Below are 57,671 nucleotides of genomic sequence, written 5' to 3' on the forward strand. Positions count from 1 at the left end.
TGGCTAAATCAATGGTTAAATCGTTATCCGCATTAGCAGCATGACCCGTTCTATCTAAGGCAAAATCGACATGACCGATGCGATATAGGACGCCATCAATCATTGCCTCTACCCCGCCTGCAGGATAGTATTGCAACGACTGCGTCGCTGGCAGATGCAATTGGTAAGCGGCGGTGAGCAAAGCGTGAGCAATCGGATGGCGGCTGCCCACTTCAAGCGCGGCGGCAATCGCTAATAACTTGTCTTTTTCTTCATTGCTAGCAGCTGTCGTATCATTAGTTGCCAATCGCTCGATATTTAATAAATTGGGCTTACCATAAGTGAGCGTGCCTGTTTTATCAAACGCCACATGGGTAATCTCAGCAAGGGTTTGCAGCGTATGGCCACGTGTGGTTAAAAAGCCATAACTTGCCAGTCGATTGGTCGCTACGGTCAGCGCAATCGGTGTCGCTAAAGACAGCGCACACGGACAGGTCGCCACCAATACTGCCACCGTTGCCCAAATTGCTTGGCTTGGGTCAACGATATACCAACCAATGAACACCAAAGCTGATAATACTAAAATCCGCGCTACAAACCAACGCGCCAGCTTATCCGCTTGCTGAGCGAGTTTTGGTTTCTCACTCATCGCCCGATTCATCAGCCTATCAATCAACCCTATCTGGCTGTCTTCTGGCAATGCCGTCACTAGCATCTCAAACGGCTGACTGTCATTTTGGGCGCCGCCAACGATATAATCACCTTGGGTTTTGATGATTAAATCGCCCTCACCAGTTAGCAGGCTTTGCGAGACGGTCGCGGTAGAGCTAAGCAAGATACCATCGCTGATAATCTCAGAACCGGCTTCCACCATAATAATATCGCCCACTTGCAAGCTATGAGCGGTCACCATCTGCCTTTTTTCTGGCACGGCTTCTGTCTGCGCTATATTTGATGGTTTATGATTTTCCTGCTGCCAGTCTTGAGCGATACGTGACGTCAATTGCTGAATATTGGCATCCATGCTTTGCTTAAAGTTGGGCATCGTTTTTGCGGTAGTGGTTGTGCCATTTGTCGCTAAATTATTATTTGAGTTAAGCACCTGTTCAGCATTATTATCAGAAAGAGCGTCATTATCAAAGACAGTATTATTAAGCGTATTTTGCTCTATGAGCTGCAAGATACGCGCCGCCGCGTCTTTATCTTCGGCAATTTTTTGTACCAAGACGGGCTCGACCACCACCAAGTCATTGGCCATAGTGGCGGCTTTTAAGCGTGCATTATGCTCAATATAACGCCCAGCCAATAAGAAGAAAATAAACATACTGACCGAATCAAAGTACGTTTCCCCTTGCCCTGTGATAGTGGCATAAAGGCTGGCAAAGAAGGTCACTACTAAGGCGATACTAACCGGTACATCCATATTGACTTGGCGGGCACGAATCGCTGACCATGCTGAGGTAAAAAACGGCACACCGGCATAAAAGAACACCGGCGTACTCACAAATAAAGAAACCCAACGTAGAAAATCACGCTGAAAAATAAGCATGTCGCTATATTCGCCAAAATAAATCGCCACCGCATACATCATTGCCTGCATCGAGCCGAGCGCTGCGATACCAAGCCGCAATAGCATCTGACTGTTATGACGTGCCAGCATGGCTTCATGGGTATCTTGACGATAAGGCTTGGCTTCGTAGCCAATCTCATTGATAACGCCCAAAATACGACTAATCGGCAGCTTATCTTCGTCCCAAATCACCCGCATACGTTGATTGGTTAAATTCACCTGACATTGGCTGATGCCATCTAACTCATCTAGCCGCGACTCAATCAGCCACGTACAGGCAGCACAGCGCAGATTATTGACCGATAGTTCTGCTACCGACATGCCATCTTGCGCATAGACAAATTGTGATTTTATTTCATCGTGATCATAAGCTTCGAGGCGCGTCAGCTGCATGGGTAAGCTTGCCGTACGGTTAATCTCTGAGCGGTCAAGATAATATTGCTCAAGCCCTGCCTCGACAATACTTTGCGACGCCAACTGACAGCCCATACAGCACATCTCGCGCGACTGACCTAAAATATCGGTATGAAAAGGCGGCTCAGGCACCGGATCACCGCAATGAAAACAATGACCGGCAAGCGGCAACACCAGACCCTCAGTAATCGAGTGGTCTTGATAGTGGCGGTTGTTATTTGCTGGCATAGATGAGGGAATACTGGACATAATCGCGCTATTTCCTTTCGACAAGTTTACTTGCAGCCGACCAGCTTTTAATAAACTTGCTCTGATTAACGAGAGTCAACCCCTATGTAAAAAAGCGATTGAATTATCTGCCTTTAACACAGATACTTTACATAGATATTGGCACAACGTTATTGGCACAATGATATTGGCATAAATGAGACCAAAAAAATCGGTAAAAACGATTAATAAAAGGGGTCGATAAAACTGTTAGTATCAACCTAATTATTAATATAAACATTATACTACAAGCGCGCGGCGTAAGCAGCCTAGCCCTTTATGCCAAAACATTAATACCTCTAAAACACCTACTACGAAAGTCTAACGCCTGCTTAATGAATGCGGGCGTTGATGATGATAGATTGAAAAATTTGTCAATTTGCGTCATTATGAGGCAGTTTTTTATCCCAAAATGGTGTGTCATCAGTGCAAAAGTCTAATTCTAAGCGACCACAGTCGTCTAAGCCTGCTATCAATACGCTACCCTCACAGCAGCGCGGCGTGGTGTTTAGTGGTATTTTATTAATCGTCATTATCGCGGCTATGGTGCTATTGGCGCTATATTTGGTCAAACTTGATCGCACTATTACCACCAAATTTGAGGGTAAACGCTGGGATATTCCTGCTAAGGTCTACTCACAGCCTTTAGAGCTATATCAAGGTGCCAATGTCAATACAGACACCATGAAAAAGTGGCTTGAACTGCTCAATTATCAAAGCAACAAGGCTTATGATCGCACCGGTACCTACCATAAATCTGGCAATACCTACTTTATCCATACGCGCGGCTTTACGTATAGCGCCAACGACGTCGATAAAGAGCAAGTCATCAAAATGACCATTGCTGGCAATAAGATTGAGTCGGTACAAAGCACCCAGCCTGCCAAAACTGGCATTATTCGTCTGGAGCCAGTAAACATCGGCGGTATTTATCCAGACAGTAACGAAGATCGCATGGTGGTGACGCTCGATCAAGTACCGCAGCCGCTAATTGACGCGCTTATCGCCACCGAGGACCGCGGGTTTTATGAGCACAAAGGCGTCTCGATACGCGGTATCGCGCGTGCGGTATTAAACAACTTTACCGGTGGCCCTAGACAGGGCGGCTCGACCATCACTCAGCAGCTGATTAAAAACTTTTATCTGAACTCCGATCGGACGATGAAACGTAAAGCCAATGAGGCATTGATGGCGGTGTTACTTGAGCTGCATTATAGTAAAGATGAGATTCTGCAAACCTATCTAAACGAGATTTACTTGGGTCAAAACGGCAATCGCTCTATCAATGGCTTTGGTCTTGCCTCACAATTTTATTTTGACAAACCGCTCAAAGAGCTGCGTTTAGACCAACAGGCACTGCTCGTTGGTATGGCAAAAGGCCCGAGCGTTTATAATCCGCGCCGTCATCCAAACGATTCGACAGCGCGCCGTAATACCGTACTGAATAATATGCTGGCGGTCGGTAAAATTAGCCAAGAAGAGTACGAAAAAGCGATAGAAAAACCACTCGATGTGGCGGACAAACCCGTCGAAGGCAAAAGCCAGTTCCCTGATTTTTTAGATATCGTCAAGCGTGAATTGAACAAAGTCTATTATTCTGATGATCTAAAAAACGAAGGTCTGATTATCATCAGTACCTTAGATCCTATTGCCCAATTGGCAGCGGACAAAGCGGTTGAAAGAAAACTTGGTGAGCTACGTCGTCGCGGTAGCAAGACCAAAGACTTACAAGGCGCATTGGTCAGTGCCAATCCTGAAACCGGCGAGCTGGTGGCAGTGGTCGGTAGTGGCAGTGAATTTACCGGTTTTAACCGTGCTGTCGATGCCAAGCGTCAAGTTGGCTCGTTATTAAAGCCGATTATCTATATGACGGCGCTTGAAAGCGGGCGCTATAATTTGGCAAGCTCGGTCGATGATTCGCCGATTACGGTCAATCTGAGTGACGGTACTGAGTGGAATCCAAAGAACTATGACAATCGTGACCATGGTTACGTGCCATTTACCACCGCTTTATCGCAATCGTATAATCACAGCGCGGTACGTTTGGGTATGGAGTTTGGCGTTAACACCTTTGCCAAACAGCTACAGCGCATGGGCGTAAAAGAGAAAATACCGCCTTATCCTTCGGCTTTATTAGGCTCGGTCAATCTTAGCCCAATGGATATGCTGGGCGTTTACCAAGTATTTGCTACCGGTGGTTTCCGCACGCCTATTCATAGTATTCGTAGTGTTATTGATGATCGCGGACATATTTTGCAGCGTACCGGTTTAAATACCCAGCGTAGTATTCCGCCTGAGACCAACTTTTTGATTAACTATGCCTTGCAAGACGTGGTTAAAAATGGCACGGCCAAACGCATACAATCGCTTGGCAGCAACTTAAACCTTGCGGGTAAAACGGGTACGACCAACGACTACCGTGATGCTTGGTTTGCGGGCTACAGTGGCAATTATGTCAGCGTGGTTTGGGTCGGCCGTGATGACAATAAACCCATCGGTCTAAGCGGTGGTAGTGGCGCTTTGCCAGTTTGGGTCGATTATATGAATCGTCTCAAACTGACCCCTGTTGCGCTGCCAGAGCCCGAAGGAATTGAGTGGTTATGGCTTGAGAACAACTCTGGCAAGTTGTCTAATGAACGCTGTGCTGATGCGCGCTATCTGCCCGTGATGTCAGCGTATCTACCCGAAGAAGCCAGCAGTTGTGCTATTAGCTTATATCAGCAAGAGCGTGCCCGCGAGCAGATACAATGGCAAAATGAGCAAGGCTCTATCAATCAGCAGCGCCGCCGTGAAGGCTTAGATATTCCTAATGGCGAAGCCGTTGATACGGATAACAACGATGGCGATGCTGATAATGCTGAGCAAGAGGGCGGGTCGAGCAATCGTGCGGACACTTGGTATGACCGCGCCGTTGAGTGGTTCTAGGGTTTTCAAGACTTAAAAAAGGGTTTTAACATGGCTTTATTGATACAGCAAACCATCACCGCTAAGCAGGCTAGTACTGCTCCTTCTAAAGGGCAAACTAAGCTGATTAATACGATTCTTGCTACTAGCGCCCTTATTAGCGCATTAAGTTTAAGTGCTTGCCAAACGGCACCGACAGTTATCAAACCCGCTCCTGCGCAAACGTCTGCGCCTCAAAAACAGCAGCCTACAGCAAAACAGCCAGTAACGGCAACCCAAGCACCCATTGTTAAAGGCGATGATAATAAGTACTCTACCGTGCCTAATACAGTGCCTACACAACCGGCTTCGACAATACAGTCATCCGAAGCAGAACAGGTCTATACGCCAGCAACACAAAGTCCAATTATCACACAGCCCGATAGCCAAGATACCATCATCCTTACACCTTCTCGTGAAGATTACATCCTATCCGAACCATCGATCCCTTCGCATAATGAGCTATTGGAGCGGGCGCGGCAAAACTCACAGCAGCGCAGTCAGCAAAGCACTGCTAATAACAGCAACTTGCCAGCCTTTAGGAACCTCATGCAAACAGGTACAGAGCAATTAAAATCAGGCAATCTCAATGGCGCTGAGAGCAGCTTTACGCGTGCACAGCGCCTCGCGCCCAAATCATCAGCCGTCTATTTTTATTTGGCGCAAGTCGCCCTTAAAAAGAACCAACCGCGTAAGGCTGAAGCGATGGCACGCCGAGGATTGACCGTCGCTCAAGACAGCACTCGCCGCCGCAACCTTTGGCAAATCATCTTGCAATCAGGACAAGCACAGGGTAACGCTCGCGTGATAAATGAGGCCAGACAGGCGCTGCGCTAATAGCACACACTCTCGTATTTACCATGACGACTGAATCTATAAGCGCTAAAATAGGCTTATAGATTTAGTCGTTAATTTTTTTATCCAGTTTTTTATTGGGTTTAATGACTGTTTTCTTTTACTCCTTTAATTCTTCACTTTTATTTTAAACTAAGGTTACCTTTATGGCATGGCAACAACTGCATTTACAATGTGAAAAAGACAATGTCGATCTCGCTGAGGCGCTGTTATTAGAAGCTGGCGCGCTATCAATCGCTTTAGATGACGCAGGCGATCAGCCTTTATTTGAACCCCTCCCTGGCGAGTCGCCTTTATGGGATGAAGTCATACTCACAGGATTGTTTGACGCCAATACAGATGCTGGCAATCGTCAATTACTTGAGAAATTAAGCCATGAAATCGGCGCACAAGTACAAGCCAGCCGAACGTGGATCAGCGCTGTCGATGACAAAGATTGGGAGCGCGAATGGATGTCCAATTATAAGCCAATCGAGTGCGCCAATAACTTATGGATTGTGCCTAATTGGCTAACACCGCCGAACCCTGACGCTACCAATATTATCATGGACCCCGGTTTGGCTTTTGGTACTGGCTACCATGCCACTACTCGCCTCTGTCTTGATTGGCTGACCGAGCAAGACCTGACCGATAAAGTTGTGATCGATTACGGCTGCGGCTCCGGTATTTTAGGGATTGCGGCGCTGTTATTGGGCGCGCGTCAAGTTTATGCGGTGGACATTGACCCACAAGCGGTGCTTGCGACCAATCAAAATGCGGCGCGCAATCACGTTGATGACCGCCTGCAAGCATTTTTGCCAGAAGACTTCAATAATTACTGGCAACAAAACGATATGAAACCTGTAGAAATCATGGTTGCCAATATTTTAGCCAAGCCACTTATTGGTTTAGCACCTTATTTTGCAACCTTGATGGCACCCAAAAGCCGTATCGTGTTAGCAGGTTTGATTGAATCGCAAACTGAGCAAGTCAGCGAAGCATATCAGCCTTACTTTGCGCTCGATCCTAAGCATGCTTTTACCGCGCAAGAAGATCAACATTGGCAGCGTTTATCTGGTACATTTACAGGGTAGCAACATTTAATTACATCTGTTACGATAGAGGAGCAGTTAAATAATGTTGTGTATTTAACGCTGCTCTATCGTTGCCTGAAAATTATGATGATTACTATATAAAAAACGACATAAAAAACTGGTAGCGATTGGTAAGTGATTATGCGGTATTAATACTGATACCTTTTTGGATTCGACCTTATGACTACGCCAATCAAAACCCAGTGCCCTCATTGTCATGCTATTTTTAATATTAAAAAAACACAGTTAAACCAAAAAACAGCCAATGTTTGCTGTGAACATTGTCAACACAGTTTTTTGGTCAATAACAACCTTATTGTCACGGCTGATACAGAGCCGACTGCTGACACTATGGGGCATGAACCTCAATCTGATGCATCCACTACAGCCAAGACTTCTATTAAGCAAACGTCTACCGTTACGCCAGAAGCAAAAGCCACAACCAAACCAAACGTCACCTCTGAACCAGAAGATGCAGATACTCTTATCCATGATGCTATGGCTGAAGAAGATTTGATAGATGATCAGTTGATTCACGATGATATGGATATTGCAGATTTTGAAGAGGAGGATTTGGAATACGGTTCGCTCGACAGTATGGACGCTTGGCTAACGCAAGTAGCGGATAGCACCCCTACCTCAACCACAAACAATAGTGATAAGCTGCCAAAAAGCACAGCAACAAAGTTAGATAAAAGCGCTCACGCCTCTGTTAGTCCCATAGAAAAACCCTCTTTAGCAAACGCTCTTATAAAAGAGCCAGCATCAACTGCCCAAGTAGCCCTTAGCTCAGCGGCAGCTAATGACATCCATGCCAGTATCGATGATAATAGCGATGAGTCTTGGCTTGAAAAACTGCTCAAAGAACAAAATGAAAACGAAGACGGCCATAGTCCAAGAAAAGACACAGATTTATCAGCGCTGCTCGCAAGCATGGGCGTTTCTATCAAAGACGAAGACAACACGCAGGCCGCACGCCTTAAAAGGCAGCAAGCACAAGCCAAGTTTTCACCAACACCTGCTAAGCGCTCGCTTGCTTCATTACTCTGGACACTTGGATGTTTGGTATTAGCGCTGCTACTTTTTGCGCAGTATGTCATTTTTAATTTAGATAACTTGGTTAAAAATCCTACCCATGCTGAGCGTTTACAAAAAGTATGTGCTATCGCCGTTTGTAGCTTACCTAGCGCCAATCTAGCGGCTTTGAGTACAAGCGATATCACTCATCGACCTAGCCGCATCAAGACTGCCAACACCTTTAGTGATATCAGCATCACTTTAAACAACCAAAGCACCCAAGCACAACTCCTGCCGCATGTGAAAGTTAGTGTTTATGGTACTGATGCACTTATCGGCGAATTTATTGCAGCACCGCAAGATTATCTACTCAGCACGCAGAGCCAATTGGGCGCCACAAGTCGCAAGCAGCTGTTATTTACCATCCCCGTTGCCAATGCTCAAATCGACAAAGTAAACGCCGAGCCTATTTATTAACATTCAGCTTGGTAAAATGCCATTTATAAGCAATAAGATTTATTCAAAAGTTTTGCTCTTTTATCAAATTTGTCCTAAATGTTTTAAATCTGTCGTCATAAATGACAATAAATAGCGTCAAGCCTAGAGTAATAATAGGGTAATACCCAATCTATTGTTACTCTAGGCTTTGACTTTGTTATAATAGCGCTTAAACGCCTTATGGTTTACGCTTACGCTTAAGGACATTATCTTATGCCACCACATGCACCGTATAATGCCACTCATTTTGACCAGGATATTGAGAGCTCTGCTGATTATAAAGACGGCTATCATCGCTCTATCCATAAGGTAGAAGCTTCCTTAGACAATAGCCTTCATGCGCACCAACCGTTACGTGTGCATGTAGAGCGCGTGGTGCGGCAGTATTTTGCGATGCTCGATGATGAGATGCCAACCGACTTATATGAGCTTATTTTAAAAGAGATAGAGCAGCCACTATTGTCAGTCGTGCTCGAAAAGTGCCGCGGCAATCAGACCAAGTGTGCGCAAATCTTAGGTCTCAATCGCGGTACGCTACGCAAAAAGCTCAAAACTTATGGCTTAATGTAATCTATGGCTTTATACCAGTCGCTGTTATTTACGACGACCAACTATCGCATTCACCACGCTCCTTAGCACTGCTAACCGACATTCAATTGTATGGCACGTTTATAGTTTATGATCTTATCAAACCCGATATGCTCTGCACTGCTTGCCATTATTACCTTGCCAGACGTTTACGTCAGGCTTTTTTTATGGAAATTTTCTTATGAGTACAACTCCCCTTGCCCTACTATCGGTTTCCGATAAGTCAAATATCGTAGAATTCGCCCAAGGCTTGCTTAAAGCTGGTTTTGGTTTATTATCGACTGGCGGTACTTACCGCTTGCTAACAGAAAATAATGTCGCCGTCACTGAAGTTTCAGACTATACGGGCTTCCCTGAAATGATGGACGGCCGCGTTAAAACGCTACATCCAAAAATCCATGGCGGTATTTTAGGACGCCGCGGTACTGATGACAGCGTCATGAATGAGCACGCTATTGAGCGCATTGATTTGGTCGTCGTCAATCTTTATCCGTTTGCAGAGACGATTGCACGTAGTGACGTCACCATGAACGATGCGATCGAAAACATCGATATTGGCGGCCCTACTATGGTTCGTTCAGCGGCAAAAAACCACGCTCACGTTGGTATTGTGACTGACCCTGCTGATTATACGCGCGTGCTTGAAGCATTAGGCGATGGAACGACACTAACCCCTGCCCTACGTTACGATTTAGCGGTCAAAGCCTTTGAGCATACCGCACAATACGACGGAATGATTGCCAATTTCTTGGGCAGCCGCGTGAATGAAAACCAAGAGGCAGAGAATTTCTCTCGTACCTTTAACGTCCAATTAGAAAAAGTGCAAGACCTACGCTACGGCGAAAACCCGCATCAAAAAGCGGCTTTTTATGTCGAAAACCATGCCCTGAAAAGCCAGCAAGCCTCTATTGCAACCGCGCAGCAGCTACAAGGTAAAGAGCTCTCTTATAACAATATCGCTGATACCGATGCCGCCCTTGAATGTGTTAAAGCCTTTAGTGCGCCCGCTTGCGTGATTGTAAAACACGCCAATCCTTGCGGAGTTGCCGTAGATAGCGATCAAGTCACGGCTTACCGCACCGCTTTTAGTACTGACCCTGAGTCATCTTTTGGTGGTATTATCGCCTTTAACCGCGAGCTTACGCTTGCTGCAGCCAAAGCCATTATTGACAATCAATTTGTCGAAGTCATCATTGCCCCAAGTATCGAAGATGGCGTTTTGGAAGCGACCGCTGCTAAGAAAAACGTCCGCGTCTTAGTCTGTGGCGAGCTGCCAACGCCTGAGCAGCGCGACAGCCAGCTTGATTATAAACGCGTCAATGGTGGTTTGTTGGTGCAAGAGCAAGATTTGGGCCTTATTACCGCCAACGATTTAAAAATCGTTACCGACGTCCAGCCAACCGAAGCACAGATTGCTGATTTGTTATTTAGCTGGAATGTCGCTAAATACGTCAAATCTAACGCCATTGTTTATGCCAAAGGTCAACGCACTATCGGTGTCGGCGCCGGTCAAATGAGCCGCGTCAATTCAGCACGTATCGCCGCTATCAAAGCTGAGCATGCCGGTCTTGCTACCGAAGGCGCGGTAATGGCATCAGATGCTTTCTTCCCATTCCGTGATGGTATTGATAACGCTGCTGAAGTCGGTATTGCTGCTATCATCCAACCAGGCGGCTCTATGCGTGATGACGAAACGATTGCTGCCGCCAATGAGCATGGTATTGCCATGGTCTTCACTGGTATGCGCCACTTCCGCCATTAATCAGCGGTTAAGATAATGCTATTAAGAAAACAGCGTTGAGAGTAAATAAAAATTGTAATGCATAAAAAAAGCCACTATTAATAGTGGCTTTTTCATATTTAAGGCTTAATAAAGCTCGTTAAAAAAAGGGTTTAACAAATGCCTTATAGGTCGCTTAACGTCCTTGCGCATTGGCCATATTGGCTTCATTAATCTCAACTTTATAGACCATACGTAGATAATCTAGATAATCTTGCAGCTGATCTTGACCCAAATTATCACGAATAATGGCGGCAGTTTGTGCTCTTTGGGCATCAGATAGCGGCGATTGCTGCTCTGTTTTGATGCGATCACCGACCAATAACGTCGCACCCGTTTCAGTCTCACTCGCTACCGCCACGACGCCATTGGCTGCCGCTTGCTGACTAAAGGCTAAGCCGCGCTCTTTTTCGCTCAATTGCGTAGTCTGACGGTTTATCTCGCCCAATGCTTGCAGCTTAACAGGCTGCTTTACAATATCAGCAGGCGTTTTAATAGTGGCCGCCAATTTCTTCGCTTCTTGTAATGCCAGTGCCGTTGCTTTTTGTTGACGCAATATCTGCGTGATTCTTGGCGTCGCCGCTGTTAAAGACAACGTCTTAGTTGGACGATAATTACTTGGCTGTACCCATACCGTACCATTACCAACCTCAATACCCGCAGTCACCGCTTGGTCTTGAATAGTAAACTCATCAAACGCTTGCTTAATTACCGCCGGCTGCGCCAAAGCAGATTGGTTGTTTTCTTTACGATAATCTTTGATATGTTTTAATGGCACATTTTCTTGCTGAGCGATATCTTCAATACTAAAGCCATCTGCTGCCAAGTCATTAATCGCTGTGACTTTATCGGCATACATTTCCTGGCGTTTATATTCTTTGGCTTTAGCGGTTAGCTCTGCACGCATACTCTCTAGACTTGGTATCTTGCTACCATTGTCCTCAGTCACGGTAAATATCTGATAGCCAAAGCTGGTCTTTACAGGAGCACTGACATCACCAACGCTCAAGCCTGCCAGCGCTTTTTCGACAGCTGGCGCATCATTACCAAATACCGCTGGATTAAAACGCCCGATATCGCCGCCTGTTTCACCTGATGGATCATCAGACTCGGCTTTGGCAACCTTGGCAAATGACTCACCTGTCGCAAGGCGGGCTTTAATTTTATCCGCGCGTGCTTTGGCATCTTTACCGGTTAGTAGGATTTGGCTAATTTTACGCTCATCAACCACAGCAAGATTTTGCTTATAGGCTTCATATTGCTGCTGCAAATCTTCTTGGGTGACTTCATTAACTTCAATCGCTTGCGGATTTAGCTGCAAGTAAGCCAAGTCGACCATGGCCGCACTTTTGAGTTTGTCTTTATTGGCGTCATAGTAAGCTTGTATATCACCCTTGCTCAACTTTACCTGCTCAGCATAGTCCTGCCATTTAAAACGATGCAGCCAAATATTGCGCGACTCTAGCTGCAAATCAATCAACTGACTGACCGCTTGCATCGGATAAACTGCGGTACCGACGATGCTGGCATTGAGCTGATCTAGGCTCAACTGGTTGCGAAACTCAGCAAACAGCTGGTTTTTTGTCATATTGCGCTGACGTAAAAAGTTTGCAAACTGCTCGTTAGAAAAATTGCCCTCTGCATCTTTAAAGATTTCTTCTTGGCGCAGCAAGCGATTGATGGTGTCATCAGAAACCGTCATGCCCAGCTTGCCAGCCTGCTGCTCTAGCAAGGTACGATCAATCAGCCCTTTTAGGACTTGCTCGTGCAGCACGTCTTCATTCAATAAACTGGCATCATCAACTTGGTCTAAAAGCTCAGTACGGCGGTTATTGACGGCAGTTTGATACTCGGACAGTCCCACGCTTTTGTCACCTACTTGAGCGATTTGGTTGGGATCGACACCGCCGCCAAAGTAGCTTTCGACACCCAATAGAGCGAGCGGCGATAGGCACAAAATCAATAAAATGCGACCCGGCCAGCTTTTTAAGAAATCGCGCAATTTATCCATAGTTATCTCTGCTTTATTAACCTATATTGATGAAAGACCATTGTAATACTATTAATAATATCAACGCTGTATAAGCAGGCAATGGTAAGAAGAAGAACGTGTGCATTTTATCGCTATAAAATAAGGCGGATTGACGAAGTTTATAACAAGATTTAATAAAAATTCTTGTTTATACAACACCGCTATCGCGCGCCCTATGATACGTGATTTTTGATATATACTCAAAATATTCAGGCGACTATTGCTACTTAAAGCTACAAATTTCAGCACTAAAAAAAGCACCTAATCTTTAGGTGCTTTTTTGCTCATTCGCTCATGACTTAATGAATCGTTAAGTCATGAGTTGCTATCTATTGTTTTACTGCCAACCAACGCTGTTTTTATTCGTGTATCACGTCGTCAACGAGCATTTGATTATTTTATTATAGAATAGCTAAAAAGAGTACAGCTTAAACAAAGTGGCTTAGTTTAAACGCTCTTTTAGGTTTTTACCGGCTTTAAAGCTTGGTACTTTGCTTGCTGGAATGCTAAGTTCTTCACCAGTCTTAGGGTTACGGCCAGTACGCGCTTTACGGTCTTTTACGCTAAAAGTACCAAAACCAACCAATGAGATGCTGTCGCCAGCTTCTAGCGCTTCACCAACACTTTCCATTACTGCATTCAAAGCTTCGCCAGCTTGAGTTTTATTTAGACCACTTTTTTCGGCGATGCTATCAATTAATTCTGACTTATTCATAAAATTTCCTTCAAGTTTTAGGGGGTAAAAAACGCTCACGCCAAGTATTGTATCGCTCTCAGAGTACTTAAGCAATAAAAACCACTGGCCTCACGCATAAACAGGTTTCGCTTTGTTAACGCCTTTATATCAAGGCAGCATAAGGAGCGCAAGCGATTTTACATATTTTTGTGCACTCTACTACGTATTTGACACTCAATGTTACTTAAAACTGCTGCAAATTTTCTATTAAATCGCTACTTTAGCTTATAGGATTTAACGAAATAAAGCACCTATCGTCAAAGCACCTATCTTTGTATTGGCTCTCTTATGCATTTTGCCTTGATAACCTAAATACTCAAATATGATGCAGGTGCCAAAACTCAGTTTTTATACTAACAAGCAAAATTAAAAACTAAAGCATAAACTTGGATCGAAAAATAGCTGCCAAGCCCGACTAATGCATTACCAGTCATAAATTTTGGTGTCTTTATAGATGAGCAAATTATAAGGTAGTGACTGACCAACTGACAGAAACGTGCGTTACTTTTTATGCTAAAGGCGTTACTATAAGCGCGATTGCATTGTACATTTTGGGTTGATTTTGACCTTTGTTTGTCCTTTTATCTTTAACTTACACAATAAAAACGGATTATTTACATGAAGCGTTCTACGTTGTCTCACTCTTTTCTTAATATCATATTGGTGTTTATCGAGTCGGCGCTGACCCTGCTGTTACGTTTAGACCCAGAACTCCGTAAAGCTGCTTATCCACTCGCCAAGCAAGAGACGGTCGTCGCGCTTAGGTTATACTTGCCTCATGTAGAGGTTTTCGCCACCTTTACTACCAAAGGGGTGTTATTAGATGATAGATTGCCTATCGGCCGTAGTGAGCCTGACGTCATTATCAACGCTTATAGCATTCAAGTGCTTAATGCCATCATCACCCACGATACTGAGTCGACTGAAAAGCTGCAAATGCGCGGTGAGGCGGTGCAAGTACAGCTGGTCAAGCAGTTTATTATGCAGCTTGGTTTTGGTAGCTTAATTCAAGGGCTGATTAAAAAGATTAAGGGCGGTAAAAGTAAGACCAAACCTACTGAAGCAGAAATGGCAGAAAAAAAGGAGAGTTATAAGCTGCGTATTAAAGAGCAGCAAACTCAAATCAACACGCTGACCATTAAAAACCGTGAACTTGAAACCACGGTTAAAGAACTGCAAAGTAAGCAGAAGACCTTTATTATTACCGCAATTATTTTTGCGGTTATCGCTATCGCTGCCATTATTGCTTTATTTATCATGACCTAATTTGTTATTAATTTTAGTATTGACGTTTTTTAAAGTCCTTTTTGTCATTTTTTATAGCGTTTAATAGGATGTAGACTTATTAAACGCTCTTGCTTCCTTTCTGTAGTTCACATCCTGCGCGTTCGCGTATTTATTCTCTTTTAAGCCTTAATATTACCTATCATTGTTTTTATCAATGATAGGAATAAGTCACACTCACCATTCAACCACACTTTAATCTTGACTAAATTACTCGGGATTGAGTATAATTACCCTATCGTTGCACACATCGGGTAAACCATCTGCTGTTTAATAGCGACAAGACACCACTTAGTCGATAGATGATTTTCCTAAATAGAAGCACAAGTACGGCTAGCTACTAACTAGCCTTTAGCAATAAGTCGATTATAAATCTATTAAATCTATAAAGAACCTATTGATAACTATGCACTTTTGGAATACGACAAGACTAAGTTCGTTGTTAAATAAACTTTTATAAAAAGGATTGGAGATAACACATGCGTTTGACTACTCGAGGCAGATACGCCGTGACCGCTTTACTTGATTTGGCTTTGCAGACCAGCCAACAAGACAGCGCCGTCTCTTTATCTGACATTGCTAAGCGGCAATCGATATCTATCTCTTATCTTGAACAGTTATTTTCCAAGCTCCGTAAGCGCGGTTTGGTCACCAGTATACGCGGTGCAGCAGGGGGTTATCATTTAGCTAAGCCCCTTGATCAGATTGATGTGATGAGCATCATTTCTGCTGTCGATGAATCTGTCGATGCGATGCAGTGCGGCGGACGCGGTAATTGTCAAAGTGGTACAATGTGCCTAACGCATGATTTATGGTGCGCTTTATCAAATCATGTCGAACAATACTTGAAAAATATAACATTAGCGCAATTATTAGACATGGAACATGTGCAGTCAGTCTCAGACCGTCAGCACCTCACGTTTCCAAACGACATTGCTACAAAAGATATGTCCACAAAAGACATCAACACTATTACTCTATCGACCAGCGAGGCAAACCCAGCATGAGCCAACATAACAACCTTATATACTTAGATTATGCCGCCACGACGCCAGTTGCTAAGTCAGTCGCTGCTAAAATGAGCGAATATCTGACGGTAGACGGCATCTTTGGTAACCCAGCATCACGCTCACATGGCTATGGCTGGCAAGCAGAAGAAGCGGTAGAAACGGCTCGTCAGCAAGTCGCTGAAGTGATTCATGCGGATCCACGCGAAATCGTCTTTACCTCGGGCGCGACAGAATCAGATAACTTAGCTATTAAAGGCGCGGCACATTTTTATCAGTCGCGCGGCAAGCACATCATTACTAGTAAAATTGAGCACAAAGCGGTTTTAGATACTTGCCGTGAGCTTGAGCAAGAAGGTTTTGAGATTACTTACCTTGAGCCACAAGCTGGTACGGGCTTGATTTTGCCAGAGCAAGTACAAGAAGCCCTACGTGACGATACGATTTTAGTATCACTAATGATGGTCAATAATGAGCTTGGTACCATTACCGATGTTGCCGCGATTGGTGAGATCACTCGCAAAGCTGGCGTTGTATTCCATGTCGATGGTGCGCAGTCTGTGGGTAAAATACCTGTCAATCTTGAAGAGATGAAAATTGACTTGATGAGTTTTTCAGGTCATAAAGCCTATGGCCCTAAAGGTATCGGTGCGCTATTTGTTCGCCGTAAACCTCGTATTCGCCTAAAAGCTGAGCAGCATGGTGGTGGTCATGAGCGCGGTATGCGTTCAGGTACCTTGCCGACGCACCAAATTGTTGGGCTAGGTGCTGCATTTGCATTGGCCAATGAGCGTTATGCAGAAGACCATGCTCACGTGGCAAAGCTGCGCCAAAAGCTGTGGGACGGTCTACAAGATATCGAAGAGATTTATCTAAACGGTGATTTAGAAAACAGCGTGCCTAACATCATTAATATCAGCTTTAACTTTGTTGAAGGCGAGTCACTGATGATGTCGTTAAAAGACTTGGCGGTTTCATCAGGTTCAGCCTGTACTTCAGCGACGCTTGAGCCATCGTATGTATTGCGCGCCATCGGTCGCCCAGATGAGTTGGCCCATAGCTCAATCCGCTTTAGCTTTGGTCGTTATACCACCGAAGAAGATATCGATACCGTGGTAAAACAGATGCATGAAGCGGTAGACAAATTACGCGCGCTATCGCCACTTTGGGATATGTATCAAGAAGGCGTTGATTTAGACTCGGTAGAATGGTCTGAGCATTAATATTTATTTATAAAACTTTAATAGTAAAAAGGTTTAATGGTTATCAGGTATAAGCATTAAACCAAATAATTCATCAGACAATTATAAATACCATTTTTATAATATGTGTTTGACCCCAATTATCGATGAGTAGACAGACATTTAAACTTAATAAGTGAGTTATTTGGAAAGTTACTTATATAACTTAACATTTAAGTGGCTACTCATCATCTAACTAGGAGAAAACCCCATGGCCTATAGTGACCAAGTTATTGATCATTACGAAAACCCACGCAACGTCGGCAATCTTGACAAAAATGCCAAAAACGTTGGTACGGGTATGGTTGGCGCCCCAGCCTGTGGCGATGTGATGCGCCTACAAATCCAAGTCGATGATAACGGTATCATCGAAGATGCACGCTTTAAAACCTATGGCTGCGGTTCAGCAATTGCTTCAAGCTCGCTTGTCACCGAGTGGCTAAAAGGCAAAAGCTTAGACCAAGCTGGCGAGATCAAAAATATGGATATCGCTGAAGAATTGGCATTACCACCGGTAAAAGTGCATTGCTCAGTCCTTGCAGAAGACGCCATTAAAGCCGCCATTAGCGACTATAAAGGTAAGCATGGTACAGCTGCGGCAGTAACAGAAGAAGCAACCAGCTAAATTTATATAAAGCCTTGCGCTTATTTATATAATAGGCGCAAGTAGCGAATTTGAAAACAAACATGAGTAATACGACGTTAGAAGCTACTAACGCCCCTAAGGTGACAATAACGCTCATGTAATTGTCACCTTTTATTTATTTTTAACGCTTTATTGGCAGTGGTGTTGATAAAAACGCTTTTGCCGCAATTATTATCTCAATTATTGATAGTCAATGGGAGTTGGCATGATTGAAATGACAGAACGCGCCGCTCAGCATGTTCAAGACTTTTTGGACAATCGCGGTAAAGGTGAAGGCATCCGAGTAGGTATCCGTACAGCAGGCTGCTCAGGCTTGGCTTACGTGCTAGAGTTTGTTGACACGCCTGATGAAAACGACACCCGTTATGAAAGCCGTGGCGTCAATATTTTTATTGATCCTAAAAGCTTGGTTTATTTAGATGGCTTAGTGATGGATTATGAAAAAGAAGGTCTCAATGAAGGCTTTAAATTCACCAATCCCAATCAAAAAGGTGAATGTGGCTGCGGTGAATCGTTTACCGTCTAAAGCTCTAAACCAGAGCGCGCTAAACGATTGATATACGAGCGCTTAGCACCTAAAACCTGAGTTAGCGCTTAGATACTGAGTAAGTACTGAACTTTAAAAGAACAGTATTTAAAACAGACAGTAAACAAAACAGCGCATAAGTAAAAGCAAGTCTTCACAAGAATAAATAAAAACAAAGGCAGACGCTATGACAGACATCACGCCAGACGCACAGTTTGATAACTTCTTTGCCCTATTTGAACAACCTGTACAGTTTGCGGTCAATCAAGAGCGCCTTGATCAACAGCTGCGTCTGCTACAAAAACGCTATCATCCGGACAATCTTGTTGCTGATAGCAAAAATACAGCCGATAGCGCACAAGCTAAGCAGCAATCAGAGCAAGCCTCAGCGCTGATTAACCAAGCTTATCAAACGTTAAGTGCCCCTGACAGTCGTGCCAGCTACTTGTTGGATATCGCTGGGCAAGCGCAAAACTTAGAGCATTCGATTGCCGATCTGGACTTCTTAGAAGATGCGATGCAAATGCGTATGGATTTGGATGATGCGATTGAAGGCAAAGAGCTTGCCGCGCTGAAGCAACTACATCCGCAGATTACCGAGCGTCTAAATAAACAATCTGAGCGTTTTGATAGTGCTTATCAGAGCCAAGATTGGCAAACGGCGATTGATGCCACGCAAAAATTAAAATTTTTGGTGAAATTAGATGCCGATGTTACTACAGGGCTTGATGAAGTTGCGTCTGCTGAGCATTTGGATGACGATGATTTATACGTTTAACGTCATGCTAAGGACGATTGTTTATATTTACGAGTAACGAGCTTATATGCGGATATGGTTAAAATAACCACTCCTCTGCCGTATAATTGTAAACATTAAATGCGCTTTATCATTTTTACTATGATTTGTTAAATCCAAACACTTACTTAAATTTTAAATACTAGTCGCCCATATATTGTATTTGTACCATTTCACTTAATTCATTTTATCTTTGAGTTTTCTTATGTCTTTATTGCAAATTGCCGAACCCAATCAAAGTGCCCAACCTCATCAACATCGTTTTGGCCTAGGAATTGACCTTGGTACGACGCGCTCATTGGTCGCTGTGGTACGCTCAGGCAAGGCGCAAGTTTTGCAAGCCGATACAACGACCGATACCTTATTGCCGTCGGTGGTCTACTATCCAAGTGCTGGCAAGCCCTTAGTCGGCTATGATGCCCTTACCCATTTAGCAGATGATCCAAAAAATACCATCGTCTCGGCTAAGCGCTTTATGGGCCGTAGCCAAGCCGATATTAAATTCTCCCATCCCTATGAGTTAAGTGGCAGCAAAGATGCCATGCCAGCTTTTGTGACGGCGCAGGGTGAAGTCTCTCCTGTCGAAGTGTCAGCGCGTATTTTAGCCGCGCTAGAGCAACGTGCCGCAAGCGCTTTGCCAGATGACAGCATACAAGGTGCGGTGATTACTGTGCCCGCCTATTTTGATGAAGCGCAGCGTCAAGCTACTAAAGATGCGGCGCAAGCTGCTGGTATTAACGTTTTGCGTTTATTAAATGAGCCTACCGCGGCCGCCGTTGCCTACGGTCTTGATCAGCCTACTGATGACAATAGTGAAAACTACTACTTAATCTATGATTTGGGTGGTGGTACTTTTGATGTATCTATTTTAAAGCTCAGCGATGGCGTGTTTGAAGTCTTAGCAACGGGCGGCAATAGTGCGCTTGGCGGTGATGATATCGACCGCTTACTGACCAATTGGCTGATTAAGCAGTTAAATATTGACCCTAAAGACGTGAGCCTGCACGACAAATCCATACTCGCCCAACAAGCAAAAAGCTATAAACAAGCATTGACCGATGCTGAGCAAGTCGATATCGACATTGTTGTTAATGAGCGCTCTTTTCAAGGTGTGTTACGCCGCGACGATTTGATAACAATTGCAGAGCCTGTCAGCCGCCGCACGCTAAGTGTCTGTGAGCAAGTATTGCGTGATGCCAAATTATCTGTCGCTGACTTAGATGAAGTCATTTTGGTCGGTGGTTCTACGCGTATGCCTGCGGTGCAGCAGGTGGTGGCAGATTTCTTTGCTAAAGAACCGCTTTGCCGTCTTAATCCAGATGAAGTTGTGGCTTTAGGTGCTGCCCAAACCGCGCATCAATTGGTCAATGGTGACAGCGATAATAGCTTGTTATTACTCGATGTGACGCCTTTATCGCTCGGTCTTGAGACTATGGGCGGCTTGGTTGAAGTGCTGATTCCGCGCAACACCCCTATTCCCGTCAAAAAACGCCAAGTCTTTACCACTTACCAAGATGGTCAAACCGGCATGGTCATTCATGTGGTGCAAGGCGAGCGTGAAACAGTGGATAACTGCCGCTCACTTGGACGCTTTGAGCTATATGGTATTCCGCCGATGAAAGCGGGCTTTGCGCGTATCGAAGTGACCTTTAGTATTGATGCCAATGGTCAGCTGACCGTCAGTGCGCAAGAAACAACGACCAAGACTGAAAGTAAAATTGATATTGTGCCATCTTATGGTCTGTCTGATGAGCAAAAAGAGCAATTATTAATCGCAGGCTTTAAGTATGCGGAAGAAGACAAAAATGCGCGCTCGCTAATTGAAACCAAAGTAGAAGCGGAACGTGAATTATTGGCGCTACAGTCGGCGCTTAACGAGTTTGCGGCGTTAATCACACCTGAAGAGCAGCGGTCGTTGACCGAGAGCATGCAAGCCTTGCAAACCGCGCTTAGCACCGACGACTTAACCGTTATTGAAAGCGCGCAAGGCAAATTAAAGCCACACAGTGATGCTTTTGCCGCGTGTATTATGAATCAAAGCGTCAAAGCAAGTATGTCGGGTACCAGTGCGCAAGATTGGTAGTAGATAGCATTTATACCAATCATATGATAGGCGCTTAAGACACTCACTTAGCAACTGTACTAGATTGACCTTTTTTATTTTTAATTGATTAGCAGCGGACGAATAACTTATGCCAAAAATTACAATATTACCTCACCATGAAATCTGCCCAGAAGGCACCGAAGTCGAGCTAGAATCGGGCACAAACTTATGTAAAGCGCTACTTGAAAAAGGCATCAAGATTGAACATGCCTGCGAGATGTCAAAAGCCTGTACTACTTGTCATGTCGTGGTGCGTAAGGGCTTTAACACCTTAGATGAGATGGACGATATCGAAGCGGATTTATTAGACCGCGCGTGGGGTCTGGAGCCTGATTCACGCCTATCGTGCCAAGTGATGCTTGAAGATGATGATTTAACGATTGAGATTCCTAAATACACGTTAAACCATGCGAAAGAAAATCATTAAATAATAAAGCTGAAGCATGAAATGAAACTAAAAAATCCAGTTATGATAAATAACTGGATTTTTCTTTTTATAAATACTTTCAAGTCGCAATCAATCTGTACCTAATTATGACTGATATTTTCCTGCTTACTTGCTGTGACTATCTCAAGCAGCGCCGCCTGCTCTTCTTGTTCGATACGGGCAAGCGCTAGATTCAAGCGATTTCTGATATCTTGATAGTCATTATTTTGCATGTCTTTAAAGTTCAAATGCAAATTAAAACCAGGTAGCGTATGATCCACCCATTTTGACAACTGACCTTTATTTTCATCAGGGTCGAGTACTTGCCACGCGCTTACCTTATTATCAAAACCTTTGAGCTGAAAAGCACCGACATATTCACAGTCATAATCATGCGAAATATAATCATGGGTACTTTCGCTAATAAATATCTGGCCTTTACCCGCGACTGCCTCAAGCCTTGACGCAAGGTTGGCCTCTTTCCCAATCAGCGTATAGCTCAAACGGTTGTTATTGCCAAAATTGCCGACGTGACAGTAGCCGGTGGTAATGCCGATACGGATATATAGTCCCTCGAAACCGAGCAGCCGCCATTTTTGCCGCAAGGTGCGCATTTCACGGCGCATATCTATCGCCATTGCCACACAATCAAGCGCATCTTGGCGCGGCCCTCGACTGTTCGGCTCCCCAAAAAAGCACACCATCCCATCGCCGATAAACTTATCCAGCACCGCGCCGTGCTTATTGGCGATTAACGTCATACAATGCATATAGGTATTTAGAATGTCCGCCAAATTGTCAGCGCTCAGACTATCGGACAATTCTGTAAAGCCGACAATATCTGAAAACATCATCGTCAGTTTGGCACGTTTATTTTCGACGCTAACGGGACTGTCAGATTTAACGATTGGTTCCCAAACTTGCGGCGGTACAAAGCGCGTCAATTTATTAATGACAGAAACCATGGTATTTAGACGTCCAGCCGCTTGCCGCGCTCGCGCTTCATAATCTACATAATCACGATAAACATGGCGAAAATGGCACAGTATCACAATCATACTGGCCAATAACACCGCAGGGGTAACAAAGCTGTCGTGACAGTCCATCTCCGTGCTATTTAAAGTCACACTGACGTAATAAAAGACAATGACCGTCACTACTGATGCAGCGAGAAGTTTAAGATGGTTTTCAGGGCTACTAAGAATAATCCGCAGACCGATGAGCGCTGCTAGACTGAGCGAAATCACTGCACAAAACTGTATCGAACCTATGACCGCTGAAGATAAAATAATAACAATGTTAGACGTCCAAAAACTGGCTGGCCGGCGATAGTTATAGATTAAAATCAGCAAACTCGGCAGACAAACCACGACAGCGAGCGCCATCGACGTCGGACTAAAGTTGTAATGTATTGCGAGCAATACGACCGTTAGTATTAAAACAAAAATTTCTGGATAATCAAATCGATAGGCATTGCTATTACTACCACCCTGTACAGGAATCTTTGGGCTTGTGGTTTCAAAAAATGCCATGGTCAAGGTTCGCTTAAAGGAAAACTGTCGAAGGTTTGAATAAAAATTAAAGCGGATCTTCTATTAACATATGTTTTTGTGCAGTCTTTAGATTAATAAGTACTTAGGTTAATAAGCATTCAGGTTGCTAAGCCCTTAAGTTAACAAGTAAATGCGTTAATAAGTAAATCGCTTTATCAACATTTGATAATATAAGTAGATAGGAAATCTACCTATTATACGGCTTTAATGCCTTCTTACCTAGGACACTGGTAAGTAAAAGCATACCACTTGTCGCTTATTAGCCATAAAAAGCAGTGTGAAGCTCATGGTCAACGAAAACAATCCTAGTTAAAAACGACTTGAGTTAATAACCATGACAAAGACAAAAAAGCCAGATAATATCTATCTGACTTTTGCGAAGTGAAAAATAAATATAAGTCCATACTCAACGACTATTTGAATAAGGCAATTATTGCACGCTAAAACTATTAGAAACGCCTGAATAAGGCTTAATCTTATGCGTCCAACCGTTCTTCCAGTCGCCTTGATGGGTCAAGCGATAAGTGCCTGCTGGGGTGTCCTTAGCTATTCGCCAATCAATGATGGCTTTACTATACGCCGCTCCTTCGCGCTGCCACGTATAAGTGGTATCAAAATCACTGTCACTTAAATAATCGACCCATTTACCATTGTCAAGACGCTGCACTTTTAAGAAGCTGTCTTCGGTACGTAGATTGTTTTTAGGATGAGCGCCGCGGAATACTGCCGTAGCAATGTCACCCTTTTGATAGCTGGCTTTGGGCTGAGTGAGGGTTTGTCCCCAAGTTTGCTTTAAAGGCTTATCATCGAAGACCACGCCTGGACGCTCGTTAAAGGATTTGCCTGAGCGATCAGGCGGTGTGGTTCTGTCATAGACTTCTATACCATCACGTAGCGCTGCCGCTAGTTGAGTATATTCTTGGATATAAGCAGCGGTTTGATATGGACCATACTCAGTAGACGCGCCTTCGTAATGCTGAGTAGCAAATTCTTCGCGCGTGGTCAAATAGCCGCTATAGTTATTCGCCAAACCATTAATAATAACGGTATCAACCCCCGAGTCTTGTAGTTGAGCAAGCACGGCGGCGCGCATCCGGCGTCCGACCATGGTCGTCGGCTCGGCAGGGATAGCAACGAGAGCAATATTACCGATACGCATCAGTTGCACCGGCTGCTGAGTATTAATCCAGCCCCAACTTCCCGTTGGCAATAAGACTTGTTTTTCCGCCTGACAATCATCTTGGCTAACGGTCGACACTATACCAAACGCGCCGCGCGTTAAACTGCCCAAAAACGATTGATCGACTTTATTGATATCGTCATTGATACGGAAATTTTCTCGGGTCATGCCCTCATACATACCAGGTATGTTCGAGGGGCCATTCTCCCCGCCAGCGGCAAACGAGTAACCACGAGCTGGCATACATAAGACTTTATTACCCGCGCCATTGGTGAATTTACCATCGACCTGATAGCCCTTTAAATCAATCCAGCGCGCGCGTACGTCCACGGGTCCAGTAACCGGCACGCCTTGATGCCAAAGCTCAACCGCTTTATCCAGCTGCATCTGCCCATCACGTCTGACGTTTTCCCACTCGTTATTACTACCTTGAAAGCCGGGTTTTGAGTTGGCATTACCACCTATGGCTAACACATCACCCTCGTCAGCATTGGCAAAAGCTGCGACAAACGGTTTGTCTGATTCTCCGCCAAAAATCTTTTCCGCGCCGCGCTGAGCAAAGCCTTTGTTATCAGCACTTAGGTGCATAAATTTATTACTAAAACTGGTTGGATGCAGCGCAAACCAGTTAATCAGACCGACTGGTGTACCATCGGCAGCATCAAGACGCAGCTGAGTCATGGTTTCATTGACATTACTATCAAAATCTTTGGCGTCGTTATTATTGTTGTAGGCAAATTCTGAGCGATTGACTGTTGCACCCTTTAGCTCGCCTTGCGCCAAAGATAGCGTCCCTGGCGTCAAGTTAGCGTGAGCACGTTTAATTGAGGTGACAATACCATTGACGATAGCATTAAAATCTTGGCTGCTATAGCCTGCTAGCGTGTCATCGGTACTGGCAATTTGATACAGCTGCTGATGTGAGTAGCCTGCGTTACCCACATGGGTATGCGTGGCGGTGAGCATGACATTGTCATCGTTATATAAGTCGCTATAATCCGCTTTTAGACGTTTAATGACCTCAAGTTTTACCGCGGTAAACATCGCGCCCATATCTGCTGATACATAGACGACACGTTTGCCCGCATTTTTATCCGCTTCGCCGATAATAAAAGCATGAGAGTACAAACGGTCGTTGATACCTTGTACTACCTGTCCCGCAGCATAACCAAACATGCCAGTTTCGGCAGCAGCACCAGTGATATCTGCCTTACCGCTACCTACCAAATACTGGCTTGTCGGCATCGCTCGCATAGACATGGCAGAAGCACTGTGATTAAACGTGACAGAGCTGTCCGCTGCGTCAGTAGCGTTTTCACTAATCGTTGGCCTCGAATCGGACAAGGCTGCAGCAGATTGCACGGATGCCGACTGTGTTGAAGCAGATTCCGTGGAATCCGTCTCACATGCCGTTAGGCTCAATACAGTGGTACAAATAGAGATGAGTAACATAGAAGGTCGTAATAACGCTGGAGAAGCAGAAGAAGTAGCCATTTGTTATCCTTAACATAGAGTAAAACCTTCAACTGAAGTATCTCAGTATAAGATTAAATATCCCGCAACCTGTGATGCGTGCTCAATCAATGATAACTATTGATAACTACCAATACACATCAATCCACGAAAACGGCTGCGAGTAGATAAGTTGGCTATATCCATTTAACCAACCCCCTCTCTAATATAACGATTAACAAACAAATGTGAAATAGTTTATAGTAACAAAACCTTCCATTACCCTTAAAAGCCACTTCACTATGATTTTACTTTAAGCATGCCTACTTAAATAAAATGACTCAAATAAAACGACTCAAATAAAACGACTTAACTAGAAAACACTAAAATCACATTTATCAACCATTATCTAAAGCTTAACTACATTTGCCAATCGAACGGCATTTGGTGATGACCACGCAGCGCCATCATCAGCGTTTGCTGCATTTGCGCCAACACTTCTTTGGTATAAGGGACAGCAGGAATACCCCATACTGGATTTGGCCATTGCATGTCGTTTTGATAGCGAACGATATGATGAAAATGTAGCTGTGGTACTTGATTACCGAGGGCGGCGACATTCATTTTATCTGCTTGAAAAGTCTTGGCAAGTTGGCTTGATAACCAGCTCGACTCACGCAAAAACTGCGCTTGGTCTGCCTCAGATAGCTCATACAACTCTTTGATAGCTGATACCCGCGGTACCAATATTAACCATGGAAACTGACAATCATTGATTAAACGACAGGTTGATAATGGGAAATCACCCACTAAAAAACTGTCGGCTGCAAGTTTATGATGAAGTTGGAACATAATGACGGTTCTCTTGTTATGACGCTCAAATAAATGGAATTAAAATACAGAAAAGCAGAACTGAATTTACTAAACTATAATACGCTTAAAACATTATGCTTAAAGAAACAGCAGGCTAATAAGATGACGCTATTTTATCAGTTATCCAAGCGATAAAATAGCGCCGTGACCGATTGTCTTAGCGTATGGTATTTGCTGTACTTAAACGATTTCGTAAATGTGCTTAGTTTAACGATATAAACAAGCAAAGCTAGGCAGACTCTGTCACTGTATGCTCGCTAAAATAGCGCAATAGGTCTTGAATGATGGTGACACGCTGCTGCGGTGTTGCCAGCTTATTGGCATCCTGATAGCGTATACCAGATGCGCCATTCATACGATAGCGCTGACCGTCTTTTTGAATCAGCTGAATAATTGCTAAGGCGTCGACCGGCGTATCAGGCGCAAATTCTAGTGTTAGGCTGCTGCTATTGGCATCAATCTTATTAATTTTTAATGGTTCAGCTTGTATACGCAGTCCATGAATAGCAAATAATTGCTTAGTCTGGTCGGGCAGCGTCCCAAAACGGTCAATCATTTCGGTACGGATATCGGTCAAGGCTTCTTTATCATCAGCATTACTAATACGTTTATAAAACAATAAGCGCTGATGCACATCGTGCAAATATTCTTCTGGTATTAGCGCTGAGCTGTGCAAATTGATTTCACTAGTCAGCGACAATGGCGTGCTTAAATCTGGCTCTTTACCGGCTTTAATCGCCTTCGTTGCGCGCTCAAGCATGTCCATATATAGACTAAAGCCAATCGCTTGCATGTTACCACTTTGCTGTTTACCAAGGATTTCACCCGCGCCACGAATCTCTAAATCTTCGCTTGCCAGCATAAAGCCTGCACCCAAGGTATTGGCGCGTTCAATCGCATGCAGACGGCGCTTGGCATCGCCTTTAAGCCCTTTGATAGAAGGTACGAGCAAGTAGCAATACGCTTGATGATGACTCCGGCCAACACGACCTCGCAGCTGATGCAATTGCGCCAAACCAAACTTATCGGCGCGCTCAATGATAATAGTATTGGCATTGGGTACATCAATACCGGTTTCGATAATGGTCGAGCATATCAGCACGTTGAACTTTTTATGATAAAATTGCTGCATCACTTGCTCAAGTTGGCGCTCTTGCATTTGCCCATGCGCAACCCCTACTCGTGCTTCAGGCACCAGTTCACGGACGGTCTCGGCCATACGCTCAATACTGGCGACATCATTGTGCAATAGATAAACCTGTCCGCCGCGTAGTAGCTCACGCAAGATGGCTTCTTTTAATAAGGCATCGGTCTTTTGCATGACAAAGGTTTTAATCGCCAGACGACGTGCAGGCGGGGTGGCAATAATCGACATATCACGCATCCCTGAGAGCGCCATATTAAGCGTTCTAGGGATTGGCGTCGCGGTCATCGACATACTGTCTACATCGGTCTGAATCGCCTTGATACGCTCTTTATGGCGTACGCCAAAACGGTGTTCTTCATCGACAATCATTAAGCCCAGATTAGAGAACTTCACATCAGGTTGCAGAAGTTTATGCGTACCAATGACGATATCGACCTTACCTGCTGCGAGGTCTGTTAACACCGTATCTTGATGCTTTTTACCACCAAAGCGCGACAAGGTTTCAATACGTACCGGCCAATCAGCAAAACGGTCGCGGAAATTGTCTTCATGTTGACCTGCCAGCAAGGTTGTCGGCACCAACACCGCCACTTGATAACCGGCACTCACTGCAATGAACGCCGCACGCATAGCCACTTCTGTTTTACCAAAACCAACATCACCGCAAATAAGTCGATCCATCGGCTGGTTCTGCCGCATGTCTTCCATCACCGCATGAATGGCATTGGCTTGATCAGGCGTTTCTTCAAAGGCAAATTGACTGGCAAATAGCTCATATTGCGATGGGTCGATTTTAAAATGAATACCGACTTTCGCTTCGCGCCGTGCTTGCATATTAAGCAGTTCAGCCGCCACGTCATGGATTTGCTCGAGCGCCTTTTGCTTGGCTTTATCCCATTTACCGCTACCAATTTTGTGTAGGGGCGCAAGTGCAGGGTCACCGCCACTATAACGGTTAATCATTTGTAAATTGGCAACCGGTACATAGATACTGGCGTCATCAGCGTACTTTAGGTGGATAAACTCTTGCTCGCCGTCACCAACATCGAGCGTAATCAGGCCATTGTAACGCCCAATACCATGCTCGATATGCACCACTGGACTGCCTTCGGTGATTTCGGTGACGCTTTTAACCAAGAACTCTTCTGACACCCCGCTTTGTCGGCGACGACGCGTTTGCAGCACTTGCCGGCCAAATAATTGCGTCTCACTAATCACCACTAAGCGCTCAGGCACGTAAACACCGCGTTCAATAGGCGCAATGGTCAATCCGACTTGCGGTAACTTATTACTATTATCCTTCGATTTGTCCGCTGCTAAAAACGCCTCAAAGCTATCGTAAGCTTTGACATCTATTTTGCCTTTAAACAGTTCAATCAGAATTTCACGCCGACCCGCCGTTTCTGCCACAATTAATACAGGTGTTGCTGTTTGCGCTTGCAACTCTAAAAACGCTAACAGTTCGCTAAGGGGTTCGGCTTTTTGATGATTGACTGGTAGTTGTGGCGGCTCTTGCGCACTTAGTGTCACTAGCCCTTGTTTTTTTGGCGGCAGGGTTAATGGTTCAGATGCTAAGGTTGCGTCATCGTTATCAATGCTATCAATCGCAGCGACATCAGTCATGGTCGCAAGCTCATTACGCGCACTCAATATCACTCGCGGATAATGATTAAGATGTTCGTTTAGACTATTTGATAATAAATATAACAATTCAGGCGCAACGATGGGCTTGTCAATATCGTGACGGCGCTCTTCATAACGGCGCTGAATTTGTGACCAATAATCTGCCTGTTTTTCGTTAATCAGCTCATCGGTAATAAACAAGGCATCGCTTGGCAAATAGGAAAACAAACTACTTTCTGCCATCCAATCCTTTAAATCAAAAAACAGTGGCTGATAATACTCAAGTCCGCTACTGGCAATACCTGCCATGACATCTTTATGCAGCTCAGATTTGCGGCTACTGGCATTGGGGAACATGGCGGCAAAGTTGGTGCGGAACGTCTCCCGCCCTTCATCGAGCGGAAACTCTTTAGCGGGTAGTATTTGAAATTGCTTAATGGGCTTTGAGATATCTGGCAGTTTATGCAGCAGCGATAGCGATTCTTTGCCCATGCTGCTATCGTTGCCGCTTATCATGGTTTTGAGGTCATCAACGGTCAATGTGCGCTGGGTCTGCGGATTAAAAAAGCGAATGGTCTCAATTTCATCATCGAATAAATCTAGGCGTAGCGGAAATGGCTGACCCATGGCAAAGATATCAATGATACTACCACGTACGGCAAATTCGCCCGGCTCAAAGACGTTCTCAACCGCGCGATAACCCGCCTTTGCCAATAGTTCGCGCTGAGTATTGATATCAAATCGATCACCGACACTCAAATCAAAATGCTGCCCTATCAACCAGCTTGGCGGTGCGACACGGTGCATCAATGCCTGTACCGATATTAACAATACCCCTGACGTTGGCATATCCGTTAACAGGTTAATACGCTCGCTGACGATATCTTGATGCGGAGACAGCTCATCATAGGTCAGCGTTTCCCAATCAGGGAACACATAAGCATCGACGCCGCAAAATGCCAACTCCGTCTCTATCTGGTTAAGCTGATTTTGGTCACGCGTCACCACAACCTTTAGACGGTCAGCCACATCCCATAGCGGCGTTTGTACCAGACTTGCGAGCCACAAGCTACTGACTGCTCCATGCACAGGCGCCAGCCAACGCCGCTCGGCATTCTGGATAGGAAATAACTGCTGGTTAATAGGGTCAAAGGCGTCGGTCAAAGCAGTGATAGACATAAAGGATAGGGTCAACGTTAAGAGTCAGAAAGCTATTATACGAATATTTGCGCAATTACCAAAATTTATGCCGTAACGGTTTGTCACTTAGCCTTGTTATGAAAAAACCAAAAACTAAACAATTGATAAAACGCATATTCATCTATAACGACAAGCTACTTAAATACAAAAACCTCAACGATTAAGCTGAGGTCTCGGAGTTATAACCATTAAGCTACTGTTAAAGTATAAGCTATTTTTAAATTAATGGTTTTTCGCTTGCGATAATGCCGTTATTGTCGGCATAAACAAACATACCTGAGTTTAACGTTAAATCACCAAAGCGGATTTCAATATCGGTTTGACCTTCATCGCGGCGATTTGATTTGCGCGGGATGCAACCAAGCGCCATGACACCGATATCCATTTGCGCCATATCATCTACATCACGCACGCAGCCATATACCACCACCCCTGCCCAGCCATTATCAATCGCTGATTGCGCAATCATATCGCCGAGCAACGCGCAGCGCATTGAACCGCCACCGTCAACGACCAAGACTTTGCCATTGCCGTCTTTATCTTTGCCATCGCTGTTTAATAAGGATTTTACACGGCTATTATCTTCAAAGCATTTTACCGTCACGATTTCACCGCAAAATCTGTCTTTACCGCCAAAGCTATAAAATGATTTGCCTTCAATATTGGGCAAACATACCTGCGACTCAGGATTGGCATCTAATAAATCACAAGTGACAAAGTTGTCTTTATTCATCGTGGTTGTTTCTGCTGTGTCTGACATCGTGACGCTCCTTGTTAAGTTAAATAGTTGAATTATCTATCATGAAATCTGAGTTTTTATTAATTTATGTTTAGGCTATTTTTTGACTTTGGTCATTGCTAGTAGCTGTTTATTTTCGATAATTTCCGTGTCTGTAATGGTAGGCTCACTACGATATTTATTACGCTGATACACCTCATGCGCACTCATCGCCATCGCACTGGCAACGCGCTTGGCAGAAATAGGATGCAAGGATAATGACTCGGGGACGATTGGCGAGATCAGTTTAAAGGCTTTTTGACCAAAGCTTTCAAGCGGACGGCCTTTATGCTTGCCAAGTAATAGTGATGGTCGAAAAATCACCAACTGGGTAAAACCTAGCGCCATAATAGACTGCTCTGTTTCCGCTTTGACCCGATTGTATAAAAAACGGCTGTCGATATCGGCATTCATTGAGGACAATAAAAAGAAGTTTTCCACGCCTTTCGCACGGCACAATGTGGCAAAATTGACATTATAGTCGTGGTCAACTTTTCGAAACGCTTCATCACTACCTGCTTGTTTTTTGGTGGTACCAAGGCAGCTAAAGGCATCGGTCTTACTATCTGCGCCGACACTGGCAAATATTTCAGCCAAGTTATCAAAATCATTGACCTGATAAAAGCGCATGCTGGCATTGATGTAGCGAGGCGGCCGCCGTGCAATCACAATCAACGTGTCATAAAGCTCACTAAGCTGCTTAACAAGATGCTGTCCGACCAGTCCTGTTGCGCCAATTACAATTGCTTTTCGCTGCATAGCCTATCCATTTATATCATGTTGGGGTGTTTATAATGCTAAAAATGATGTCTTATAGAAATTGTTTGCTTTGGTATCATACCTAAATTAACAACTCGCTAGCGCTATTCTACACAATTTATTGTAAGAGATTTTATCAACGGTTAGGTTTATGGGAATCATTCAGAATTTTAAGTCTAACTTTTGTTATATAATTCACTTGTTAGCGCGATAAACCCTTTAATTAAACCTTTAAGATCGGCTAACATAACTTCTTTTAGCATTAATCATCAAATATATTGTTCTAAGCGCAATAATTTGCTAAGATAACCGGCTTTACACGTCAACGCTGTTTAATTATTCCAAACAGTTCTGGCACGAGCGATGCTCTATTACTATTAGGTGCTTTAATAACAGATAAGTGCCCTCATAATAGACATCGACATCATGTTTGGCGAGAGGCTGCTCGTCACCGATGATTGTTAAACCCATTATTATTGCAATCAACATTCATATTTTTATCTGTCTTTATCAAGGAGATACGCGTGGCTAATACTGCACAAGCTCGTAAACGCGCCCGTCAAAACACCAAACGTCGTCAGAACTCTGCGTCACAACGCTCTATGGTTCGTACTTATCTAAAACGTGTTGATGCGGCTATCGCTGCTAAAGATTATGACGCGGCTACCGAAGCTTACAAAAAAGCGGTACCGGTTCTTGATCGTATGGCTGACAAAGGTATTATTCATAAGAATAAAGCTGCTCGTCGTAAGAGCCGCCTAAACAAAACTATCAAAGGCCTACAAGCTTAAGATTGATTGCGTTTAGACCGCATCGCACTTGATGGTGTGATGACCAAAACCTTGCTACTGGTTTTCATACTGGGGCAAGGTTTTTTTATGCCTATTTAAAAGGTAACCGTTACTATTTAAAAAACATTATAAGGCTAATTAAATACTCCAAAAATAAAGCCTATGTCCATTTTACTTCTGGTGGCAATAGTAATTTGCTTGGATGAAAACCAGCGGCACGGTAGCCCTGTAATAAATCGCTGATTGGACGAATATATACTTGCCCGCGCCAAACGAAATAGGCATTGGCTTGCTCAAAAGGCTTATCATCAAACCACAAAAACACCCCTTCCATCATCTTTGGCCAATCATTCCAATCAATCTCAACCACGTCTAGCATCACTGCCAAAAACGCTGATAGTAACGTATCATGACTGACGGCGAGCATTAAATGCCCATGTTGCGGCTGGTTTTGATAAAAAAGCGATAAAAGATCAAGTCCGCCTTGATAAGCATTTTTCGTGCCTTCAAGATTGCCTTGTAAGAAGCGATTGATAAAGTTTAGCACACCAATTTCTTTAAAAATCGGGTTGGCAATCTCAGGTTCGGTCACCAGACTGCCAGGTTCAACCAGTAGCGATTGATGGGCAATATCACGTCGTAGTCCCGCACCCTCTTGCATCAGCTGCGCGGTATCAATACAGCGACCAATCGGACTTGAGATACTATCAACATCGAGCGAATACGGCAAATGTTCTGCTAGCCAGCGCCCCCAAGACTTTGCCAACACGCGACCTTTTGGCGTTAGCGGCAATTGATAACTGGCAAAACCATTACCATCAGAGCGCTCGCGCAGAGAATGTCTGGTAAATAAAATCAGTCTTTTATCTACCGGCAACAAACCGACCGAAGACATCATACTGTCAGGTAAGTGAGAAGGTGCAGGTGCGTTCGGCCTGAGGTTCGTAGGCTTTTCAGCCGGTGTCGATCGTCCCGATGGGGTATTATTAGGCAATTTACTCATGATAGTAAGCGTAGCAGATTTATTGATGAGAATGAACAAAATATAAGGTCAGTTGCACTATAGCTTATTCCGCTACATATCGATATAAGCGCTTGGTTAACAGGATTTAGCCAATATCCACCACTTTGTTCCAGATGAACGCCAATTCGGTACTGCTCACCTCATTAGGATAAGCACGCGGATTGACTATCACCCGCGTTTTATTAATTTGATAATCAAAGGCTTCATGGGTATGGCCATGTACCCATAGCACAGGTGCCCAGTCCTCATGCATCCAGCTCGTTAAATCACTAACAAAGGCGGCATTACTCGGCAAGTTGGCAAATTTCTCAGACACAGATAATGGGCTAATACTATGATGACTCATGACCACCGTTTTTTTACCCAATGCTTGCGCCGTTATCAGCGCTTGCTGTAGCCATTGACGATGTGCAGTATGGATTTGTATCGATACTTCAGGAGAGAACAGCTCGCCACCCGCATAAATTTGCTTATAATCGCGCATAAAACGCCTAGCCGCTGCCATCGTATCGGCATCGGCTTGATATTGATAGTCCGTCCATAACGTACAACCTAGAATCCTTACCTTACCGATGTCAATATACTGACACTGTAAAAAGCGCACGCCCTGCTCTAATTCACTATCATAATTATCCCAAGTGGCAAGCTTTTTATCGAAATGCAGCACATCTTCGCCGAAGTATTCATGATTGCCCGCGATGGTAATCAAAGGTACTTGCAAATGCGCTGCCTGCTCTTGTAGCCATGGCATACCATCATCGCTATTGGCAGTATCTCCCGCTACCAATACCACGTCTGCGTCCGTTTTAGGGATGCGCCCTAGTGGATACGACTGCCGCGCATAACTATCAATATGTAAGTCACTTAAAATCTGTAATTTCATAGGTTTTACTATTATCCAATCAAACTATTTGCAAAAGTCAGCTTTTTCCTCAGCTTACGATTAGCGTGAATTTAACCAGTGTAGCAGCTTTTCGTTAACGAGCAAAAAGTAAAAAAGACAGCGGATTAGGCTGTCTTTTTTTATTATACGGTCGATCTATAGCGCTAAAGACTGTTCAATATCAATTGTAATTTAGCCAAAGGATCAACAGCTTGGGTGATTGAGCGACCAATCACCAAGTAATCAGAACCATCTGCTAACGCTTGCTTCGGTGTACAGATACGTTTTTGATCATCAGCATTGTCGTCTGGCAAGCGAATGCCAGGAGTAATCAATTTAAAATCTTCACCACATAATGCTTTAAGTGTTTTTGCTTCTTGTGCTGAGCATACTACCCCATCAAGACCTGCTTGCTTGGTCAATTGTGCCAAACGGCTCACTTGGGCATCTAGGCCGTCGGTGATACCTGTTTGCGTCAGTGCCTGATTGTCCATAGAAGTCAGCACGGTTACGGCGATTAGCAGGGTTTCAAAATTACCGTTCAACAAGCGCTGCTTGGCTAATGACATGGCCTCAAGGCCCGCACTTGCATGCACGTTGACCATCCATACGCCAAGCTCGGCTGCTGCAAGTACCGCTTGTGCCGTGGTATTAGGAATATCGTGAAATTTCAAGTCCAAAAACACGTCAAAATCACGCTGATGTAGCGCTTTAACAATTTCAGGACCACAGCGGGTAAACAGCTCTTTGCCTACTTTTAAGCGACATAACGCTGGGTCTAATTGGTCAGCTAGTGCTAAAGAGGCATCTTTAGTCATATTATCCAGTGCAACGACGACTGGAGAATGGATGGTGTTATTCATAGTTGTGCCACGTTCTATCAGTTTATTAAATGATTATTATTAAATTATTATATAAACGTCTCAATATAAGAATGCTTAGTTAGCACTCAATGCTCACGCTTTTGCTTGGTTAAAGTAGCACCATCGTCTACATCGATAACGCTGCCGTCTTGTACATTGGTCGCTGTCGCGCCGTAAACCGCTTCTTGTACTGATGGTGCGTTTGCCTGACGGTCAATGACGATATTGGCCTGCGTCACCTGCTCTTGCAGATTGGCATTTAGCTTTTGTAGCCGTGAGATTTCCCACTTATTTTGTAGCACACGGAAGATAAGCAGCGCGAGTAGCATGCCAATCACAATGCCTAGTATCAAGCACAGAATCAGTAATAAGCCCAAATTCATCGTTGGTGCTTGGGAGAAAAGTAGATTCACCCCAACTTCGGTATTATTGGCCAATACCAAACCGAGCGAATAAGCGAAGCTTAAAAACAGTAATACCAGCAGTAAAATACGCATCAGAGATATCCTTTTATGTTGAATCGTATGAACCGTTTAACAAAGAACGCGACATTCTGACGGCTCTGCTTACCTAACCGTTTGCTACCTTGGCATTGACAGCTTCACGTAGCGCTTTGCCCGGCTTAAAGTGTGGAATGGCTTTTGCAGGTACGGGTACGCTTTCGCCTGTTTTAGGATTGCGCCCCATACGGGCACGGCGATGATGAAGACAAAAACTACCAAAGCCACGCACCTCTACTCGGCCGTCATTGGCTAAGGTATCGGTCATCAAATTTAATATTTCGCGTACTGCATCATCGACGACAGTGTCTGTCATGTTGTCACAATTCGCACTCAGATTACTAATAAATTCGGACTTGTTAATTGCTTGCTGCATTATCACATGGACCTTATTGATTAATGGATAAGATGATATGAAGTAAATGAACCGTTTAGGTCTGTTTAATTTAACTTTCACATCTCGTTACTCAATGTTGCAAATGATAGCGGATATTGGCATAAATAGGAATAAGAGTTTCCTTTTTTACCATAAAACCTTACTAACTTGCCCCATACTCAAATTTAATCACAAAAAAAAGCGACCGGAGTCGCTTTCTTTTTATAGTATAACTATATCAACAAACTACCGCTTACTGCATTTGTTCTTTGATCAAGTCACCAATGGTTTTTGGCTGTGCATCAGAACCGGCAGCAGCAGTCGTACCAGTGCTTCCCAATTCTTTAATCGCTTGACGCTCTTCAGCTTCGTCTTTGGCTTTGATTGACAAGTTGATGTTACGAGTTTTGCGATCAACACTGATGATTTTCGCTTCAACATCATCACCAACAGATAGATGCTTGGTTGCATCTTCAACGCGATCACGTTGAATCTCAGAAGCACGTAAATAAGCTTCTACTTCGTCAGCAAGTTCGATAGTCGCACCTTTCGCGTCTACTTCTTTTACTTTACCATTAACGATAGCACCGCGGTCATTGTTGACTAGGTATTCGTTGAATGGATCAGAGCTTAATTGTTTGATGCCTAAGCTGATACGGTTGGCTTCTGAATCTACAGACAATACCATTGCTTCAACGGTGTCGCCTTTGTTGTAGTTACGGATAGCTTCTTCGCCAGTTTCGTTCCAAGAGATATCAGATAGATGAACAAGACCATCGATACCACCGTCTAGACCAATAAAGATACCGAAATCAGTGATAGATTTAATCGTACCAGTGATTTTATCACCGCGCTCATGTTTCTTATCAAACTCATCCCATGGGTTAGCAAGAGTTTGTTTGATACCTAAGCTGATACGACGACGTTCTTCATCGATATCAAGGATCATCACTTCAACTTCGTCACCCACTTGCACAACTTTTGATGGGTGGATGTTTTTATTGGTGTGATCCATCTCTGATACGTGGACTAGACCTTCAATGCCTTCAGAGATTTCAGCAAAACAACCATAGTCAGTCAAGTTAGTTACGCGAGCTTTAACAACGCTACCCACTGGGTATGTGCCGCCAACGTTATCCCAAGGATCTGTACCAAGTTGTTTTAGACCTAAGCTTACGCGATTGCGCTCACGATCAAACTTCAATACTTTAACTTTTAGATCTTGACCAACTTCAACCACCTCAGATGGATGCTTGATACGGCGCCACGCCATGTCAGTGATGTGTAGTAGACCATCAATACCACCAAGATCAACGAATGCACCGTAATCAGTTAGGTTCTTAACGATACCTTCGATCTCGATACCTTCTTCAAGCTTGTTCAATAGCTCTTCACGCTCAGCTGAGTTTTCAGCTTCCATAACAGCGCGGCGACTTACCACGACGTTGTTACGTTTTTGATCAAGTTTGATAACTTTAAATTCTAGCTCTTTGCCTTCTAGATGCGTGGTATCACGAATCGGACGGACGTCTACCAATGAACCTGGTAGGAACGCGCGAACTGAACCGATATCAACGGTAAAGCCGCCTTTTACTTTGCTAGAAATAATACCTTTAACGATCTCATCGTTATCAGAGATTTTCTCAAGGAAATTCCAAGTCTCAACGCGTTTGGCTTTTTCGCGTGACAGTAAGGTTTGACCCATACCGTTATCAACCGCTTCAACCACGACGTCGACTGTGTCGCCAACTTCAACTTCAAGTTCGCCTTCTTCGCTTAAAAACTCTTCACGAGCGACGATACCTTCAGATTTAAGACCAGTATCTACTGTGATCCAATCGCTATCGATGGCTACAACAGTACCAGTAATAACCGAGCCACGCTCGATATCAAGACCTGTTTCTTCGATGCTCGCTTCAAATAGTTCAGCAAATGATTCCATTATGTCTACCTTTGTATAGCCGTATCCTGTCCAGCACAGTACGGATCAAATGTATGACTGTATAAAACGAGAATACTGGTTTTATATCTTATGCAGTCATATAAAAAAACGGTTGTTGCTAATAAGCGATTTTTTAGCGAACTCACTAGCAACGACTGTCTTACTTATATTTATACAATTTTATACTAAAACGGAAGCCATAGGAAACCTTTTAGTACTTAAAATGTTGTTTTTATTAACGATTAAAACAAACACCCTTATCTTGACAATGTTTTTTTACCAACTCATAAACCGCGTCAGCGTCTAGGTTTGAGCTATCTAAAACCAGTGCATCTTCAGCCGGTTTTGACGGTGCCGTTGCTCGGTTTTCATCACGCTCATCTCGCGCTTTAATCGTTGCCAGAATCGCGTCAAAGTCGGCCGCCTGCCCAGCTTTTAATAGCTGTACCACGCGGCGCTCTGCACGAGCGGTAGCGCTTGCGGTCAGATAGACCTTTACATCGGCATCGGGGAAAACTACCGTGCCCATGTCGCGACCATCCGCAACCAATCCTGATTGGGTTGCCATATCTTGCTGCAATTTAAGCAATGCTTGGCGCACCTTTGGATAAACTGCAACTTGTGAAGCATAACCGCCAACGGTTTCATTGCGTACTTGCTCACCAATCTTAGCGCCATTGACAATAATATCCACGCGCCCTGAATCGCTATTAGGCTCAAAAACGATCTGTAAGCTTTGGGTCAATTCTAATAACGCAGTCTCATCAATCGCTTGGTTGGCATCTGCTGTAATCAGACCTGCTTCAAACGCTTTTAAACCAACGATGCGATATAACGCCCCTGAATCAAGCAGCTGATAGCCCAAAGTTTGCGCTAAGCGCCACGTAACCGTGCCTTTACCTGCCCCACTTGGACCATCAATACAGATAACCGGATAGCGCAATGACGGCGTCTCACTATTGTCATTAGTATTAGGTATAAAAGCAGACATAACACTCACTTAATCGTCGGCAGAGCTGACATCGTGGTAAACAAAGAATTTCCCTGCGCTATCAAACGCTTGCACGGTAATAGACAGATTCGTAAGCAAATAGGGCGATAGTATAGCAAACATAACTCCCTATCACTAGCAGTGAGACTAATATCTTGTTAATCATTTGAACGGTTTTTTTATCTTTTTTTTCGTTTGGACGCTTGCCGACGTTCACGAAAAAAAGCCTTTAGCATTTGACTGCTATGCTCACGGCACAGACCTTTATACACTTGAATACGATGATTATAAAAAGACTCGGCAGCCAAGTTCATTTGACTACCAACCATACCAGCCCTCGGCTCGCTTGCTGCATAGATAAGTCTATCGACGCGAGCATGAATCAGCGCGCCAATACACATAGTACACGGCTCTAAAGTCACATATAACGTTGTCTGAAGCGGCAAGCGATAGTTGTTTAAACGCGTGCAGGCATCCCTTAACGCGATAATCTCTGCATGCGCGGTTGCGTCATGGCGTCCAATCGGCTCATTAAAACCTTGACCTATAATCTGCTGATTGTGTACCAGTATTGCTCCTACGGGCACTTCTTCACGTGCAGCGCCTTGCTTAGCAAGATTAAGCGCTTGTTGCATCCAGTTGATATCTTCGACTGCCCAAAGTTCATCTGTAGCAAGTTGGTAGTTAATTGCCTGAAATGGCTGCAAGCTTATATTCTGTATATTTTTCATTTACTGTGGCAATTGCCAGTCAATCGGTTTTTGGCCATGTTGTATTAGATAATCATTGGTCTTAGAAAACGGCTTAGAACCAAAAAACCCGCCGCGGTTGGCAGCCAACGGCGATGGATGTACAGCGGTCAGAATCAAATGTTTATCGGTATTGATATATTTGCCTTTTTTCTGCGCTTTACTGCCCCACAATATAAATACCGTATGCTCTGTTTGTTCATTGACCACGTCAATCACGGCGTCGGTAAACTGCTCCCAACCTTTATTTTGATGGCTGTTTGGCGTGCCTTCTTGTACCGTAAGCGAGCTGTTTAATAACAACACGCCTTGCTGCGCCCAATAAGTCAGATCGCCATGTTTTGAAGGAGCGATTCCGATGTCACTCGCCATCTCTTTTAGCACATTATTTAAAGACGGCGGTTTTGGTATGGCTTTTGGTACTGAAAACGATAAACCCATCGCTTGCCCTGGACCATGATAAGGGTCTTGACCCAGTATCACCACCTTCACCTGTGATAATGGCGTTAGATTTAACGCATTAAACATTAAGGGCGCTGGCGGATAAATACTATCATCTGATTGATAAGCTTCTTTTAAAAAAGCGCGCAAGTTATCCATATTATCAGAGGTCAATTCTTCTGCTAAGGCTTGTTTCCAGTCGTCCGGTAAGCGCACATTGTCCAAAATCGCTTGTTTTTGGGCCTCGGTTTTCGTAGATTTTTCATCAAACAATTCCATGATAGGTCCTTTTTTATTTTTTATAGGAGGATAAGAAATACGATTATTCAATAAATTATAGCAATAAAAAAACGGCTACCATTGTAACCGTTTTTATAACACCGTAACCGTTGTTATTATATCAATAGCAAAAACTTAGCTAGCTAGTGACTCAGAATCTGGATGCGGCTCATGGGTTTCAACGACCGTTAAGATAATACGACTGTCGGCTGAACCTTTATCCGAAGATTTACCGCTAGTTTTATCAAGCTTAACCGTATCACCGTCTTGCTCATTGGCTTCTTTTGGTTCTAAGCTTAGATGGACTACCCCACCGTTTACCAAGTCGCCAAACAAAATCATACTCGCGAGTGGCTTTTTGATCTCGTCTTGAATAAGGCGCTGCATAGGACGCGCACCCATGAGGCGATCATAGCCTTTCTCCGCCAAGTAATCACGGACTTCATCGTCAATCTCGAGCGTCACTTGCTTGTCATCGAGCTGTACTTGTAGCTCAACCAAGAACTTATCGACCACAGAGACGACGACCGACGTATCTAACGCGTTGAACTGAATAATCGCATCCAAACGGTTACGGAATTCAGGGGTAAAGACGCGTTTGAGTGCTTCGGTATTGTCGCGGCTGTGATCTTGCTGAGTAAAGCCCATCGAAGAGCGGCTGATACTTTCAGCGCCGACGTTAGTGGTCATAATGACGATCACTTGCTTAAAGATAGCCACGCGGCCGTTGTTATCAGTCAACGTACCGTGGTCCATCACTTGTAATAACAAGTTAAAGACATCAGGGTGTGCTTTTTCGATTTCATCAAGTAACAACACGCAATGTGGATGCTGATTGATTTTTTCAGTCAGCAAACCGCCTTGGTCATAACCAACATAACCGGGAGGCGCACCAATCAAACGTGACGCCGTATGCGCTTCCATGTACTCTGACATATCAAAGCGGACCAGCTCTACACCTAACAAATTAGCCAGTTGACGTGATACTTCTGTTTTACCAACCCCGGTTGGACCAGCAAACATAAATGAGCCAATTGGTTTGTCTGGTGCTTTTAGACCGGCACGCGACAGTTTAATGGCATCTGCCAAGGTTTCAATCGCTTCATCTTGACCAAATACTAAGTGTTTAAGATCACGATCTAAATGCTCAAGAATGCTCTTATCATCACTTGATACGGATTTGGGCGGAATACGCGCAAGCTTAGCAATGATGGCTTCGATATCAGCAACATCGATTTTTATCGGTGCGCGTTTGCCTTTAGATTTTTTAGACCCGCTCGCACGATCATTGGCTTTTGCCGTATCTGCTTCCTCTTGCATTTCATTGGAAGTGCTTGTTGTATCAAAGCTGTCATCGTCAGCATCACCCCCAAGACCTTCTTCATCGGCATCGATTTGCGCATCAAAGTCTTGTTCTAAATTGGCAATAAAGCTTTCTTCAGCGTCAATATCGTCTAGATCCGCGACGATACCTAAACGCTTATAAGCACCGGCTTCATCAATAACATCGATGGCTTTATCGGGTAAAAAGCGCTCGTGAATGTGTTTCGCCGATAATTGCACAGCAGTTACCAAGGCTTCGTCGGTATATTCGACGTTATGAAACTCTTCATAACGCGGTTTCAACCCACGTAAAATATCGATACTGTCATCGACACTTGGCTCTTTAACATCAATTTTTTGAAAACGACGTGACAAGGCATGGTCTTTTTCAAACACCTGACGATATTCAGTAAAGGTTGTTGAACCAATACAGCGCAGCTCACCATTGGCAAGCGCTGGTTTGATTAAGTTTGAGACGTCCATATTGCTACTCATTGACGAGCCTGCGCCAATAATCATATGAATCTCATCGATAAACAAAATCGCATTGGGTTTTTTCTTTAACGCATCAAGTAGTGATTTCATCCGTTTTTCAAAATCGCCGCGGTACTTAGTACCAGCGATTAATGAGCCAATATCTAGACTATAAATCACGCAGCCATTTAAAGGTTTTGGTGCTTTATCATTGATAATCAGCCACGCCAACCCTTCAGCAATAGAGGTTTTACCAACGCCTGGCTCACCGACCAATAGTGGGTTATTTTTACGGCGACGGCATAATACTTGAGCGGCGCGCTCAATCTCAGGACCACGACCGATTAGTGGGTCAGTTTTACCTTCAGCAGCGCGCTGGTTTAAGTTGGTTGCAAATTCAACCAAAGGATCTTTACTGGTTTTTTCTGACGCACTACGGCGCTCACCAGTCATTGAAGCACGTGGCTCAGATGGCTCGTCTTTGTCTTGACCATGTGATAAATACTGGGTCAGCTCAAGGCGGCTGATGCCCTGCTTTTTAAGCAAATAAACGGCATAAGTATCATGCTCTGAAAACATCGATACCAAAATATCAGAACCTTCAACTAAACGCCCGCCACCAATAGACTGCACGTGGAAAATAGCACGCTGCAAAATGCGGTCAAAGCTCTGGGTGGGTTGTGGTGATTGTTCAGAATCTGCGTCCACGGTTGGCGTATGCTTATTGATATAAGCTTCTAGCTCACTACGCAACGTTGAGACATTGGCATTGCAAGCAGTCAACGTATTGGCAGCATTGGTATTTTCCAATAACGCCAATAGGAGATGTTCAACAGTGAGATACTCATGCGATTTTTGGCGCGCAAGTGTCATTGCTAAACGCAAAGAAACTTCAAGATGACGACTTAACATAAGGACTTCCTACGGTTGTACCTATCTTATTATTGATAGCTTTATGAATGAGTTAGTAACTAAATCAGGGCGATAGATGGATTGTTCAAGGGCAATGTTGAGTTTATTAACAGACATTACTGAATGATGTCTTCCATGGCTTGAATACTATTTGCGTCTTACCTTTATCTCAACATGATACTTAACCATAGTCAATCTTTTAACGCTGACTAAAATGTATCGAAGTGTCCACTAGACCTTTATTGCGCAGTATTTATTGTGCAGTATTAAAGCGACAAATAGGCAAAAAACACTTCGAGCGTAAGTTTTCGAAAGTAACGGTTGAATTTAACAGAGATAAAAGGTGCTAAAACGATATGAAAAAATGTGGGGTTTAATACGATTAAGTGTACAAGGGTATACTTTAATATATGGGTGATATGAAAAAAAAATCAAGCAGAAAATGCAAAGCTAGGAAGATTAATAAAAGAGAATTAAAGGAGTGACAATAAATTTAAAAAGGCAGGAATCAAGTAGACAAATAGATTAGAGCAAACCATTGGCTAATACATCAGGTTTGCTCTACGGCAGAGTTCTTATAATAAATAAAAAGGTAAGAAATAAAAAGGTAAGAAATAAAAAGGTAAGAAATAGAGAAGTGAGTAAAATCAACCGAAATTAGAGAAAACTTAAGACAAAATAGGCTAAAAAATTATTCACCCTGATGCGGCTCGATTTGAGTCAATAAAGGATAACCTTCACGGTGCGCCAAGCTATTGACTTTTTTGGCTTTGGTTTCAGCGATGTCTTTTGGATAAATGCCTGCAATACCCTTGTTGCTATTGTGAATGGTCAGCATAATTTCAACTGCTGTATCCATACTATGACGAAACTCTGATTGCAGCACATAGACGACAAACTCCATCGGCGTGTAGTTATCGTTATACATGACCACTGCATACATCGGCGGTTTTGCTACTTCTGGCTCAGCGACCAATACATCGGCTTGCGGTGAAGTTTCGCCCTCGGTATCACCATCTTGCGCTAGACGCAGCGGCGTATTTGGGAAATGCCAATCGGCAACGGTTGGCGTTGAATGTAATATCGGTTGTTTTATCATAATTAGCGTACAAATTAATAGCGATGCTGTAACAGCATAAAGAGGATTAAAAAGAGTAGCAGACCTGTCTAGCTATCACTTAGCATATGACAAGAAAGTATTAATACATTAAAAATCTAAAATTCAATAAAATAAAGTTCAATAAAATATCAAAAACTTAAGGTTCAATGGGGCTTTCATCAACTTCTGGCAAATCTAAAAGTGACAACGGCATGCTATCAACCTTATCACCAAGCTTCCAGTCGTATAATTGCTCCAATTCTTGTCCGCCTGCGCTTAAGCTTAATTTCACTTGCAAAGGTTTAAAGCCTGTTGGCATCATAAAGCGGCCGCGGATTCGCGTTATGCCATCGATAGTATAACTTGCCGGCTCAAGCGGCACTTCTACAAAGTTATTATCATTCAACAAGGTTAAAGTAGGTTTTAAGCGCTTAGCTTTGCCGTCGCTGGCAAGCATTGCCACATCAAAGCCGTACTCAAAAGCGTTTTCAGGCAAAGGTTTGATTTTCGCCCCAAGTATTTGTAAAGGCATACCGCCATTTTCACTAACAAGCTCAGCATATATCTCATTAAGTTGGGCTAATTGTTTATTTTCAACCGTCAATTCCTGTTGATTTTCACGTAGCTCTTTTAAATTTGCCAAACTTATTTCTAACTCTTGCTTAGCGGTTGCCGCTTCATTAGTGGCAATTTTGCTGCTAAGGCGTAAATCTTTCAGCTCTTGCGTGGCTTCTTTACTGGTAATCACCGCTTGCTGAGTTTCTGCCTGCATCGAATAATAGCCGCGCTGATAGCCAAGTTTATGACCAAATGCGAGTCCAACTCCAGCGGTCACCAATACCGTCACTACGAATAATGCCAATACTAAGGTAGAAGCGCCTCGTTGCTTATTACTAATAAGCGAGTTGCTAATAATAGGGCTATTTATCAGCGCATGACTCTGTTGGTAATGAGAATAAGAGAGATGCGCATCGTGCCCCATATCATAGGAAACAGAGTCTTGGCACGATACTCGTGCAGGCTGTTGGCAAAGGCGTGGTGCACTCTTCAAACGCATTTAGACGATATCTCTTAACAGTAAAGGCAGGTTATTATAGCGGAATTTATAATCAATACCTAGCACCATAAATATGAGGGATTTGTTAATAGCTAGACATCTGTTAAGGAACGATAGGGGCAAAGTCTAAGCCCATCGATTCATCGAAACCAAACATCACATTCATATTTTGTACGGCCTGCCCAGCAGCACCTTTCACCAAATTGTCTTGCACGACAATCACCGTCAGCTCAGCACGCGCATTGTCTTGGTGAATACCAATACGCAAACGATTACTGGCTCGCACGCTGCGTGTATCAGGATAAAGCCCCTTTGGCATCACATCGACAAACGGCTCTGCCGCATAGCTTGTCTCAAATACTTGCTGCCAATCGATAGCAGTGCCTGCTTCGGTAAGCTCTAAATGAATAGAGCTCAGCATGCCGCGTATCATTGGTACCAGATGCGGTAAAAAACGGATACGATGGTCAAACTGGCTCTCTAACAATTGAGCAACGCCCTGCTCAATCTCTGGTAAATGCCGATGACCTTCAACGCTATAAGCTTTGAAATTATCGGTGGTTTCCGCATAGTTAAGCGCAAGCTTCGCTTGCCGACCCGCGCCCGAAACGCCAGATTTTGCATCGATAACGATACGTGACTCAACCAGCCTTTCGGCTTGCTGATTTTGCGCATCGATAATAGGTTTTAAGCCCAAAATAGCGGTGGTTGGATAGCAGCCAGGGTTACCGACAACTAACGCATTGGCCAATTTTTCTCGATTGATTTCAGGTAAGCCATAAACGGCGGTCTTTAACAATTCAGGACAGGCATGCGCTTGCTGATACCAATGCTCAAAATCTGCTAATGACTGCAAGCGAAAATCGGCGGCCAAATCAATGACCTTTACACCCGCTGCCGTTAATGCCTCTGCTTGCTTCATTGCCACGCCATGTGGGGTCGCAAAGAATACCACATCGCATTTTTGCAAGGTCGCTAGCGTCTCATCACCTAAATCGCTAAAAACTATATCGGAGATACCGCGTAAGCTTGGGAATATCTCATCAGCGCGGGTGCCAGCTTCGCTACGTGAGGTTAGCAAATCAATAGACACTTCAGGATGGGCAGATAATAAGCGAATCAGCTCAATACCTGTATAGCCTGTGCCGCCGACAATCGCTGCTGAAATCATAAGATATTCCTTTTTCTTTTAATGCGTAAATATTTAGATAGAGATAAGCTCTACATCAAAGTTAAACCTTGTTGCTTCTAAATATAAGCGCTATTACTAGCGCTTTTAAACGTTCATTTTTTAATAATTAACGATATTAAATTTTATAACTTAAATTTTATAATCATGTACCGCATCGATAAAGACTTTGGCATTATCAGGATTGACCCACTGGGTAATACCGTGACCTAAGTTTGCCACATAGCCGGTTTTTTCGCCACTGGCGTAAGCGCTATCGAGCATCGCGTTGACTTCAGCACGGATAGTTGCAGGCGAGCCGTACAAGGTTGCGGGGTCTAAATTACCCTGAATGGCTTTGCTACTTTGTAGTTTTTTATGTTGCTTGGTCAATTGGCGCTGACTTTCTGTCAATACTTGACGGGCGCGATCAATAGGCATTGTCCAGTCTAAACCTAGCGCATCGGCCTCACTATCCGCTTGCACATCGAGCCACAATCCACCGCCTTTGGTAAATAGTACGACTGGGATTTCTGGATGACGTACCTTTAGCTCAGCGACAATACGCTTATTATAGGCATGCGAGAAATTCACAAACTGACGATGACCAAGCGCCCCGCCCCAGCTATCAAATATCTGCAAAATTTGTGCGCCAGCAACCACTTGCGCATCCAAATAATCAATCACTGACGTTGCCAATTTATCTAATAATTGATGTAAAAACTCCGGATTGCTATATAAGAAACCCTTGGTATAGCGATAATCTTTTGAGCTGCCGCCTTCAATCATATAAGTCGCTAGCGTCCAAGGGCTACCCGAAAAGCCGAATAACGGCACTTGTCCGTTTAGTGCTTTACGAATGCTCGTCACCGCGCGCATGACATAATCAAGCGAGTCATTCATATCGAGTACCGGCAATCTGTCTAAATCCGCTTGCGTACGAATCGGATGCTTAAACTTCGGACCCTCGCCCGTTTCAAAATACAGTCCTAGCCCCATGGCATCAGGAATGGTCAAAATATCACTAAATAAAATTGCGGCGTCCAAGTCATAACGGCGCAGCGGCTGCAAAGTGACTTCGGTCGCACGCGCCGTATCTTTACATAGGCTCATAAAATCACCGGCTTCGGCACGGGTGGCTTTATATTCTGGTAAATAACGGCCGGCTTGGCGCATCATCCATACGGGCGTGGTATCTATGGGCTCAAAGCGGAGTGCTCGTAGCAATCTATCGTTTTTTAAAGGCGCAAAGTTCTGCTCAAGCGCATGGTTACTGTCTGAAGCACTCATGTACAACTCTCCAAAACAGCCCTATATTCAATAAAATAAATAACAGGGCAAGATAAAATAAGTGAAAGAAAAGATTAATAAACGCTTATAACGCATAGATAGCGGCATTTAATCCTAAAAAGCTTCATAATGATTTGATATCAGCTTCTTTATATTAAATACCATTTACTATTAAGCTTTGAGAACACCTACCGATTAAAGGGGTATAACTACACGGTTAACGCTAAATTGTCGCGATGTACCATGACCACACGCTCTTCCTTGTTACCAAGGATTCTATCAAACTGCTCTGTACGCTCGCGAGCCACGCGGCAAGCGTCACGCGATGAGAAGTTCACTTGACCAACAGCGATACGCTCGCCCGTGTCTTGATTGACAATCTCTACCACATCACCTTCATCAAAATCACCGCGAACCTCGACGACGCCAACTGGCAATAAGCTCTTGTGATGTTCGACAACCGCTTTTGCAGCCCCAGCGTCTACAATGAGCGTGCCTGACATGCGCAAATGCGCCGCTAGCCACTGTTTACGAGCAATGATTTTATCGGCATCATTAGTAGTCAATAACGTACCGACCGCTTCGCCAGAAACCACACGCGTAATCACATCGTCGATAGCGCCACTGACAATAACCGTTGGACAGCCGCCCATGGCAGCTAAGCGTCCAGCACGGATTTTAGTCAGCATACCACCGCGACCAAGTTTACCGCCATCGCCAGCGATATCAAATAAGTAATCGGCCATCGCGCGCTCTTGACGAATCATTTTGGCATTCGGATTGTTACGCGGATTATCAGTAAAAACGCCTTCTTGATCGGTCAAAATAATGTATAAATCGGCATTGACCATCGCCGCCGCCATCGCGCCTAAGGTGTCATTATCGCCGAATTTAATCTCATCAATGGTAATGGTATCGTTTTCATTGATTACGGGCAGCACACGCCATTCTAATAACTGCGTCAATGCTCCCGTGGTATTTAAATAGCGACTACGATTAGACAAATCATCATGAGTTAATAATAGCTGCGAGCTTTGAATACCATGCTGAATCAATGCTGACCACCAGGTTTCAATCAAGCCCATCTGTCCGATGGACGCACAAGCTTGTAGCGCCGCCAGTTTCCTTGGGCGCTCGTCCAGATTCATCCGCACCACGCCTTCAGCAACCGCACCTGACGACACTAGCAATACTTCCACACCTTGCTTATGCAGTTTGGCAATCTGCTTTGCCCATTCGTAAATGGCAGTTCGATCAAGCCCTCGTCCATTATTGGTTAATAGCGATGAGCCAATCTTGACAATAACGCGCCGAATATCAAAGTTGCGAGCTTGCTTAACAAACCTTGCTTCTTCTGTCGTGTTCTCTATGTCAACTGCCATATAAACTCCTGTTGCTAGGGTAAATGAATTACGTGAATAATATTAGAACTGTACGCACACCTATTTAAAAAACGAAACATTAACTTTTGCCAATTTAACCTTAGATATATTAAGGAACGTATACCACTTCGACGCCATCGTCGAAATCGTCATCGTCGTCTAAATTGGTACCTTCACGCGCTGCTTTACGAGCCGCACGATAGGCTTCACGCTGCGCTTCGGTATTCAAACGAACTTCTGCTTCTAAGCGCTCAAAACGCTCTTTTTGGGCTTCAGCAAAAATCGGATCTTCGAGTTCACGCTCACGCTCGCGCTCGATCTCATTCATCAAATGGTACTTAATCGCATCAACGCCTTCACCGGTCAAGGTTGCGGTACGAAATACCATACCTGTCCAACCAAGCTCAGCCACAATATGGGTACAAAGCTCGTTTAAGTCTTCTTCGGCAACCTGATCAATTTTATTTAGCACCAAAATCTGTGGCAAATTGGCCAATTCAGGTGAAAAACGCTCAAGCTCATTTAAAATCACGCGCGCGTTTTCTACTGGGTCGCTGCCATCGATCGGTTTTACATCAACCAAGTGTAACAGACGGCGTGTACGAGCGACATGCTTTAAAAAACGAATGCCAAGTCCTGCGCCTTCTGACGCGCCTTCGATTAAACCCGGAATATCTGCCATCACAAATGAGCGGTGACGACCGATATCAACCACGCCTAAGTTTGGCACTAAGGTGGTAAAGGGATAATCGGCAACCTTAGGTTTGGCGGCAGATACCTGACGGATAAAGGTTGATTTACCCGCGTTAGGTAAACCAATCAGACCAACGTCAGCGACTACTTTTAGCTCAAACTTCAGCACCTTTAATTCGCCTTCAAAACCTGAAGTGGCTTTGCGCGGTGCTTGGTTGGTCGAGCTTTTAAAATGGGTATTACCCAGACCGCCGTCGCCGCCTTTGGCAATCAGTAGCGTTTGACCAATTTCAATCAAATCGCCTAATACTTCGTCGGTTTCGGTATCAACCACGGTCGTACCAATTGGAACTGGCAAATAAATATCGTCAGAGCCTTTACCTGAACAGTTCTTACTATGACCGTTTTCACCACGCATGGCGTCATAACGACGGGTATAACGGTAGTCAACTAAGGTGTTGGTATTGTCATCGGCAATGACATAGACATCGCCGCCCTTACCGCCATCACCACCGTCAGGGCCACCACGTGGGACATACTTTTCTCGGCGAAAACTGGCGATTCCGTTACCACCGTCACCTGCTTTTACCGTTACGACGGCTTCATCAATAAATCGCATCTTTCGTTCCTTTATTTACCATCTCGTTTATCAACTTACAGTCAGCGACTGTATTTTAGATGGTAGCTATATGTTTGGTAGTTATGAATAACTTAAAAAAATATAAAATCTTCTTTAAAACGGCATTTACTAAAATGTCATACCACGCTTAGCATTTAGCATGACAACAACACCCGATAACCATTCGGACTATCGGGTGTTTGAATACTGCCGTTAATAATTTACACCGATTTATCTAGGATAAAACTTACTTTCGTCCCGCTATTTTGCCTTAGCATTTTATCTAAATACAAACGGCTAAGATAGCAGCTGTGCAAATTTTTACGCTGGAATTTGCGCATAGCTGATGCCAGCCATTTGCGTGGCCAAACGTAACACCTGCGTGCTATAGCCAACTTCGTTATCGTACCAAATATAAACGATAGCATGATTGTCTGTCAAAATCGTCGCTTGCGCATCGACGATACCGACATGCGTATCACCAACAAAATCAGTTGATACCGCTTCGGTAGAATCTGTATAAGCAATCTGAGTTTGCCACTGACTGCTATTAGACACTTTACGCATGAACTCATTTAACGCCTCGGCACTGGCTGGCGCCGTTTTAAGGTTTAAGTTCAAAATCGCTAAGCTGACGTTTGGCGTTGGTACACGAATCGCATTACCCGTCAATTTACCGCTAAGCTCTGGTAGGGCTTTACCGACCGCTTTTGCCGCGCCAGTACTGGTGATAACCATATTCAATACCGCGCTGCGGCCACGGCGATCAGCTTTATGATAATTATCAATTAAGTTTTGATCGTTGGTGAACGAGTGAATAGTTTCTACGTGACCGTTTTCGATACCGTATTCATCATTTAAGACTTTGAGCGTTGGGGTAATCGCGTTGGTGGTACAGCTCGCTGCACTGACGATAGTGTCATCGCCGACCGTATCGTTATTGACGCCATAAACGACGTTTTTAATATCACCACCAGCTGGTGCTGTTAATAATACTTTTTTCACACCAGTCGATTGTAAATGCTTGCCAAGACCGTCTTCATCTTTCCAAATACCAGTATTATCGATGACCAATGCATCGTTGATACCATAAGCCGTATAGTCAATCTCGCTTGGGTCTTTGGCATAAATAACTTGTACAAAGCGGCCATTGATGATCAAACCATTGTTTTCATCATCGACAACGACGCCACCAGCGAAGCTACCATGGATTGAATCGCGCTCAAGCAATGAAGCGCGCTTAGCCAGATCGCCCGCTGCTGCTGGACGCACCACAATGGCTTTTAGCTGTAAGCCTTTAGCGCTTGACGCTTGTGACAATAAAAGACGCGTTAAGATACGACCAATACGGCCAAAACCATATAGCACCACGTCCGTTGCGCCATTGCTAGCTGCATTGTCATTGTTAATAGACTCTAATACCGCTTGTAAATCACTGTCATTAGCAATCAATTGACCAACATCGATACGCGCCGCTTGGATGTCTTTATTCTCTGCAAGCGTTTTAACCATCGTTAAAGTATCCGCGACAGCGATAGGTTTAGCACCTTTATCACGTAGCGCGACTTTTTGATGCAATGCCAGTATTTGACCCACAGAGGTTGTATCTAGCGTATCACCAAACAATGTCACTTGCACATCTTGCTCATTATAAAGCTTATTTAATAAGCCCATAAGCTCGATGGCTTGTTGCTCTTGTTGGTTATAATTGCTCAAATGGTCTTGATGTAATTGGCGTAAGGTATCAGCGTTGCTCACGAGAAACATCCTTATGGTCAGTAATTAGGTAGCAGAAAAGTAGGAAGAAATATAAATAGATAGGTCATCATTGTTTAAATAACGATATTAAAACAGTCATGCTCGACTTTGGCGGTAGTGATTGGCAATAGTAACTATCACTAACTAGCGTCACAGTCTTTATCGTCACCGTCTTTAGATAAGGTAGATTTTAGCCTAAAACGCCCTATTTTGCTAGTGATAACCGAATTTGACGTACTTATCGCGTTTTTTAGCGCTTTATAAGTTACTGCATAAAACTAAAGGCAGCTTGCATTGCTGCTCTATTGTCAATTATCGATAAATCAAACAAAAATATGATAATTATAAAATACTTATATGGTTATGCCATGTATGGTTATGAAAAACTTAAGGAACCAACTTTACCGTCTGATTGGTCTGCGGGGTAAGTTTAAATTCTTTTAAATCGTAGCCCTGCTTTTGGGCAATTTGGCGATATTTTGCATAGGTCTCTTGGCTAACATTCGGCGAACGAGCCAGTAACCATAAATATTCTTTATCTGGCGTGCCAACCAATGCCGTTTTGTAATCTGCGTCACGCGCCAGTACCCAATAATCGGCGCGGCCAACAGGCACCCAGCGAATCCATGACGGCAAAAAAGTAACCTTTAATTTACTACCCGAAGCATCAGCGGGTTTAGCTAGACCTTCTGCGGTAATGGCTGAACCATCTTGCGCTTTGCATTGATTAATCACCTTAATGCCTGAACCGTCAGTTTTTTCAACATACGTCGCAGTCACATCACTGGCACAGTTGCGCTGAAAATACATCGGCAAGCGCCCTATCTCGTACCAAGTACCAGCGTATTTTTTGAGATCAACGCTATCAACTGTAGTTGGAACGCTAGCAGATTTATGGATAATTGCATTTGGCTTAATGGATAAGGTTTCTGTGCTGGTTTTATCCGTCGTTACATTAGCGGTCACAGTAGCTTTAGCCGCGGTATTGACGGGCGGCGTCGCTGCATAGGCTGAGAACGCAGCCAATGGGATAATAATTGCTAGAGCAATACCTGTATGCTTGATAAGTCCATTCATAAATATACGCTCTGGTATTGTTGGTAAACCCATATCTTCATTGCCGTCATCTGCATCGACAGCTTCAGCAGTAATAGACTTATTGGATTTAGTATTGCCATTTAAGCTTTTCGCTGAGATGTCTACAGCAGCATCAATATTGATATCGGTAGTATTGATATCAGTAGTTTTTTGCACTTTCTTATAAGCAGGCGCTTTTTTGTATCCACCGCCATCTTGAAAACTGCGGCTTTGCAAATCTTGAGTGCTTTTAAAACTTGTATTATAGTTATTTTGATCGTGATCACTGCTATCAATCAATACAGACTTTGCGGCTTTAGGCGCGTTTTGTCCAATCTTTTTATAGACGAATTCATTATCTGTTGCTGGTGCCTTTAGGGCGACATCGTCTACTGGCATATCGTTCGCGCTATCATTGTGATAGTTAGCGTCATTGCTGGCATCACTCGATTGTGACGTATTATCTGTCTTGCGATAACCTTTTTTTAAATAGTTTTTATCAAGATAATGCTGACTTGATTTAGTCTGCTGTGATTGAGAACCAGCTGCCTGCGAATCAGGCCATGCTGACTTAGGTAACTTATTGGTTTTCATAGGAGTACCATTTATTAATAGTGTTAGTTAAAATTTTTCATTTATCAAATTTTATAGCGATTAACTCAGTATAAATAATGCTCAACAATCACTTCAAATACAAAAGACAGATGAGTGAAAATTAAATACTGGATTACTTATGTTTACTATACCTTTCAGTGGCGCTGTGATGAATAAAATCACGATAGATAAGAAGTGGTTGGATAGCAATTGGTTAAATAGCAAGTGATTGGATAAAAAGTTGCTAGATGAATCGCCCTTAACAAACTGATTTTGCGCCCTTTAGTAATTTGCAGGTTTATAGTAATGGCAAAGGGCTAAGCAAAACAGTGTAGCAATGTAGGAAAACGCAACGGTTTGTAAGTAATTCTGTATTTATGCCATACAAGCAATACATGGTTACCTTGTGTAAAAATAGATTTAAAATCAGTGGTTTGCCCCCATTAAACCTCACTCTTATATGGCCTTACATTTGCTTTCAGTTTTTGATTTACCTTTCATATTTTGGTTAATTATTGGCTGCGAATATACGCAAAAATAATATAAATACCATGTTAAAAATTACCGCAAAAATCGTCGGATACCAGCAACAGCAATGCCGCCATACTGCTCTGCTTGAGCCCTCATTGCTGGCGATAAACCACCTAAGCCAATCACTGGTATATCGGCTAATTCTGCTAATATCGACCACGCTTGCCAGCCAAGTGGCTCGACATCAGGATGGGTTTGGGTTGCTAAAACTGGTGATATAAAAATACCGATAACGGGTGGTAATTGTTGCTCTAAACGTCTATGCGCCAACTTATTAGCGGCAGCGACACTTTCGGCGTCGTGGCAGCTAATGATTAATGGATAGTTTAATAAATGGTTTGTAGATAGAACGTCGTACGGTATATGGTTATTCTGATAAACAGCGTTATCAATATCGCTTAAGCCGCGTATAAGTTGTGTTTGGGTTAACTGCTTTGCGACGATTTGGTGGTTTATAGCTTGCTTATGTGCTTGGTCGCTTTCAAATTCAGCTGGTACAATCGCCTGTATATCTGCACGCAAGCGTAATAGCTGCGCTATATTATTATCTGCATCCATGGCTTTTGGACGGACATAAACCCAAGCATCATGCGCCAAATGCGCTGCATGAAATTGTAGCCAAGCTGCTGCTGGATCAGCCGCGTCGTTAAAGTGTGCCAATGGATAAGTAATTGCTATCTGTTGTGGTAAGCGCAACCATGCAAGAACGGTTTTATTAGCGGCTGGCAGTTGATAATCTCCTGCCATTAACTTCGATTTATCTACCCAAGTTAATGCTTGACCCTCCAATCCCTGCTGGCAATGTTTATGCTGTTCATACTGCTGCGCACTTAGTGCTACCTTGTAAACCTGCAAACATACCTGCTTATCGCCATAATCATGATGCAGCCGACCGAGTTTCACTGCAGTATTATTTGCGATATCAATACCTATTTCTTCAGCGACTTCGCGTATCAGCGCTTGTTGAATGGTTTCATTAGTATCTATCTTGCCGCCTACAAACTCATAACGATTACCTTGATGCTGCGATGCATTTCTAAAACCGAGCAAATACTGATGCTGATAATAAATGACCGCCACCGCAACATTGACGATTTTTAGCGGTTTATGGGCACTTGCCTCATTTTTAGCGAACAAATTTTTGCTTGAATCCTCTACATGACTGCGCATTCTATTGCCCTTTATAATGGTACGATTGTTTTGACTTATAGCGTTTGTAAATGCTGCTTTATATAAGTTTACATAATAACTGTGATTTATTTTATCAAATAGCTTGCAAAAGCTTTCAATGTAAATGATAATTATTATCGTTAATAACTTACTTTACCCCACTGCCTTATCTTTAATTATTTTATCAAAAGGAATTTACTATGAGCATGGTCATCTCTCGTTATTTAAACTGCCGCGAAAACCGCTTGCCTACGCTGCAATCACAGCACCTATTTGCGCTAACCAAAGAAGTGCGTATCGAGCACGAAGGCGAAGAATATCGCTTACGCTTAACGCGCAATAACCGCTTAATTTTGACCAAATAAATCAACTGCTCACCGCATAAAAAAACGCCTTTTGATAAAGGCGTTTTTTATTGCATTAAATGAACCACTAACAAGCGACTTAAAAATCGACAGTATAGTAAAGCTATTAAAAGCTTAAGTGCTTAGAACTGCCAACTATAAACCACATCGACCGCGTTTTCCGCCGCTGAAGTTGCTTCGACATAAATGCGGCGCGTTAGCTGATAACGGATAGATAGGCTATTTTGTGCATTAAACACCCCGACTCCGTAGCGAATATACAAATCAGGGGTCACATAACCAGTAACGTTGACGTTGGTGTCATCACTACTGCCTGATGCATCAACGGTTAGGCTTTGGAAGCCAAACGCTTGACCTATCTGATTGGTCAGATTGCGCGTGCCACTCAGCCCAAAGCTTAGTCCCGCCGCCGCAAGGTTATTAGTCACCTGCGATTTAAAGCCTTGCTCACTGATTTGCGTCGCGCTCTTATTATTAATACGGCCCGTTATCAAGGCATTCATCGCTTGCTGCTGGGTTAAGCCAGCATTGTTAAAGACGATAATATTTGGATTTTCTGTATTGCCTTTAACGCGTACGCCGACGGTCTTACCGCTGATGGTTTTAACCGCCTCAATGCTCAGATTTGGTTTCATCACGTCGCCATTAAAACGCACCTGACCGTAATTCAGCTCTAAGCTCTGACCAAAAATATTGACATTGGTACGGCGAGAAACCTGCACGACGCCTTTGGCGCGCATAACGCCTGTGCCATTTTGGGTGACATTAATCGCCCCTGCTAACGGAATCACTGCACCAAAACCGCGGAAATTGATGTCATCGCCCAAGTCAATACCGATGTCGGCATTGATTGACCAAGGTTTTGAAATCGCTAAAACCTCATCAATATTACCAATCAAACGGCGATCAAGCACTACCGCATCTTCGGTTTGGGTAATGATATCTTCACTGGCTTCTGGTGGACGAATGGTC

44 protein-coding genes and 2 pseudogenes (2 of these 46 cut by a window edge) are annotated in these 57,671 nt (G+C 43.8%); 16 read left to right on the forward strand and 30 right to left on the reverse strand.

All coding sequences use genetic code 11. The annotated features are described in order from the left end of the window. Positions 1-2,212, reverse strand: the 5' portion of a protein-coding gene (locus H9653_RS00250) for a heavy metal translocating P-type ATPase (RefSeq protein ID WP_191689641.1). 614 nt of this gene lie to the left of the window's left edge; the window shows 2,212 of its 2,826 coding nt (coding positions 1-2,212); it begins with the start codon at positions 2,210-2,212; its stop codon lies off the left edge, out of view. 444 nt (positions 2,213-2,656) lie between these two features. Here H9653_RS00250 and mrcB point away from each other — a divergent pair, with 444 nt between their 5' ends. From mrcB to purH, 6 genes are all read left to right on the forward strand, one after another. Continuing rightward, positions 2,657-5,155 (forward strand): penicillin-binding protein 1B, encoded by a 2,499-nt coding sequence (gene mrcB / locus H9653_RS00255; protein ID WP_191689643.1) that lies wholly within the window; start codon positions 2,657-2,659, stop codon positions 5,153-5,155. 30 nt (positions 5,156-5,185) lie between these two features. After that, the gene (locus H9653_RS00260) at positions 5,186-6,010 is read left to right on the forward strand and encodes a tetratricopeptide repeat protein (RefSeq protein WP_191689645.1); all 825 of its coding nucleotides are present in this window, start codon (positions 5,186-5,188) and stop codon (positions 6,008-6,010) included. A 164-nt stretch (positions 6,011-6,174) separates the two neighbouring features. Continuing rightward, a complete protein-coding gene (prmA, locus tag H9653_RS00265; RefSeq protein ID WP_191689647.1) occupies positions 6,175-7,101 on the forward strand; it encodes a 50S ribosomal protein L11 methyltransferase in 927 nt (308 codons plus the stop codon). Positions 7,102-7,281: 180 nt separating this feature from the next. Then, positions 7,282-8,595, forward strand: a complete 1,314-nt coding sequence (locus H9653_RS00270) for a DUF3426 domain-containing protein (RefSeq protein ID WP_191689649.1) — start codon at positions 7,282-7,284, stop codon at positions 8,593-8,595. A 321-nt stretch (positions 8,596-8,916) separates the two neighbouring features. Continuing rightward, positions 8,917-9,186, forward strand: coding sequence for a DNA-binding transcriptional regulator Fis (fis, locus tag H9653_RS00275; RefSeq protein ID WP_068404623.1), 270 nt, complete (start codon positions 8,917-8,919; stop codon positions 9,184-9,186). A 199-nt stretch (positions 9,187-9,385) separates the two neighbouring features. Next, complete coding sequence (purH, locus tag H9653_RS00280) at positions 9,386-10,966, forward strand: bifunctional phosphoribosylaminoimidazolecarboxamide formyltransferase/IMP cyclohydrolase (protein WP_191689651.1); 1,581 nt, start codon at positions 9,386-9,388, stop codon at positions 10,964-10,966. Between the two features lie 154 nt (positions 10,967-11,120). Here the strand turns inward: purH and H9653_RS00285 are convergent, their stop codons facing one another. Beyond that, entirely contained in the window at positions 11,121-12,995 is a 1,875-nt protein-coding gene (locus H9653_RS00285; RefSeq protein WP_068404473.1) for a SurA N-terminal domain-containing protein, read from the reverse strand. A 463-nt stretch (positions 12,996-13,458) separates the two neighbouring features. Continuing rightward, positions 13,459-13,770: an HU family DNA-binding protein gene (locus H9653_RS00290; RefSeq protein WP_223808465.1), complete on the reverse strand. Its 312-nt coding sequence runs from the start codon at positions 13,768-13,770 to the stop codon at positions 13,459-13,461. A gap of 600 nt (positions 13,771-14,370) precedes the next feature. On the opposite strand from H9653_RS00290, the gene H9653_RS00295 reads away from it, so the two are divergent. The 8 genes from H9653_RS00295 (at position 14,371) to fdx (ending at position 21,783) form a co-directional block, all read left to right on the forward strand. After that, positions 14,371-15,018, forward strand: coding sequence for a hypothetical protein (locus tag H9653_RS00295; protein WP_191689652.1), 648 nt, complete (start codon positions 14,371-14,373; stop codon positions 15,016-15,018). A gap of 497 nt (positions 15,019-15,515) precedes the next feature. Then, positions 15,516-16,043 carry an Rrf2 family transcriptional regulator gene (locus H9653_RS00300; RefSeq protein ID WP_191689654.1) on the forward strand — a complete coding sequence of 176 codons (528 nt, stop codon included), beginning with the start codon at positions 15,516-15,518 and terminating at the stop codon, positions 16,041-16,043. Then, on the forward strand, positions 16,040-17,266 hold the full coding sequence (locus tag H9653_RS00305) for an IscS subfamily cysteine desulfurase (protein ID WP_191689656.1): 1,227 nt from the start codon (positions 16,040-16,042) through the stop codon (positions 17,264-17,266). The genes H9653_RS00300 and H9653_RS00305 overlap by 4 nt, the downstream gene beginning before the upstream one ends. 229 nt (positions 17,267-17,495) lie before the next feature. Then, positions 17,496-17,909 carry a Fe-S cluster assembly scaffold IscU gene (gene iscU, locus H9653_RS00310; RefSeq protein ID WP_068404483.1) on the forward strand — a complete coding sequence of 138 codons (414 nt, stop codon included), beginning with the start codon at positions 17,496-17,498 and terminating at the stop codon, positions 17,907-17,909. A 226-nt stretch (positions 17,910-18,135) separates the two neighbouring features. Then, positions 18,136-18,456: an iron-sulfur cluster assembly protein IscA gene (gene iscA, locus H9653_RS00315; protein ID WP_068404485.1), complete on the forward strand. Its 321-nt coding sequence runs from the start codon at positions 18,136-18,138 to the stop codon at positions 18,454-18,456. A gap of 187 nt (positions 18,457-18,643) precedes the next feature. Then, positions 18,644-19,234 carry a Fe-S protein assembly co-chaperone HscB gene (hscB, locus tag H9653_RS00320; RefSeq protein ID WP_191689657.1) on the forward strand — a complete coding sequence of 197 codons (591 nt, stop codon included), beginning with the start codon at positions 18,644-18,646 and terminating at the stop codon, positions 19,232-19,234. 223 nt (positions 19,235-19,457) lie between these two features. Continuing rightward, positions 19,458-21,335 carry a Fe-S protein assembly chaperone HscA gene (gene hscA / locus H9653_RS00325; protein ID WP_191689659.1) on the forward strand — a complete coding sequence of 626 codons (1,878 nt, stop codon included), beginning with the start codon at positions 19,458-19,460 and terminating at the stop codon, positions 21,333-21,335. Positions 21,336-21,444: 109 nt separating this feature from the next. After that, a complete protein-coding gene (fdx, locus tag H9653_RS00330) occupies positions 21,445-21,783 on the forward strand; it encodes an ISC system 2Fe-2S type ferredoxin (protein WP_068404490.1) in 339 nt (112 codons plus the stop codon). A gap of 101 nt (positions 21,784-21,884) precedes the next feature. Here the strand turns inward: fdx and H9653_RS00335 are convergent, their stop codons facing one another. The 6 genes from H9653_RS00335 to H9653_RS00360 all read right to left on the reverse strand — a co-directional run bounded on the left by H9653_RS00335 (position 21,885) and on the right by H9653_RS00360 (position 32,348). Further along, on the reverse strand, positions 21,885-23,315 hold the full coding sequence (locus H9653_RS00335) for an adenylate/guanylate cyclase domain-containing protein (protein WP_191689661.1): 1,431 nt from the start codon (positions 23,313-23,315) through the stop codon (positions 21,885-21,887). Positions 23,316-23,766: 451 nt separating this feature from the next. After that, positions 23,767-26,010: a neutral/alkaline non-lysosomal ceramidase N-terminal domain-containing protein gene (locus H9653_RS00340; RefSeq protein WP_225211534.1), complete on the reverse strand. Its 2,244-nt coding sequence runs from the start codon at positions 26,008-26,010 to the stop codon at positions 23,767-23,769. A gap of 378 nt (positions 26,011-26,388) precedes the next feature. Beyond that, positions 26,389-26,820, reverse strand: a complete 432-nt coding sequence (locus tag H9653_RS00345; RefSeq protein ID WP_191689663.1) for an HIT domain-containing protein — start codon at positions 26,818-26,820, stop codon at positions 26,389-26,391. Between the two features lie 250 nt (positions 26,821-27,070). Next, positions 27,071-30,790: a transcription-repair coupling factor gene (gene mfd / locus H9653_RS00350; RefSeq protein ID WP_191689665.1), complete on the reverse strand. Its 3,720-nt coding sequence runs from the start codon at positions 30,788-30,790 to the stop codon at positions 27,071-27,073. Between the two features lie 238 nt (positions 30,791-31,028). Then, positions 31,029-31,571 carry a ribonuclease E activity regulator RraA gene (gene rraA / locus H9653_RS00355; RefSeq protein WP_082894266.1) on the reverse strand — a complete coding sequence of 181 codons (543 nt, stop codon included), beginning with the start codon at positions 31,569-31,571 and terminating at the stop codon, positions 31,029-31,031. A 75-nt stretch (positions 31,572-31,646) separates the two neighbouring features. Then, positions 31,647-32,348 carry an NAD-dependent epimerase/dehydratase family protein gene (locus H9653_RS00360; RefSeq protein WP_068404498.1) on the reverse strand — a complete coding sequence of 234 codons (702 nt, stop codon included), beginning with the start codon at positions 32,346-32,348 and terminating at the stop codon, positions 31,647-31,649. Positions 32,349-32,872: 524 nt separating this feature from the next. On the opposite strand from H9653_RS00360, the gene rpsT reads away from it, so the two are divergent. Beyond that, the gene (gene rpsT, locus H9653_RS00365) at positions 32,873-33,139 is read left to right on the forward strand and encodes a 30S ribosomal protein S20 (protein ID WP_010200097.1); all 267 of its coding nucleotides are present in this window, start codon (positions 32,873-32,875) and stop codon (positions 33,137-33,139) included. Between the two features lie 160 nt (positions 33,140-33,299). On the opposite strand, the gene H9653_RS00370 is transcribed toward rpsT, so the two are convergent. From H9653_RS00370 to H9653_RS00460, 20 genes and pseudogenes are all read right to left on the reverse strand, one after another. Further along, positions 33,300-34,142 (reverse strand): histidine phosphatase family protein, encoded by an 843-nt coding sequence (locus tag H9653_RS00370; RefSeq protein WP_068404500.1) that lies wholly within the window; start codon positions 34,140-34,142, stop codon positions 33,300-33,302. A 106-nt stretch (positions 34,143-34,248) separates the two neighbouring features. After that, positions 34,249-35,046, reverse strand: coding sequence for a metallophosphoesterase (locus tag H9653_RS00375; RefSeq protein ID WP_191689667.1), 798 nt, complete (start codon positions 35,044-35,046; stop codon positions 34,249-34,251). Between the two features lie 164 nt (positions 35,047-35,210). Continuing rightward, the gene (pyrF, locus tag H9653_RS00380) at positions 35,211-35,909 is read right to left on the reverse strand and encodes an orotidine-5'-phosphate decarboxylase (RefSeq protein WP_068404504.1); all 699 of its coding nucleotides are present in this window, start codon (positions 35,907-35,909) and stop codon (positions 35,211-35,213) included. 86 nt (positions 35,910-35,995) lie between these two features. Further along, on the reverse strand, positions 35,996-36,406 hold the full coding sequence (locus H9653_RS00385) for a lipopolysaccharide assembly protein LapA domain-containing protein (protein WP_068404506.1): 411 nt from the start codon (positions 36,404-36,406) through the stop codon (positions 35,996-35,998). 73 nt (positions 36,407-36,479) lie between these two features. Further along, positions 36,480-36,785 carry an integration host factor subunit beta gene (locus H9653_RS00390; RefSeq protein ID WP_068404507.1) on the reverse strand — a complete coding sequence of 102 codons (306 nt, stop codon included), beginning with the start codon at positions 36,783-36,785 and terminating at the stop codon, positions 36,480-36,482. Positions 36,786-37,038: 253 nt separating this feature from the next. Beyond that, positions 37,039-38,727, reverse strand: coding sequence for a 30S ribosomal protein S1 (gene rpsA, locus H9653_RS00395; protein ID WP_068404509.1), 1,689 nt, complete (start codon positions 38,725-38,727; stop codon positions 37,039-37,041). Between the two features lie 235 nt (positions 38,728-38,962). Further along, a complete protein-coding gene (gene cmk, locus H9653_RS00400) occupies positions 38,963-39,718 on the reverse strand; it encodes a (d)CMP kinase (protein ID WP_191689669.1) in 756 nt (251 codons plus the stop codon). A gap of 179 nt (positions 39,719-39,897) precedes the next feature. Then, a complete protein-coding gene (gene tadA, locus H9653_RS00405; protein WP_082894267.1) occupies positions 39,898-40,449 on the reverse strand; it encodes a tRNA adenosine(34) deaminase TadA in 552 nt (183 codons plus the stop codon). After that, positions 40,450-41,187, reverse strand: coding sequence for a uracil-DNA glycosylase (locus H9653_RS00410; RefSeq protein ID WP_068404512.1), 738 nt, complete (start codon positions 41,185-41,187; stop codon positions 40,450-40,452). A gap of 135 nt (positions 41,188-41,322) precedes the next feature. After that, positions 41,323-43,374 (reverse strand): annotated as a pseudogene (locus H9653_RS00415) (AAA family ATPase); the annotation flags it as partial. A gap of 396 nt (positions 43,375-43,770) precedes the next feature. Continuing rightward, positions 43,771-43,896 (reverse strand): annotated as a pseudogene (locus H9653_RS12675) (Clp protease N-terminal domain-containing protein); the annotation flags it as partial. 691 nt (positions 43,897-44,587) lie between these two features. Further along, complete coding sequence (locus H9653_RS00420) at positions 44,588-44,995, reverse strand: ATP-dependent Clp protease adaptor ClpS (protein WP_191689673.1); 408 nt, start codon at positions 44,993-44,995, stop codon at positions 44,588-44,590. Positions 44,996-45,152: 157 nt separating this feature from the next. Continuing rightward, positions 45,153-46,052 carry a hypothetical protein gene (locus H9653_RS00425; RefSeq protein WP_068404518.1) on the reverse strand — a complete coding sequence of 300 codons (900 nt, stop codon included), beginning with the start codon at positions 46,050-46,052 and terminating at the stop codon, positions 45,153-45,155. A gap of 103 nt (positions 46,053-46,155) precedes the next feature. Continuing rightward, positions 46,156-47,223 (reverse strand): N-acetyl-gamma-glutamyl-phosphate reductase, encoded by a 1,068-nt coding sequence (gene argC, locus H9653_RS00430; RefSeq protein WP_102077197.1) that lies wholly within the window; start codon positions 47,221-47,223, stop codon positions 46,156-46,158. Positions 47,224-47,373: 150 nt separating this feature from the next. Further along, on the reverse strand, positions 47,374-48,510 hold the full coding sequence (gene hemE / locus H9653_RS00435) for a uroporphyrinogen decarboxylase (protein ID WP_068404521.1): 1,137 nt from the start codon (positions 48,508-48,510) through the stop codon (positions 47,374-47,376). A gap of 209 nt (positions 48,511-48,719) precedes the next feature. Further along, positions 48,720-49,892 carry a glutamate 5-kinase gene (gene proB / locus H9653_RS00440; protein ID WP_068404522.1) on the reverse strand — a complete coding sequence of 391 codons (1,173 nt, stop codon included), beginning with the start codon at positions 49,890-49,892 and terminating at the stop codon, positions 48,720-48,722. 109 nt (positions 49,893-50,001) lie between these two features. Continuing rightward, entirely contained in the window at positions 50,002-51,204 is a 1,203-nt protein-coding gene (gene cgtA, locus H9653_RS00445) for an Obg family GTPase CgtA (RefSeq protein ID WP_068404524.1), read from the reverse strand. Between the two features lie 321 nt (positions 51,205-51,525). Continuing rightward, entirely contained in the window at positions 51,526-52,971 is a 1,446-nt protein-coding gene (locus H9653_RS00450) for a glyceraldehyde-3-phosphate dehydrogenase (RefSeq protein WP_191689675.1), read from the reverse strand. Between the two features lie 378 nt (positions 52,972-53,349). Then, the gene (locus H9653_RS00455; RefSeq protein ID WP_191689677.1) at positions 53,350-54,633 is read right to left on the reverse strand and encodes a lipocalin family protein; all 1,284 of its coding nucleotides are present in this window, start codon (positions 54,631-54,633) and stop codon (positions 53,350-53,352) included. Between the two features lie 561 nt (positions 54,634-55,194). Then, positions 55,195-56,334, reverse strand: a complete 1,140-nt coding sequence (locus H9653_RS00460) for an NUDIX domain-containing protein (RefSeq protein ID WP_191689680.1) — start codon at positions 56,332-56,334, stop codon at positions 55,195-55,197. Positions 56,335-56,540: 206 nt separating this feature from the next. On the opposite strand from H9653_RS00460, the gene hemP reads away from it, so the two are divergent. Further along, the gene (hemP, locus tag H9653_RS00465; RefSeq protein WP_227672156.1) at positions 56,541-56,699 is read left to right on the forward strand and encodes a hemin uptake protein HemP; all 159 of its coding nucleotides are present in this window, start codon (positions 56,541-56,543) and stop codon (positions 56,697-56,699) included. A gap of 122 nt (positions 56,700-56,821) precedes the next feature. Here hemP and H9653_RS00470 read toward each other — a convergent pair whose 3' ends face one another. Continuing rightward, a protein-coding gene (locus H9653_RS00470) for a translocation/assembly module TamB domain-containing protein (protein ID WP_191689682.1) crosses the window boundary here: on the reverse strand, positions 56,822-57,671 show its final stretch. 4,172 nt of this gene lie beyond the right edge of the window; the window shows 850 of its 5,022 coding nt (coding positions 4,173-5,022); its start codon lies off the right edge, out of view — the gene reads right to left on this strand; it ends in the stop codon at positions 56,822-56,824.

Origin of the sequence: Psychrobacter communis (genome assembly GCF_014836505.1) — a bacterium.
In the GTDB taxonomy this organism is placed as follows: domain Bacteria; phylum Pseudomonadota; class Gammaproteobacteria; order Pseudomonadales; family Moraxellaceae; genus Psychrobacter; species Psychrobacter faecalis.

What these genes read in the sequence shown, in the direction of transcription:
- prmA (WP_191689647.1), top strand. Translation starts at nt 6,175, where the DNA reads ATGGCATGGCAACAACTGCATTTACAATGTGAAAAAGACAATGTCGAT.
- fdx (WP_068404490.1), top strand. Translation starts at nt 21,445, where the DNA reads ATGCCAAAAATTACAATATTACCTCACCATGAAATCTGCCCAGAAGGC.
- hscA (WP_191689659.1), top strand. Translation starts at nt 19,458, where the DNA reads ATGTCTTTATTGCAAATTGCCGAACCCAATCAAAGTGCCCAACCTCAT.
- argC (WP_102077197.1), bottom strand. Translation starts at nt 47,223, where the DNA reads ATGATTTCAGCAGCGATTGTCGGCGGCACAGGCTATACAGGTATTGAG.
- purH (WP_191689651.1), top strand. Translation starts at nt 9,386, where the DNA reads ATGAGTACAACTCCCCTTGCCCTACTATCGGTTTCCGATAAGTCAAAT.
- H9653_RS00260 (WP_191689645.1), top strand. Translation starts at nt 5,186, where the DNA reads ATGGCTTTATTGATACAGCAAACCATCACCGCTAAGCAGGCTAGTACT.
- H9653_RS00425 (WP_068404518.1), bottom strand. Translation starts at nt 46,052, where the DNA reads ATGCGTTTGAAGAGTGCACCACGCCTTTGCCAACAGCCTGCACGAGTA.
- H9653_RS00360 (WP_068404498.1), bottom strand. Translation starts at nt 32,348, where the DNA reads ATGCAGCGAAAAGCAATTGTAATTGGCGCAACAGGACTGGTCGGACAG.
- H9653_RS00410 (WP_068404512.1), bottom strand. Translation starts at nt 41,187, where the DNA reads ATGGAATTGTTTGATGAAAAATCTACGAAAACCGAGGCCCAAAAACAA.
- H9653_RS00285 (WP_068404473.1), bottom strand. Translation starts at nt 12,995, where the DNA reads ATGGATAAATTGCGCGATTTCTTAAAAAGCTGGCCGGGTCGCATTTTA.
- H9653_RS00335 (WP_191689661.1), bottom strand. Translation starts at nt 23,315, where the DNA reads ATGGCATTTTTTGAAACCACAAGCCCAAAGATTCCTGTACAGGGTGGT.
- iscA (WP_068404485.1), top strand. Translation starts at nt 18,136, where the DNA reads ATGATTGAAATGACAGAACGCGCCGCTCAGCATGTTCAAGACTTTTTG.
- H9653_RS00305 (WP_191689656.1), top strand. Translation starts at nt 16,040, where the DNA reads ATGAGCCAACATAACAACCTTATATACTTAGATTATGCCGCCACGACG.
- hemP (WP_227672156.1), top strand. Translation starts at nt 56,541, where the DNA reads ATGGTCATCTCTCGTTATTTAAACTGCCGCGAAAACCGCTTGCCTACG.
- H9653_RS00340 (WP_225211534.1), bottom strand. Translation starts at nt 26,010, where the DNA reads ATGGCTACTTCTTCTGCTTCTCCAGCGTTATTACGACCTTCTATGTTA.
- H9653_RS00455 (WP_191689677.1), bottom strand. Translation starts at nt 54,633, where the DNA reads ATGAAAACCAATAAGTTACCTAAGTCAGCATGGCCTGATTCGCAGGCA.
- H9653_RS00420 (WP_191689673.1), bottom strand. Translation starts at nt 44,995, where the DNA reads ATGATAAAACAACCGATATTACATTCAACGCCAACCGTTGCCGATTGG.
- rraA (WP_082894266.1), bottom strand. Translation starts at nt 31,571, where the DNA reads ATGTCAGACACAGCAGAAACAACCACGATGAATAAAGACAACTTTGTC.
- proB (WP_068404522.1), bottom strand. Translation starts at nt 49,892, where the DNA reads ATGGCAGTTGACATAGAGAACACGACAGAAGAAGCAAGGTTTGTTAAG.
- mfd (WP_191689665.1), bottom strand. Translation starts at nt 30,790, where the DNA reads ATGTCTATCACTGCTTTGACCGACGCCTTTGACCCTATTAACCAGCAG.
- pyrF (WP_068404504.1), bottom strand. Translation starts at nt 35,909, where the DNA reads ATGAATAACACCATCCATTCTCCAGTCGTCGTTGCACTGGATAATATG.
- H9653_RS00385 (WP_068404506.1), bottom strand. Translation starts at nt 36,406, where the DNA reads ATGCGTATTTTACTGCTGGTATTACTGTTTTTAAGCTTCGCTTATTCG.
- H9653_RS00370 (WP_068404500.1), bottom strand. Translation starts at nt 34,142, where the DNA reads ATGAGTAAATTGCCTAATAATACCCCATCGGGACGATCGACACCGGCT.
- cmk (WP_191689669.1), bottom strand. Translation starts at nt 39,718, where the DNA reads ATGTCTGCTTTTATACCTAATACTAATGACAATAGTGAGACGCCGTCA.
- hscB (WP_191689657.1), top strand. Translation starts at nt 18,644, where the DNA reads ATGACAGACATCACGCCAGACGCACAGTTTGATAACTTCTTTGCCCTA.
- H9653_RS00375 (WP_191689667.1), bottom strand. Translation starts at nt 35,046, where the DNA reads ATGAAATTACAGATTTTAAGTGACTTACATATTGATAGTTATGCGCGG.
- tadA (WP_082894267.1), bottom strand. Translation starts at nt 40,449, where the DNA reads ATGAAAAATATACAGAATATAAGCTTGCAGCCATTTCAGGCAATTAAC.
- cgtA (WP_068404524.1), bottom strand. Translation starts at nt 51,204, where the DNA reads ATGCGATTTATTGATGAAGCCGTCGTAACGGTAAAAGCAGGTGACGGT.
- H9653_RS00460 (WP_191689680.1), bottom strand. Translation starts at nt 56,334, where the DNA reads ATGCGCAGTCATGTAGAGGATTCAAGCAAAAATTTGTTCGCTAAAAAT.
- H9653_RS00345 (WP_191689663.1), bottom strand. Translation starts at nt 26,820, where the DNA reads ATGTTCCAACTTCATCATAAACTTGCAGCCGACAGTTTTTTAGTGGGT.
- hemE (WP_068404521.1), bottom strand. Translation starts at nt 48,510, where the DNA reads ATGAGTGCTTCAGACAGTAACCATGCGCTTGAGCAGAACTTTGCGCCT.
- rpsA (WP_068404509.1), bottom strand. Translation starts at nt 38,727, where the DNA reads ATGGAATCATTTGCTGAACTATTTGAAGCGAGCATCGAAGAAACAGGT.
- iscU (WP_068404483.1), top strand. Translation starts at nt 17,496, where the DNA reads ATGGCCTATAGTGACCAAGTTATTGATCATTACGAAAACCCACGCAAC.
- H9653_RS00450 (WP_191689675.1), bottom strand. Translation starts at nt 52,971, where the DNA reads ATGTTTCTCGTGAGCAACGCTGATACCTTACGCCAATTACATCAAGAC.
- H9653_RS00300 (WP_191689654.1), top strand. Translation starts at nt 15,516, where the DNA reads ATGCGTTTGACTACTCGAGGCAGATACGCCGTGACCGCTTTACTTGAT.
- H9653_RS00295 (WP_191689652.1), top strand. Translation starts at nt 14,371, where the DNA reads ATGAAGCGTTCTACGTTGTCTCACTCTTTTCTTAATATCATATTGGTG.
- H9653_RS00270 (WP_191689649.1), top strand. Translation starts at nt 7,282, where the DNA reads ATGACTACGCCAATCAAAACCCAGTGCCCTCATTGTCATGCTATTTTT.
- H9653_RS00390 (WP_068404507.1), bottom strand. Translation starts at nt 36,785, where the DNA reads ATGCAGCAAGCAATTAACAAGTCCGAATTTATTAGTAATCTGAGTGCG.